Genomic DNA, 53,250 nt, shown 5'->3' on the forward strand with positions numbered 1-53,250 from the left:
TTCAGGTAAAGGCAGAGGGTCTGGATATCCCTGTCATTCATGACCTTCAATGCCTGTTGTCTGACTACTGAGAAGGGCTGATTGTCATCAATATTCTCGTCAACAAACAGGTGAAGTAGCTCTGCCGCTTTCGTGACATTGTCCGCAGCTGACTGCCAGGACAGGAACACTGCTTGTTGTGCAAAGGCGTTGGCGGCTTCCTGTTGTTTTCGGATATGGTAAACAAACCCATCCGTCAGGCGCTCCAGTGCAAGTTGCATGCGCTCTGTCAGATGACACAGTAACCACAGGTGCTGCTGTGAGCGTTTGAAGCGCCGCACTTTACTGCCGTAGTAATCAATAAGGCCGCTGAAGTGTTGTCGATTTTTTAGCGACAGATTGAGCCTGTCCACAACGTCATTTATTTGCGTGTGCCATGGTGCTAACCGGTGGTAAATGGCGAGCTCTTTTTTAAGCTCAGGCACGGTCAGACTTTTGGCACCACCCCTGAGATGGCTCAGACTCAGCCCGTCGTCTTTAGTAGTGATTATGTTGTCCAGAAAGACGTTAAGTTCATTACTGGTAAGTTGATTCAGTTGGAGCGTCAGGTCTTTTCTGACCTGTTGCATTGTGCGGCTTATCAGTCTTTGAAGCACGGAGTACTTAGGAATGGCAATGTTATGGCTGGCAAGGTATTCAATGGCCGCATCAAAGAGGTGTCGAGGCTCCAGCCAGGCATGACCAATGTAAACCAGGTGGTGGCACAGAGCATTGAGGTGCTGTTTTTCATTCCACTTATTGTAATTTAGTAGACGCAGTATCCTTGAGTAAATACGGTCACGCTGCATTTTACTGACACTGAAAGGCCTGATCCCTTTACCTCTTTGAATTTGGGAGGCAATAAACTGCATGTCGATACTGATATCACGGAAACTCGGAGCAATGATCACTGGCTTAGATTTAAAATAGCCCAGAAGCGCCACGAAATAACAACGATGTTTAGTAAGCCTGATAGTACGGCATTCGGCCTGTTCTACATCGTTTAGCGAAAAATACAAACGTTGTTCCTCAATAGAAAACTGAGGTGCTGAATACAAGTCTCGTTGTTCTGCCTGAGTCAGAATCGAGAGTTCATTACTAATTGCCATGATGAATAAACGCCAATATGATTGATGGTGTTTATATAAGATGGCAGAATATTGGAAGGTAACCCACCGCCACAGACCATATAATATAATACCTGTAGCGTTCTATGTTACTTTAGAGGGGAAAATCCCTAGAACCCCAAGAAGTTACGTTCCTTGAGTGCCTTAGCTAGCAACGATTCTGTAGTCGCTTGAAGTACGTTTAAAGATTTTAGATGTCCTATTAGTCTACCCATCGTCTTATCACTAACTTCCTGATCAAAGCTATCAAACTTAGCCTCCCACTCCTCTTGGGTGTGCTTAGACTTTGCCTCTCTTTCGTATAAATCACAAAAGATGAGCAACTGAATAATCGATTGCTCCACACATTGAGCACGATACATCGCTAAACCGTAATATGCGTAAACTTCTTTACAATGTTCTGATTTGTCCATAATAATTTTTTTTCGTTTGGGTCATATTTTCTCCACCTAACAAGGTGGCTAGCTCAAGATCTACATTTATAGGTCCCAATTGCACAACATCTCTACAAAGATGTATTCATTTAGCAACTAATTGACGTAAATTATTCTTCAACTGTCTAACTGTATCTGATTGAGACACTTCCCATTCTTTAGAAAGATACTGAATTACGGTATCAACATCTGAGGGGAACAGTATTTTTCCCGAAACTTTCGCAAAAGGTCCATCTGTTTCTAGAAGAATTTTATCTTTAGGTAACCAAGATATAAGTCGCTTTCCACGTGCTGAGAAAAGCATTGCTGGTCCAACTGAAAAATAACAACCTATATCGACAGCTTCTAATAACTGTTTTTTTGTCCCCAAAAACCAGTGGAGAACAGGGATGCCTGCTTTCGGGTGTTTTTTCAGACACATTAAGGTTTCGTCTACTGCATTCAGGCTATGTATTGTTAGAACTTTATCATTGAATGACTCACATTTTTTCAGAATGTGATTAAAAACCAATAATTGGTCATCAAAATGCTCTCTCCAGCCTTTTGATCCATCTAGTCCAATCTCACCTATATATTTAGTTTTCTCTATAAGTCGATCGAAAATTGGTAGTTCATTTTTCCTTAAATGAGCTAGCTGAGGGTGCAATCCCAAAGCGGTTTTGCAATGCTTAAGCCCTTTTGTGAGATTAACAGTGCCTTCGAAGGCTGAAGGCACTGTTGTTACAGATAATACGTAATAGTTTGAGCGTTCAATGTCATCCAATACCTTCTGATGTTCGGGGTATAGATCAACATGGCAATGCATATCCATCATGATGTTTTGTTAGCCTGTATAAACACTTCAACTTCCATCAAACCACGCTTAAGCGTTGATTCCAAGGCATTACGTATAGACTTATCTAGTGGGATTGGACCAGATTTACGTAGCCAAGATTTGTAATTATTGGTTTGCTTCAACCGGATAATGGCTGTTTGAACTGCTTGCAGGTCGTCTCTTGTATCCTTCTCTTTAATTAGCGTTTTCAATCGCTTTGTTTTATATGGTGCGTCATCATCAAAGCCAGCATGATGAACAGATGCTCTTCTAATTAGACAGGGCAAGCAGTGCCCACATTGTATGTGTTCTCTGTGCCAGTGGCTGCATGAAACGCTTAGCGGTACGGCTTTTTTAATAGCGTTTTGGTCAACGCACTCAGCCAACATCTCCCCCTTTGTTTTAAACTGATAAGGGTTTACGAATTTGACGTCAAAACCTATGCGTGTCAGCAATTCTTCCAACCTCTGCAAGAAGTTGGGGTGTGTGGTTCTCGTACTGTGACTACCTATTCGCCTTCTAGTTAGTGGTGGATTGATTGAGATATAGCCATTCTCAGGAACGATAATGGTTTTAATACTGGCATCACAGTTAGCACTTCTCAGTGCGGAAATGCCCAATACGGCCATCGCCAAGAAGTTAAAGCTTCTCCCACGCATACTTATGTCCGTTCTGCCTTCATATGTTTTAATTATATGAGGAGAAATTGAATAGGAGAGCTCAGCAAATGGAGAAGACAACAAAGTCTTAATTTCTTCCTGTTTTGCACCATCTCCACGATAGGCGTGACTTACTAAGAGAGGCTTATATTCTGACTCTCCATTAAGGATATCAATAGCACCCACTGCACTATCAAGACCGCCAGAAAATAGGCAAACAGCATTTTTTCCTAGAAGAGTTTTGGCTTTATATTTAGCCTGCTTACTTATCTTAGGTTTAGGCAGTTCCATTGATGTCTGCTCAAAAGTGAACATCCATTGATCGCCAGTAAGAAAGTTCAAAATTGAACTCAACTCAGCGCTTTCTGCATTCCATATATTCGGTTCACTTACAGGGATGTGAAGGTGCATTTGCCTTGACCAAGCATTCTCAGCCTTCTCTCTTAACTCAAAAGTATCTGCTGCGGTAACAGCGGAAGCAATTGTAATTAAATCGATTGCCTTAGGCTCAACAGCAACTCCCAAGTCTCTTACTGTTTGCAGTAGTCCTCTGGAAGCTAAGCTGTGTTTTTTTTGATCATATTCGTGAGTGTGGAATAGTTGTACAGGGTGGCATGACTCTGAATATTCAGGTAGTTGGTTTGGATTATCATTGAAGTAAAACTTAGTCATCGAAACTCTCCCATTCTTCAACGGTCATTGCGATGGTATCAGCTTGAATCTTGGTAATGTTATTTCTGGTGATATTGCTAGGGTTGCCATTAGTGACCTTGTCTAGCTGCTCCTGAGCTATTACCTTGATAAGCTCCCTTAGCTCAACTTCCATGCTATGGTGCTTGCTAGCAGGTTCTACGTGGAACCAAGCCCTGCCCATGCCTTCAACCACATCTTGGAAAATCAAGTCAGTTAAATAGCAGCCGATGGCTTGTTGGATTACTTCTTCAGTAAAACTATTTGGATCGAAATCTTCTGTATCTGGTAGCGCTTCTTCCAGCGCGTAATCTAAGGCAATTCTCACAGAGTCTGAGTCAGCATTATCAGGAGCCAAATGTGAAGCAATTCTATCAATAGCTTGGTCAGTGGATAGGCCTTTCAAGTCATTTAAGGAAAGGCTTTGGTTGTTGACAGTAACAGTGTCTCCACGCATTACTCCAAGTAAACCAGTACCAGCCGTTATCCCACTAGCCAACCTTCGGCTTGTGGTTTTTCCACCACCAGAGCCTTTTTTAGAATAACTCTTTAGTGCTCGCCTTAGATCAGAGCTTGAACCTCCGGCCTTGGCATAATTCCCGAATTCTCTTCTAGCTCCTGCAAAACGGTTTGCAGGATTGGCAGTACCAGATGGTTTGCCGATTTCCTGCTGAACTTTTTCATTGTCGATTTCCTTGTCACCTTGATTTTCCCCGTCCGGGCCACCAGTATCTTGAGCTGGCTCAATTGTTACAGGCGGACTTTGTTCAGCCCATGACGGAATGAGTGGGCTCTGGTTATTAGGGCCAGTTGATGATGCTGAAGTACCCATTAATACCTACTTTTCTAATTCCTTGATAATTACATTCAACCACCTTTGCTTTGGCAGTCCCTTCACGTAAGTTAGTAGCGCCTTTTTACATTTAGGCTCTTCAACTGCTAGTAGTCTCGCGCCATATATGCCTGGGGGAGCTTTTGACCAATCACTTACAGTCCTGAAGTTTTCAATTAGTCCATCCATCACAGCTAAATAGTCTTCTCTTGGGGTCGCTGCTATGGCATTTTGGTTTGTATGGCTTAGTCTTTCCGTTTGTTTCATTAAATCCTTCACAAGCTTTTGAGCAGCGCCGGACATAACTGCATTCACTAGGCCCATGGGGATACTCTCTCTACTTAAGTATGCCGCTGGGGTCAGGTTCACATTTGCAAACATCGGTGGTAGCTTCGACCACTTGTCAAGAAAGGCTAAATCTAGCTTCCACTCTTCTGGTAAATCCATATCATCGAATTCAGCTTCTGGATCTTCCAATTGAGCCAGAATCTTTGGAGAACCACTCTCTGTATCAATCAACTGATACAGTTTGTTTGTTGCTTGAGTCCCCAAACAACGCTCAAATATCACCAATTTGGTAATGGTTTTCTCATCCAGCTGCATACCACGACGGAGTGCTGTTTTTCTTCTCATTTTCACCTGATTTAAGAGGCGTTTAACAATTCGAGGGTTCCCATTTATATTGGAGGACTCTGCGAGCAATGGAGCAAGTTGTTCGGCCACGATGAACTTACTTCTGAGTTCGTCCTTACCCTGAACATCTTGAACTTTATCAACGTCCAAAAGCTCATCGACTGATATGGGTGACTGCTTCCAAGATAGCTGAAGAGACTGCTCTAGGCTTTCCCTAAGCCCCTCAAGCTGGTCACTCGTAACGCCATGATCTTGAGCTGTCAACATCATCAGGTAAGCTCTGATTTCTAGAGTACCAGGTCTTGGAACGTGTACTGGGATTTGAATTAATTTATCTAGGTAGTCTGTTTGGTGGCGCTGCGAAGCTCCCTTGTGATATTCCGGCACAGCTAAGCGGATCATATCTTCGTCTGCCGCAATCACGAATGCTGTATTTGGTAAAAACAAAAATAGTCGTATCGCTTCCAGCGTCGAAATTGCATTAAATGGCGAGCAACGGTCCAAGTTATCGACATAGACTATGAGTGGTTTATCAAATTCACTCAACAAGTCTGAGTACGCATTGCGGAACTCTTTAATTTCTTTTGGGGGTGAAAAAGCCTTTTTAGGCTTTAAAATTTCTTTGTTATCTTTAGCTATCTGCTTCGCACCATCTACTGCATCCTTGGCATCACCAAAGTCTAGTTCGCGATCCTCTCCACCACTGAATAGCCCCATCAACTTCTGAAAACCACCCATGGTGGGAACGCCAGCTAAAGCTGCACCACCATCCATCAATAATCCCAAAGATCTAATGATGTCAACACGTCCTGCAAACTCTTTAGCCTTCTTGCTCAAGCTGGCGTTGTCTTTCGCTTGGTTTACCAAGGTAGATGCAATTGTCTCTAATAGAGCCGCTTTAGCATCGTCATAGCCTTGATACATCCATGCATCGAAATGGACTTGAATGTAGTCTTGCTTCTCTTCAGATATTGATTTTTTGGTTAGCTCTAAGATTGTTGATTTTCCTGCCCCCCAATCCCCAAAAACGCCAACAGATATTGGCATCAATTCCTTTTCGGTGATTAGATCCTTAATCGATTCGGCAGTTTCACTAAAATTTAAAAAGTCTAGTGAGGACTCTTTATCAGACCACATTTAAACCCCATTTTGTCTACAAAATAGCTGTTTTCAACACGCACTATTTTCTGACTTTTAAGTCAAGCCCCAAAACTAGAGCGTTGGAACCATCTTTATTTGTTAAGACTTCTATTTTATTTGCCCGTACACTGACTTCTTCAGGTAACTCATCTTTAGAACAATGGATTACAAACTGAGTTTTGGTATTCTTGTAGCGGCTAATTAGCCCTTCATCTATGTACTTTTCAACATCTAATGGCGTTGAAAAAATATCCATATTCCTTTGAAGCTCTTCGGTTTCCTTAGTGTTCATATCTTCCTCATTTCTGCCAAAGCTATAACAGTCTATATCAAACTAAATATTCTGTTATTAGGAAAAATAGGTCAAATGATGACAAAAGAAGTGTGTCCCAAATCAGAGTCTGGCAAACTTCGGGGCATTTTCGATTTAGGAATGGCAGCGTATCGATTGCGATCGCGGCTATTTTAGCATGAGACTTTATTACTCTCTCACAGTAGAGTTAAAATAAAGCTAATCTGGTAAATAAAACGTCGGAACTGATTGCCAGGACTTTAAGTGACTATAAGACAGGAATCGAACTACCTGCCAGTTGCATTTGATACTTATTATCCCTGCTGGCAAGCGAGGTGACGAGCTGGTAGCTATTGCAATAGCTCAGAACAAGTGCTAGCCACTGGACGATAAACCTAACTTTGAAAGACTCTCTTCTCCTGTCAACACTGGGTGATAATGAAAGTGCGGTTTTAGACTTTCAGCAAACTGACTGACAACTTTTGGAAAGCCACTGTCTCCAGCTTGACTCTCGTAAGTTGAAATAAACGTAAAATCTAGTATCTCCATAGAAGGCAACGTCAACCATGCGTGAATATTGGCCATATTGGTAGGTGAACAGTCTAAAATTGATGACTTGATATCATCCTCAGTTAACTCAAAATATTTATTTCCATCAAATGTAATAGATCCAATAGTGAATATTGGTGGCGCTCCGTAAAAATGTTCTACCGCTTTCATTAGTTGAGAATGAATATTTAGACACTGTCCTACGAGATCGGTGTCTTTTAGTGGGTTATATAGATAATTTAGAAAATCCAAGCAATTTTGAAGGTTTTCATCACTACAAAATTTCGCATCTAAAGCCTTAAAGCGTGTATCAGACAATTTAAGGTACCTTGAGCGCTCAATCGCCAATTCGAACTCTTCCAAATATCTCAACTTCTGCTCCTAAGCATAAACGCCCTATTAAGGTTTGAGCAACGCAATACTGATGCCGCCGCATACCACCTTCATCACCTAAACCAACGCATAGTCAAAATGCCACACGTGCCGAATCACTCTTGAACAATTTGTTATGTTCATAGCTACTCTAAATCAACACTAAGGTTACTATCATTTTGGCCAACGGTTGTAGATCCAATACAGACATCTTGAAACACCACCAGCAATTCCTCCAAGTAGGATCAATGCCAGACCTTTAAACCCGGAAGATAGAGCATAGCCTAACTGTATTGATGTACTTCCCCAGCCGTTGGATAAGCCAGTTGATATAGCTAGTCCGAAGAGAATGATCAAGATAAAGCTAGTAATACTAATTTTCCACATTTTCATTACCAGAGAGAAAGCGAATGCAATGTAGATTAAGACCCTCAGCAATTCGATGAAGCCATAGTTAGCCATCCCAGCAAGAACATAGTTAATCGATTCGGTTAAGCTTAAAACCGCACTAAACAGAGCAAATATGGCCGCCCCCATGAAGATTACTTGTGGTAAATTGCTAACTGAAAGGTATACAAACAATCGGTTAAACAGCTGAGTAAAGAGTTTCGTCAATTTGTGTAATGAAGTGCGTACAGGGAATCCTATTTTGATCATTACTTATTTTCCATTGCTCTTAGCGCCTCACCCAGTAGCTCTTCTGTACTTAGATTTTTGTTATTAGCTAGGCTCTTATCAACTGTTCTCAGTGCCTTATATTCTGTACTTGTACTTTCGCCATCGATGTCTTCTTGTCGACGTCCATATGCAATGTAAATGTTATGAAAGACTCGATTGCGCTCCTCTCCAGTACAATCTAAATTTGCCAATTGCTTTTCAGCACCTTCAAACATGATGTCTAAGCTATCATCTGTTTTGGCTTTACAGAAATGCCGATAGGCTGTATCAATGCTTGTCTCTGTAGAAACGACAAATTTTTTCGTATTCATTTTAATAATTTTCTCATTCACTTAGCTAGAGTAATACTAAATCTATCCATGTAAGATAATATTTCAATTTCATTTTTATAAACTTCGGTAAGTTTACGTTTAGCTTTATTATACGCCCCTAACTTTCCATACTTCTCCACGGACACAACTGTAGTCTTTGTCGATAATGATCCGTCATCACCATATACATACCACTTGGCCAAATAATGGAGTTTTTTTCTTCGAGGGTCTGATTTGATAGGTGCGTTCTTTTCTATTAGTTTCGGCTCTAGACTATGGGGTAATCGGGTAAACAGTTCAGGCTCATTCAAGACTCTTTTCCAAAGCTTTTTCCCCCACAACTTTATGCCGATTTCGTTCCTTAACCTAATAGCTTTCTTTAGACCTTTCTTCTCTCCAATACGGATATAACCAACCGATCTATGAAGAATTTTATCTTCGGGTGTATGGATGTGAATCTTAAATGCAGTCTCAGCTTTTGAGATAAACCTAAGACCAGTGTTTGTCTCGAAATTGGATTTCATGTTCTAAGCTAATTATCCGTATAATTAATTGATATTTAATCTTCGTATTTACTGAGTTTGGTCTCCAAACTAGTGATCAATTCCGGTAGTTTAGATACATACTCTTTAAGCATAGTTATTTGATGTTTAGCTAGGCTTCGCGCTTGTTCAAGCTCCCTAGTTGTCACTAACTTTGAAGCATCTCCTCCAATATTTTTCCAAAGTCCTGCATCAAGTCTCTGGTTTTTATACTGTAGATCACCACCTTGAGTGCGAAAGCCGGTATCGGTTTCTTTGATTGCGATACGCTCTTTGATTTCCCCAGCTCCAACGGTGTAAATTTTAAAGGGAGCTTCGACCTCGGGTTTTCTTCTCGAAGACATGGGAATTCCTGCAATCTTACGACAGGTCTTGCAAATAGGTTTTCCGCTTAGTTTTGCATTTTCTATACTTTTGTGGGGGTCATTACTAAACCAAAGGTGTTTACCACATAGTGAGACCCATTGGCTTTCTTTGTTCTTACTCACATCGTGGTTAATATCAATAATACAAGGCATGTATATTCCTCAAACCTATCATGGCATTACTCACTATCAGAAAGTGTGAAGGGACTTCTTTGAAGTATCGCGTTTAAGGGGTAATTCAATCATCAAATTTACTCGGATAATTTAGCACATCACACACGTGCTGTCGATTAATTTCTATCCAATCACGATTTACTGCACCCCAATCTATTATCTTAAACTCACCACCTTTAGTGTGTTCAATTTTAATCTCCAATTCATGAATAGCTTTGATAGTATCCTGTGCCGTTCTACGAGGCATATTCGTTGCTTCCACTATTGCTGGGACAGTGTTAAAACCTCTATCAATTAGATATGCAACTAACAAACGTCTCAGAAATGAGGTTTGAGTTTTACTCGGCTTATTATCGTTCATGCTATCCTTCTTCGTTAAACAAGTTTTTTTTGAACAGTATTCATCATCTTCGGTAGGTAGTAATTCCCATTACACTGTAATATCTTACGTCATGACCTAGTTAACAAATGGTTTTCATTTAACCTAGCCTAGGCTTAGTAAACCATCTATACAACTAGACCACGACACAAGTGACAACGTCACGCAAAACTCAACCAAATTACTTTATGTTCCCGAACATATGCTTTAAGCAATGTGAAGTTCCAATATGCTGGTACAGTCTGTGTGAACGTAGTTTGTTTAATAGATTCGGACTCTTTAAATGCTTTATGCAGTCTTCGACTTCTCCCCGAGTAAAGAAACTACTTGGCATATTAAAATTAGTCGGGTGTACTGCCAAGCACCTCTCATTATTTGAGTCGGTATAAGTCATTTCAAACTCTAATTCCGGGTATATTTTCTGTAGCATGTTGATCTCATATACATAGCCCATATACTCATGATCAATGAACCTTTCGTGAATGTTTACGTTAGAAAGAGGGGAGGTATTTCTAAAAACTTCCTGGTTGTGGTGATAGAGGAACCGCGCAGTTATGGTCCTATGTTTTCCCTCTTCAATGAAGTAAGCATCCTCAACTTTTGTAAAAGAAATACCTGGTTTTACATGATGATCTAAATAGTAATTTGGATTTTCTTTGAGTTCCATTAGGGCTCGCTCAATACGTTTTAAGTGACGCCCACCTAAACAGTCCCCCCACTTCATCGCATCATAGCCTTGGCTATGACCAACAACGCGCTCTAAAGGAATACTGCCAAATCTCTTCTCAATATGTGGAAATAGATAAATTCCTCTACCCGTCAGATAATCGTCGAGAGGGAGTAATTCCGTATTGGTGAAATAAGCCGGATTTAGTCCATTTAGCTCCAGTATATTTGTTTTGATTGCCATACTCAGTTCCTCGTTAGTTTTTAAAGGTTTTAGCCACCGATTCGCTGGTGGGCTAATGAGCATATCAAGCAAAATGTCATCTCTACTACCTGAAGTCCCGCTTTTTGGAAGTCCAGTGATCGTATAGATAGAGTCGATTTATTCACATACAACCCCATCACCATCTCTATCGTTCATATAAGAGTATGCAGGATGTGATCTTCTTACTGGTGCAATACCATTTCTGATAGCTTCCTTGCAAGTAATCCTACCGTTATTATCTTCGTCATACATAAGTAACGGGGCGGACTTTGAAACGTTTCTCGTGGTTTTTATACTTTCCTCAGCAGGTTCATGTACGATCATTTCAGTGCTTGTGCAGTTTCTTAGTACCGAATCTAACGTTTCCACTTCTCTGCGGTCTACACTTAGAGCGTATTTCAACTTTACCTCGACCACTCTATTAGCAAACCAGCATCTGTTTTTTGGGGTAACCACTCTCCAGCGTCCTTTCCACACTTACCGTTGTCACCACAACGGTTTACAGTAGGTGAAGCTAATGTAAGATTCAGGAGGTCACTGGCAAATTGAATGCGCCTTTCACTAGATTGTGAGCACATTCCGCTATCATGTGCTTCACTTGTTGACACTATATGCTCAATGTCTGTGTATCGGTCAGATTCAAAGTAACTGCCAGTATAAGGGCCATATATCAATCCCCCCATACTACTTACTATGTGATCTTCTACTCGTTGAGAATAGTTGTATTGTTGAGATTTATCGTATGGAGAACATCTATTCTCAGGTTTGACTATTAAACCCCGCCATATCTCGCTTGAATAAGCATCAAAAGAAACCAATAAGATGCTTGTAAGTACAGCTTTAGAAATTCTTTTCATAAACTTCCATTGATTATTATGGTACTGCAATATACTTGAATGCACTAAGCCCAAGCCTTTTGGCATTTGCTCTTGCTGCGGCCTTATTCTTGAATGGATAGATCCCATAACTAGCCAATGTATCTAGTGCCACATCTACCGAATCAATTAACCAAATATCACGAACACACGGAGGACTTCCAGATACTTTAACGTGAAATAAATCTCCATTTTCATCTAATGAAGAAATAGTTTTGGAATCCACATAATTTAGATCAATGTGAACTATCTCACCGTCACTTTTGTAAAACCTGGGATAATTATGAACTGTAACTAGAAGATATCTCATACTATATATTTGCCTTTTGTAGTTAATTTGTCATCGTTTAATGATTGACAGGCGGTATTGTCTCATAGCTAATGTGGTATATTTTTGCATTCTATTAATAGGTGTTCGCATGCACATAACTGTATCTAGTTCTGATAAAAATGTGGACTCTGAACATCACACTTTTGAACAACCTTCCTTGCTGCTTAAAAATCGTATTAAAAGCCCAGAAGCCCAATCCAAATTAAAAATTCTCCGTCTTTCTGATTCAGTACTCAATTGCCACTGTGTATCACCACCAGCCACAATGTATCTACGTAAAAGGGGGGATTACATATTCATGGTGAATCATTATGAGCATGGCCAACATCTGAAAAATTGTCCCTTGTACTCAGACATAAAAGGTTGCAGAGAAGCGGTAAGTAGAGATATTTCGCCTGAGTCCGAAGAATCAGATTTTAATACCTTTATTTATCACAGAGCTTTCCCTTCTACAGGAACTGATTCAACTAATCCAAAGTCAACTTCAACACGAACGCCCAGTGTACGGCATGGAGAGAGTAAGTTAGAAAGGCTGTATTATCATTTATTAACCGACACACTAACAAATTGGCATTTCTCCGGAAAATCTATGTCGGCTGAACAGCACTTATTCAAACTTAAGAGCTCTGCCAATAAAATCCTCTTTGGAAGTAGTACTCTTGATAAATACATATTTATCGGACCAACAGGTTTGAGATACGCTTTTTCAAAACTCTATCGTAAAATCGGGGCTGGGTGGAAAGGCCCTGGACGCCCACAAGCATTTTGCATGTTCATCACCAATACTATTGAGTTAAAAGAACATTCTTTAGTAATTGATGACACGTGTCTGTCGTTTACCCGTTTGGTGAGCCCTTTAGCCAAATCGGCACTTAAAGAAGTGGAAGGACCTTATTTCGTCTTAGCAACCTTATGCCAAATGCACTCTGAAAGAATTAAGCTACACACCGTTTACATCCAACCAATCGTTTCATTGACAAATCAGGTACCTATTACTTCATCATTCGAACGCAGGGTTTTTACCGCACTAATATCTAAAATCGATAATGGCTCAAAACGTTACAGTATTCAGAAAATACTAACCACTCAGATGCAAAGAAACACTTCGGACTACTCCACTCCGAGCTTTATCTTGCAACTGAAGAATAATCATGGAAAAGTGATTTACCGGAGTATGGTTCAAATTGACGATTCGATTTATAACTTAGATAGATTTAGTCGCTCACCCATTTCTCTATGGCGTGTTAACCACTCAATGACAATATCCCCTGATGAGCCAGTAGATATTGCCACAGAAAAGATTCTTTAAACTATACGAGTTTTGACGTTACTCGAGCTCATTCGGTCAGACAGAGATCGACGTTTAGGGAAAACAACTATCAAGAACAAAATCGGCACCGTTAAGCAAATTAGAGTACCGAACAAACGATACACATAAGTAGAAACCTCAACGTTCTCACCTTCTTTTCCTTGCACCTGAAGTTTGAATATTTTTTCCCCTAACGTCCTCTTCAAAAGTATGTATTGGCCCATCATCGTAAAGAAAAAGAACACATAGAAATAACCTATGCTTTGGATAGTCAACGCATTTAGATCAAAGACGTAAAACTCTAAAATACCGAATAACAAGCTAATCAAACAATAGTCGGTTACAAATGCCAATAATCTCTTTATCACGTACCAACTCCGTTTAATAAAATATGTTCTTTAACCCTATTGATACAATCAATGTAAACATCTTTGTCAGTCATATCATCGACTTCACCCTTCCTCTTGATGAGTGCTTTCATATCTGGGAACGACAAAACCTGTCCTAGTGCAATATTCAATTCATCATAAGGTACTGAATCACCTAATGCCTCTTTTACTTTTCTTCTGACATGAACATCTTCGGCATCACTAGCTAATGACCATACTAAGCCAGGAGGTAACACCGATACGATAGGTTGAATAATTGGCGCTTGTATTTTCTTCAGCTTACCTATGTACAAGAGTCCGCGCCCCATGCCATTTAAAATTCCAGCTTTACCGACATACGATTCTATAGATTCAAACTCATCATCTGTTAGCTTAAACTGTTCCTTAATCACCCGTTCTGTACCTACACCTGGGATGTTGCAAATGAAGGTATTAGTAGCCAAGTCGCGGATAGATGGAGGGAAAGCTTCGTACATCTGTGTCAATAAAGTGATGATCTCACGATACTTACGCGCTGTTTTTACTTCTTTATCAAAGTTTTCATCTAACTCAGGACATTGAGCCTGTTCGTATTCGTCTTGGAAGTAATACTTGGGTAAAGGCTTTTTCGCTCGAGCAATTCGAAGTGCACGCTTATAAAACACAGGATCTGCATCATTTTTTACATCATCTTCATGTACCCAGAAATGCCTTTGAGCTAGACCTTTTGCAAGAATAAACCATGCATTTTTCATCGCTGCTGGGGCGGAATCTACAACTGGTTTAGCGTTTACAAACAGCATTGAAAGGTCAGAGTAATCTACCATCGGATATGAGCCTAAAATTGCGCTATATCGATCTGTCATCAGCTGCACTGAAGCACCAATTAGGTCCAGTAGTTTTTCTCCTCCAACTTTGAAAGAACCCATAGCGCTTTGCTGTTCAGCCGACTTTACCTCTTTGGGTAAGTCAGAGATCAGCGGCCAAATATACCTATGAGCTATTTTTGACAATCTTAGGAAATATTGTCGTTGAGCGTTAGATATACCTTCTTCATTCGATGCTTTGTATAGGGCATTACGGGCGTTTAGGTAGCTGTACGACGACTCGCTCTTTAAATGTTTTTGTACAAGATGGTGAGCAAGCTCTTTCTGTATTTTATCGACGCCGGGTTGCGAAGGGTCAATTTTCCTAGGCTGTGAAATAGCCTTTGCTACCATACTGTCAATTATTGCTGAAACACAGTTATCAAGTTGTACGTGGATTGGCTGTTTCGAGCCACCATTGACTATCTTAGTAACAAAAGCAGTCGCAGTGTTGTTCTCCGGCTTAGCCAATTTATTGTAACCATATTGTGGCTCAAGCATGTTGTAAGCGCTTGTCTTTTCATTGGCAAGACTGATTGCCCCTACTTTAGCTCTATCCTCTTTCTTCAGGTTTGCCCTAACAGTTTCGGCAGTGAATAATATTGACTCACCATAGTCGACCCCCGCAATAAGAGGCAACGATGTCGTTCCAGCTAAGAAATGCATTGCCCTGGTTAATACACCAGCTTGAACTGACTTACCAGAACCCATAGATCCACTAACTAAATTCAAGTGATGTGACTGTGTTGAGTCAAAGTCAATAGGCCATGGCTTGCCATCAGGTGTGATATAGAGCAATACGCCGGAGTCCCACGGCGAGGCAGGACGTATGATTGGAGCGGACGAGAAGGCTGTTTCAATACTGTCATTACTCGCTCTCCCAACAGGCCTTGAGCTATAGCCAGGTAAAGAGGATAAAAGGCCCTCTATAGGAAATGAGCACATACGTTGCCTTTCCCCTCCCCAACCTCTAAGTGCACTTTGTACGGCTTTGAAACGTGTATTAGTTTCCGTTTCGTTATCACCCCAAACAGTCACCGACATATAACACTCTACTGCACACCCTCCTTCTTGAATGAACTTTGTTGTCTTATTACAGGCTTTCAGAATTTCACTTGATATTGGGTTAGTTTTAGCAACGAATGTGGTGAGACTCGATTTAGTCATTTTAGAGGTTTGTATACTTTGGGAGCCAGAAACCAGAGTGTACGATATACGCATAGGAACATCTCTGTTAACACGGTTTATAAAACTCCTCATTAACATAGGCTCATCCCCGACTAAGTAACGCTCAAGCGTGGTATAGCAGTGACCATTGAAAAACTTAAAGTCAGGTCTTTTAGCATCCTCAAAAGGCTGTTCTACTATCTGCGAATGTATGGAGCTATGCCCAATCTCATCAGTATCAACCTTGTAGGTATGATTGCTCATTATTTTAGGAGATGATTCTTGTCGTGTGGAAGGTTTCCAACGGTCCTGGTTTTCAAAGTCTCGGTATAGAAGATCTCTGATTTCCTTTAATGCACGATGAGACTCTAGTTTTTCGAATAGAACGTACTCAGAAAAAATATTAGTCATTTCTGTAACAAAAGAACGATGCTGGTCGTAAATCTGCATCGTTTCTACCCAGTGATTCTGGGTCTTAGAGCTACTGCTTAAACTGTGACCATATTCATCTGCCAATTTTTTTCTATTTTCATTACCCTCTTTGATGTTTGGTCTATCAAGAGTTTGGGGTGTCGTAGTCAATACAATATAGGTCATCTCTGGCTTAATTAGCTGAGAAATGAGGCTCTTTTCAGTCTTGTTTAACTTCTCATTTTGGTAGCCCATCGTTTTTGATACAGAGTCCACTGTATTAAGACACTTGTTCACAAAGCTCTCAGAACGACTTGAATCAATATCGATAACAAAATCTATTCTGTTTCCACTGTCTGTAAAATTTTGTCGAGCTCTACTTGCCATAAAGTCAAGTATGGCAAGCTCCTGCTTATTTGAGTAGAACCTGTAAGCCCCGTTCAACTTTAGTAGGGTAACCATTGAACCATCGTGAGTTAGCAGTGAGTGAGGGTCAATGCTTGATGTTGTTTCTAATTGACAAATCTCATAGGGTTTATAGGCGATTAGATTCGCTAAAAATGAAAGAGCTCCCATTAGATAGTTAACCTCTTTACTTTCTTCGCAATAACTGGTTGAGTATCCACTCTTCTTGTAGATAGGGCTGTGATTAATTCACTCATTTGAGCTTTCTTATCCGCATCATCTAGCTGTTCAATTTGATCTAGTTTAATGACATCCTGTACCCCAAACGAGTTATGAAACTGTGAGTTAAGCTTTCCGAACACATTCAAATCTTGAAGCTTTTTGTATGTCTCGGGCATTTGACCATCTGAGAAAATTTCTAGCGGTTCAATTTCCATTTTCTACACTCCGATATCTGGCATTGCGCCAAATTTTTCTGCAATAATATTGGCTTTTTTTACATCTTGGCTACTTAACCAAACCCTTGCCGCACCGACACCAAACCCACCGCCGACGAAACCTGCTTTCATAAACGCTTCCGCAAGTTTGGAGCAAATAATCCTGTCATATGCTCTGAGGTACACTCCCAGGCCAGTAGCTTGTTTTTGACTTCCTAAGTGGACTTTATCGGCTAAGGCACACCAAATATTTTCACTGACCACACCTTTAGAGTAACTATATCTATTTTTTGATAGGTCTATTTCAGGCCTTACATCCAACTTACCAGCATTAGTTTTCAGGCCTCCCAAAATTTCAACCTCACAGTAACGTAAAATATCAATAACCTCTGGAAGAGCAGCCCATATTCTCGTTGTAGATTTCACACCTTCGATTCCAAAGGTAAAACTTTGAGCTCGCTTTGGGTCGATAGACTTTACTTTGATATTTAGAATTGCAGCAGTATTTTTATGGAGGTTCTTTAAACCTATTATGACTTTTTCTGTATCAGGGAGTAGTACTTTGTTTTTATATCCAGCAACAATTGGCCCATCGCTACTAAACGTAAATTCTTCCCAATTGTTATCCAAAGGAAAGTTTTGATTCATTAAGTATTCGAAATGCGCAACCCTTGGTAAGGTATAATGATAGATCTTTCCGTTTGCAGACTTTACAGTACCTTGGAATGACTGATACGCATCATTTAATGCCGCTTTAGCTGAAGCGTCTGCGAGTTCACTTATATTTAGTAGTTCAGAAGGTAGGAACCCTTGTGATTCCAAGTATTGTGGGATTTCACCACCAAGGCGATATCGAAGGTAGTCCGGATTAAGTTCGAATTTACCCTGTAGATCTGCAGCAATTGACTGAACTAGCTTTGCTAAATGTTGAATACCTTCAATATCTTTTTTAACATTCAACTCCCTCATTATCTGTTGTAAAGACAACCTTAAATATTGCGACGAACGTAAGTTAGGTACTTTGTAGAGGGCTTCTTTTTGAAATATAGAGTGTTGAATGTTAGTTACCCAAATTGTAGACATCTCCAAATCAGAATAGGAACTAAACTCCTTCACCTTGCCATCGACACAAGAGAATCCACTCCTAGGTTTTTTTTCATCGTTGAATATCGCTACGCCATATGTGTTCATTAATATCCTATCCTTCTAAACTAGAGATATGGTTGTTCACTATTTCTGGCCAATTGTTTGGGTCATAGAAATCTGAAAAGAAGTCTTGGTTCCTACTCCACTCCTCTATCTCTCGAGAAAAGGGATCTGGAGTAAACAGCAACCTTAAATGAGGGTACTTTAACTGACGTTCGGAATACTCTTTGTCATCCATAGCACGAAAGTCTTCAGCTAGTGCCCTAATGTTGGTTATTTTGTACACTTGACTTACTTGCTGCGCCGTAGCAGAAAGAAGCTCGATCCAGAGCCCTGTATCGCGTGCAATACGCAGAAGCGTAGTACCGCATTTTTCTGGACCTTGGATTTTTGCTAAGTAATTTGCAACCCAAGATATTCGAACGTAAGCATTGAGCTCCTCCTGGGTCAAAGAGGGACAAAAAACTAAAGTGGCAAGTTTATTATCTGCAACAAAACCCAGATGTTCACACATATGACATAGAGGGCATTTACACTCAAAGTTAATGATTTCGTTATGTTTGTGATTCCCATCCTTGTGATGAACATGTTGATACTTTTCTGAACGAAAATGGCAATCAGTACATCGATAGTCAACATCTGATAAAAACTCCACCCTTTTTAGTTGAAAGTCTTTATCATCAGATGGTTCTGGTGGTTCTGATAAACGCCATTGATGGCTTCTACTAACACCTATGAACATTACTCACCTATATATGTCATTTGTGGATATTTTACAATACCCCAATTATCATAATAATTGGGATGATTAACAAGGAATAATTTGGAGAGGCGTTAAGTAAGCGCTTATGCCAAGATCGAACTGAGTACTTTTCCGATTGATATCTTTATAACGTGGGCTGGTGAACAGTAGAGGATGGCGAGCGATTATGAGTAAGGATGTGGCTTCTTTCTTTATCTGTTGCTTATAAATGCTGATGTTTCGGGTTATCGATTTATGCTACGCCATAGCTGTTTAATAGTGGCATTTGTATGATGCTTGCGGTTAGTGAACCATTTCCGATACAAAACGCCATCGGTCTCACCGATATTACCTTGATTACCTGCTAACCAAGCTCTATGCAACTCACTTCTAGCAACCAGCCGCCTAAAACTTCTTGGCAAGAAAAGCTGCTCATACCCAACAAAATAGGCTCGCTCGCATATCAGTTTATATACACTTGTCATACAGTTTTCCTTATCCAGTTAATGTTTCTTTTTAGGTTTCAGCAGCGTCTTAACTAGCTTATCTATCTTACGCTTCTGCTTGTACATGGGCGGTTGTATAGGGCAACATCAAAGAGATCACTTAGCTCTCCAACAGCATCACCAGTTTTAGTCGGGTTTACTGACCTTTAAGCACCACCCACGGTTCTTCTAGTGGCCATAGTGTCACATCAACCGAGTGTCTAGTTCTTATGTTGAACATGGCTCCCTCTTTGTTATCAAGTTGTTCTGATGGCATTAATCCATTTGAATCGCCTATTTTGACCGTTGTCATAAGCATGTAGGAGTAATTCAATACCTTTTACACAATCTAGTTGTTTACAATGTCATTTTTTGCCGTTTTTTCCGTAGATAAAACCATACACTGCAGTAATAAAAGCGAAAATGAAGAACCACATTAAATTTTCATTCTCGATTAGAGTTTCTAGAGAAAAATCTAGGACAAATCGGACTAAGAAATAGGCACTAGCAAGGGCTGAAACGTTAGTAATAAAGTCCGCGAACTTCCGGTGGTTAGTTTTTGGTTCTGGCATGTTTGTTTCCAATATTGATTACAGTGCTTGAACGGGTTCTTCTAACCATTCGAATAAAAGAGCTTCATCCAGTTCAGGAATAGGTACACCTCGTTTCATTACCAATCTGTAAATTGCCTTGCATTCGCTGTCATGTTCGGACATTAAAGACTGCGCTTTACCCAAGGTATCTATATCGGGTTTACTCGGTAATGCTTCGGACACCGCACTAGCTTGCGCTTTCAGACCTTTAAGTGCATTTGAATATCGTTGTCGTTCGCTTTTGGTTAACATCCTGATTTCCTTCTTCGTTAATCACACTCCTGTTAAAGGCACTCTACTGTGTTATAAGTACCTTTTGCACAAGCTTGAAGTTTCCTAATTGGCTTTTTTGCTTTTTCGAGGGGTCGGCCAAGCAGGTTTGCTCTTGTCTTCACCCGACAGAGGAATAGATGAGGCATTAGTTTTACGGCCAACTTTCATCAACCTTTCAGATTCTTTTGCTACAAGTTTTCTGTGTTCTTTTTCGACTAAATCCATGTTCATTATTCCTATTCTGCTTTAGCGGTAAAATCTGAGAGTGTCTGAGTCACAATATGACTTGTTTCTTCACCATTACCATAGGTATTTACATTCTTTGGCTTAGAGAGCGTAAAGGCCATTAACAATGTACTTAAGTCGTTAGCATCAACAACGCAATTACCTTCACTATCTGCATTTTGTAAAGCCGCAGCACTTAGCCTTTCAAATGCGTCATTAACGCCTTTGGTGTTTACGTCTACCATCCGATGTTTCCTAACTAGATTTAGATTGTTCAGTTGCCATTAGATCAACACACTTCGTCAACTCGTTTAATTGGTTGCATAAATTGCTAACATACACGAGATCCATTAGAGCGTAGCCATTTAGAATATCTAGCGCTGCGTCTTCACTTTCAGATTCAAGAGCAATTAGTGCTTTCAATGCTAATGTTTCCGTTGGATAGACTCGTTTTATCCATTCAGCCTGTAACTGATTAAACTCATCAATAGAAATGCTTGCCGAACCGTTTTCACGTACACGCTTACGTAGAGTGCTTATCATGTTCGTCATTTCATTTTCCCATCACTTATTTGTGTTCAATATCTGCTTCGGAGTGAACTTTATATTTCTCATCACAGCTATCACAGGTAAACACTTCACCCGCAGGGTTGCCAACGAAACCAGATTCTATTTCACCGCAATGTGGACACTCCAATTCAACGCTTGTAGCGAATAACATTGTCTGTACTTTCAAGTTTTCCGTCATCTCGATTTCCTCTATATCTTCAGGCAGCTTACGGCTGCGAATCGGTGGTTGTTTACACCGCTTTGCGAAGCACTTTGAAAAACCGACTAAAAAAGCTTCCTGCTTCTGTCAAAGGCACTCTTAATAAGTCTAAGTACCTTTTGCAGAAACCCATTTTCCTATTCTTCATCACCAGTGTACTGTTCACAGCAATCAGGGCAAACCAAATCTCCGCCTTGCCAAACGCACTGTGATTGACAGTTTGGGCAGAACAACCCCGACAGTTTCGATTCATTTTCCATTAAATTTTTTCAATGCCGCTATTGCGGCCTATCCTTTTTGTGATTGTGTTGGTTCAAGTTTCGAGTGAGAAAAACCCACAACATGATAAAGAAAGCAATCCAACCACTCGCAACAACGAACCATGTGATTGGATTTGGTGCGCGATCAAATACATTTGATGCATCAAATAACATTCCTGCGGCTTGAGCAAAAGTCAGTAAGCCCATTACAATTAGATTGATCAATAATCCAATAGCTACTTTTGCATTCTCGCCCATCTGCATAAATCTCCTTCAATTTTCCTGCTGTGGCTGGCTAGATGAATACAGCTCTAGCCATCGTTTAATTTCATCAGCTTCGATGTTTGTTAGTTTAAGGATATATTTGTAGTTTCGTAATTCTGAACCTTCAAAAACAACATCTTCTAGTTTATGACGTACAAAGAGATTATCAGCATTTATGCCTATCATTAAGTCGTGTTCCGGTAGTGGTCTAACAAGCGATATGACTGCGCCGCCATGTGATTTAAGTTCCTCTAAAACGACCATGATGTTTCCCATTACTGTTTCGTAAACATTGAGCGCAGGTGCTCTAGCTCCGCTCCACCAGCTTCAACTTCTGGTTCTAGGCCAAGTGTGTTCATCATTTCGACCCACTGATGAGGGTCTAATTCATCACCCATTGCACCCATGTCGTCTTTATCTTCGGCTGGAACTATCATAACCAAGTAGAATTCGTCATCTTCCTCACCAATGACATCTTCCACGTAAATACGTTGACCACTTTCTGAAACATAAACTGTATCTGGTGTAGGTCGTTTTCCGTGTAAGTTTCTCATTTGTAGCCTCTACTTAGATTGAATAGCTTCGATGAACTTGATACGCCATTGGTTTAACTCTTTCGTTGGAGCGACATAAGATTCTCCATCATCAGCTTGCCCTCCGATTTGCAATGCTCGCTTCCATCCATCAGGATCACTCAGGGCTGTTGAATGTTCTTCCATTGTTAGATTGGTAAGTTCGAACAACAAGTGCTCTAAATCCTCTCTACCGACGGTACGATATATGTGGCGCAGAGCTGCTATACGACTCTCATTGTCGTTTAACTTCTTCATGAGTTGTTTTGCGTTACGAGTTCTTTCTGTGGACTCTGACGCTCTAGACAAGACAGAAAGTTGTTGAGCTAACTCAAGCGATTGAGTAGCACAATATAGGCTTTGGTCATGGACAACTTGTTCGTATGACATATCACTTACCTCGCTAATTTCATATTGAGGATATGATAGCACACTACAGACGTGCTGAAAGTTGTTTTTTATCCAATTCTTATCTACCGCTCCCCAACTCAATATGCGGTAACAACCGCGATTATATTGTTCAATCTCAATTTCTAATTCATTGAGAGCCTTAATGGTATCCTGAGCGGTTCTGCGTGGCATTCCTGTTGTTTCTATGATCAGCGGTACGGTGTTTTTGCCCGTATCAATTAAGTATGCCACCATAAGCCTACGAAGAAACGAGGTTTGTGTTTTGCTTGGTTTTTCAGTCATGCAAGCCTCAAATAACAGGGTTTGATAAGAGTTCTGATACGGTTTCTTGCTGGTTAAACCAATGATAGGTATCAGAGCATCGCCACCTCATAGTTTCTGCCATGTAGGGCATAATGTAGGCAAGATTCTGGTTGTTGAATACTGGCTCATGGTGACCGCAACGATTCCTAAACTTCCTGATGACGTAGCACGCATCTTTAAGCTGTTTTCGTAGCTCTGGTGCAGTCAAGGTTTGAGGTGCATTAGGAAATACATCATTGATATATGGCTTCCAAATACGCCCATCGTGGCGTTTGGTTAACATGTTCTCAAAGAATACAAATTTTAGTTCAGGCAATAGTTTACCTACACCGTTATAGCCACCCGAAAGCGCTTGATTCAAAGTATGTTTGTCTTGATTATTAAGTGAGTTCACAAAAACCGAGTTAGTAGGCCAATCTTGTCCATACCGCTTTGATAACGCCTCGGAGATAGCATTGCGCAGCGCGACTTCGTAGATATGTAATGGAAAGAAAAATCTTGAGGCCAACTGAGCATTCCACTCATAGAGTTGAAGCGCGGTAATTGGACAGTCAGCTCCTTGAGCTGCAATAATGGCATTCCGGTATGTAGAAAACCGACTCACCGACAGAGTTTGTTCAATAGCATTGTGAGGCATTGAAGCTCCTTGAATATCGTTGGTTATTGACCTGCAGGGCAAAATGGCCTAATATACGTCTTGAGAGCTTTGGATATCCCTGCTTCGGCAGCCCACCAAAGACATATGATAAAGAAAAGACCTGCGCTTAGCGCAGGTCTTTTCGTTTTTAGGGTACAGCAATGTATTTAAATGTCTTCAACTCCAGACGCTTGGCATTCTCTCTAGCAGCAGCTTTGGTGATGAACGGGTACACTCCATTAGCTTCTAACTTATGCAGTGATTCTTCTACCGAGTCCACTAACCAGACATTACCCACACATGGTGGCGTGCCGCCAATCTTCACATGGCTAAGGCCTCCATGCTCATCAATGGATGAAACCGTTTTGTTCTCAACATAGTTCAGTTCGACTTCTACAATTGAACCGTCAGTTTTATAGAATTTGGGAATGCGATGCCCCGTTGTCAGTAAATATCTCATAACTTATCTCTAGTCTCGAAATGTCCATTGGCGAACTTTTTTCATGCGGTTAATTCGCGCCTCTTTTGCTTGCTCTCTCTTCTCCCACCATTGTACAAGCGGGGAATATTGAGACAAATCCATCGCCAGTACCTTCATTATGGTGTCTACGGAAAGTCCACTTGTAAGGCAGATATCTTTGATGCTGATGTCTGATTTATAGGCTTCGATGACGTATAAGCGAGTTAGACTTTTTCTATTAATGCCTATTTCTGATAGCTCAGCATTGGCTATGAGTTTGTCTACATAGCGGTTGAGCGTATAAGGAGCGTAATTGACGGCTCCACCAGCCTTTGTCCCTCGTTTTTGGATTCCGAAGGGCTGGAATGTATCGGGATTCACAATAAATAGAGCTGTAGGACACAACCCCAAATAGCTATCAAGCGGTGAGGTTAAAACTTGTTCTGCCTTGAGTAACATTATGTACTGTTCAAGCGACTGCTTTAATCCATCGTGTGAAAATAGAACTGGCCTTTCTCGCCCGTTATACGCTCGTTCTGCATCGATAATGAATAGCTCATTTAGCTCACCGTTTGCTGATATAAAGTCGCTCACAACCAAAGTGGCTATTTCTATTTCGCGCATAGCCGCGGTTGTCATCAATTGAATAATAAGCTTGTTCACCAATGTCCAAGGGTTCGCTCGGCTCAAGTTGCTCGTAACCAATTTTTTGAGTTCATTATTCGATAGAGGTCTTCCGTCCAAAGTTGCCTACCAACGCAATATTACTACTATTAATGCGTTATTATGGCAGTGTTTGTACAAAAAGACTACAACTTAACGTCTCAAATCGAGCTAAGTCAGCTAGTTATAAGGTTCATAGGAAACTCACCTACAGGGCGTATTACGCCACTAGGAGGATTTGTCTGCTTCAAACTGAGGAATATGAATCTTCACCTCTTCGAGAAACGCTGCGTGATCGAGACGCTTCACATAGTAGATGGTTTTTGTGTAATAAGCGGGGACACGTTTATCAGGGCAAACCTCACCTTTAGTGTTGTGCTTCATGGCATACATGTCCTGATGCACTTTGCGTTTGATACCCAGAAATGTTTTCCAAAATGTAGTTGGTATTAGCTTGTCGTCGGACAACCTAAAACCAGCTTCGTTAACGGCTTTCGTCCACTTGTCGATCAGTTCTCTGTATTCTTGATAAGTCATCACTATCTCAATGTGAATTACGCTAGAAAAGCAGGATTGTACCAAACGTCATCGGTCAGAGAAGAGAATCGAACAAACGACTGTTTGATGTATTGGAGAATGGGTTCGATTGAGATCCAACGTCTACCTGTGACCTCACAAGCTTGAGCCGTGGTTCCCGAGCCACCAAAAGGGTCTACGACTAGGCCACCAGCAGGGCAAAGATATTTGACTAGAAACTCTGCCAGTCGATACGGCATCTTTGCGCCATGAGTTGGCATTCCATGTTTTTTTGCAAAACGATTGACCGCTTCGTTATATTTGCACTTATTCGCAAAATAAAGCGTGTTTGAGGCTAGCTTGCCTTTTTCCAAATCGCTGTTGCTATAGTCACCGACACTTTTGCGGTGTGCTCCGTCAGAATTCACGGCGGCGGTACGTGTTCCCCCGTTGCGCACGAATGCCTTGTGACGGTCACTATGAGGAAGTAGGACACGCTGATTGTTGCTTTGTAGCTTCAAGGGGTTGTTTGTGAAGTGGAGACAGAACTCGAAAGAAGCTTTCAACATGTGACGATTTAACGAAGTCCATGCGTAAGGTGTAGGCGCTTTATTGCTCTGCCATATCAGACGATCGACAAGCCATAATCCCGCATCTTCCATCTCAATGATGAGTCGTTCTATATGGGTCTGTCGCGCTGGCATCCCTTTGTGAAAGGAGTCTTGTCCGACATTGAGACAAATGCTTGCCCCATCAGCCAATCGTGGCGAGATTTTGTCAATGATGTTCATAATGAACGCTACCCACTCTTTCGCTTGGCTTGTACCGCCGTAATTTCGGGATTGCTGTAGTACATAAGGAGGTGAGGTAAGTACTAAATCAATATCTTCATCGATGATGTCATTGCCAAACACACTCTCACTCTTTGAGCAGATCATGATCCCCAATGACGTGGACATGGCTACAACACTTTTTGCTTCTTCAATGGTGTGAAGCTTATCTTTGGCACTTCCGCAAAGTTCCCAAACACCTTTATCTACTGTCGGAGGACATTAAAGTTTGAAACTTTTCTATTTCCGAAGTGCGTTAATATCGTGGCTAAAAGAACCCAATACTGACAATAAAGATCGACACTTAGATTCAATCAATGTGGCTATCCAACGAAAGTGTGACAACAAAGTTTGAAACTCGCTTTTGGACAGAAATGAGTTAGAGCCGACCAACGGCTCTGTGCCATTTGCGGACGTTGTTAACGCCTAGGTCACATGCTGCGCAAACTAAGGCACGAAGAGTTTGCTAAACTGCCGAAGGCAGAGCAAACCGAGTGACGTGTTAGCAGTCATGTGCACCGACTTGTTAGATTTCATTTAAAGAGTTAATGCCCTGTTCATGTAGTTTATTTAAACCATCTTTCATTGCTTTAACTTGCTCTATTGAATGACCCTGCCAGCTTGATACTTCACCTACAACTTTAAATGAATGGATTGAACGATATGACATAGTTGGATTCCCTGGGAACTTTCTATCCGTTAGGTCAGGATCATTTTCAATTGGACCTGTTGGCTCAACCAAATAAATTCTTTCGCGACCATTACCTAGGGCAAGCTCTGCTCCCCAAATGGCAGCATCTAGTGTAGCTGTCAAAAATATATACTTAGCCTTATTATTTTGTCCAAAATTTGAATTAAACCCTGTTTCTATAAGATCTCCCAATTTAAGATCTGCTTTGGTTCCATGAAAAAACGTTTGAGAAAAAGGTTTTGCATTTTTTTGGGCATTCTCAGTCATATCTTTTTTCCTAGTTATGGTTTTTATACTAAATATTGCGAAATTATAGCTAACATGAAATCTAACGTTTTAGTATTTATTTACACATGAGTGTAAATAAATCATTTGTTGAACGGACGGCGACTTGTGAATCACTGTATTGGAATCATTTATGCTAATGGAATTTGCTTTTTTAAGCCTGAGGATGATTGATGACGTTATCCGATTTATCTTCATCATTGCATTCCATTGTCACTGTCGTTCAGTCGATTAATGGTCTTAATTTACGTTACTTTTCTGGTTAATTGCAAGTGTATTTTTTACACACGCAAGCGCCAGTCTATCAGGCGGCATTCAGTCTAATATTTGCGTAAATGGTTTGACGTCATCATTGTTTAACTTGAATCCAATCCTCTTATCTGTTGCGTTAAGGGGAGCACGATAGCGACGAATATCAATTGCCCTTGATGGCAGTGCGAGCAAACCCAATGCAGTTTGGTTTCCACGTTATCCATGGCGATTTTATCGGTTAAATCACGGCACTGTGCTCGAATGAGGGGGATGCGCTTGTTACGACAAGCATTGGCTAAAAAGCCATAATGGCGAATACGCATAAAGCCTTTAGGCAGGACATGTTGTAAATAGCGCCGAATGAACTCATCCATACTTAAGGTCATGAATTTGGTTTTATTGTTGTCACGATAATCCTTGTAACGAAAGCGCACACGACTGGCGTTATAGTTCACTAATCGTGATTCAGATAAGGCACCTTTGCGGGTATAACGTGCAAGATAGTGCAAGAGTTGATGTGGGTAGACACAGGCTTTGCTGTACACGCACCAAGTGGCGGGTAATGACGGTAGCGCTATGGATTGTGCCTTGAGTGCCGCTATCATTTTACCTCGAAACACAGTGGATAAAGCCTTAACAGGATAGAGATAACCTTTAGTGATAGGTTGCCACTGCGATTGTCGATTGAGGCTACCTGCGGGGATTAAACAATGCACATGAATATGTTGGCTGAGGTTTTGCCCCCAAGTATGCAACACACAAGTCATGCCGAGTTGACCCTGATGACGATGGGCAGCGAATGTCATGAGTGTTTGCCAAAGGCTCTTAAATAAACAGTGATAAAGCACGTTAGGTGCATAGTGTGCGATTAGGTTAAGTTCATGCGGTAAGGTAAACACTAAGTGAAAGTAAGGGCAAGGTAGCAGTGACATCGCTTGTTTGGCAATCCAAGCTTGCGTGGCTTGTCCTTGGCAGCGAGGACAATGCCGGTCTCTGCAACTACAACTAAATTGCTCCTCATGACCACACTGGTCACAACGCCACTGTTGATAACCGAGTTGTCCTGTTCTACACGCCAAGATATGTGCACACACTTGATATTGTTGACGGGTTAATCGGTGCTGTTGTTGGTAATGCGGTAATCCTTGGCTGAGAATATCCGCCAGATGAAGCGGTGGCATGCGTTACTGCAAGTTGGCTAGTAAATCAACGCCCCCATGCCCAAGCTCTGGCAACCAATGCAGATAGCACTCGGTCGTTTTAATGCTGCGATGCCCAAGCTGGTGCTGTAATTGATGCAACGGCATCCCTGCCTCTAATTGATGCGTGGCATAGGCATGGCGTAACTGATGCGCGTTCACTTTATCCTTAAGCCCAAGCTGTGCGGCGATTTTTTTCAGTGCCTTCGTATAGGTGGAGCTACTGAGAGGTTGGGAGGCTAACCAGCGAGAATAGAACAGCCACTCTTTGGGGTGATAGGCTTGCCAGTACACGTGGAGTTGATGCAATACCGTCTCAGGAATCACCACATAACGAGACTGGTTGCCCTTGCCGTGTTCAATAAAGGCCGTTTTACGTTGCCCATCAATCTGTGCCACTTTGAGGTGGGTTAATTCATTTAAGCGTAATCCACAGCCATAACTGAGCATTATCATGGTTTTTAAACGTAAATCTTGGCAATGGTGAATCAGTAAGTGGATATCTTGTCGGCTTAAATATTGGGGTGGCTTATGCCGTTGCTTGGGTAAAGTGATGGCTAATTGCAACGGCCGGTGGAGTATGTGTTTGAATAAGAAGAGGACACTATTAATTTGCACCAATTGGCTCGCTCGGGTTAATCGGCGCACCTCAGGCTCATTAAAATAGTGATTCAATTCCGCATCCGTGACTTGCGCTAAGGATTTACTGAAATAGTTCTCAATGCGCTGTAAGCAACCACAGTAGGTCTCGCGAGTTCGTTGTGAATAGCCCATGAGTTCAATTTCAGTGGCGACTTGTTCAATGAGAGAGTTCATTGTTACCTCCAGATTAATGGGTTAAATCTCAAGGTAAGTGTGGTCGTTGATTGGGATGTTTGCGACTCCGCGCAGCGGCTTAGTTCAACAATTTAATAGTGTGCAAATCGCGCATATTTCTACCACGTAATAGCTCACTTTTCTGGTTCATACGTTTTTATCAAATTAGCTAACCTTTTGCTAGCTATGAAAATATTTGAAAGTTAATGACGTGGTCTAAGGACAAAAATGCGCAAATTGCTCATTTACCTGAATATGGGGGAAGTTTGTTGATTTTGGATATAAAAACGGTATCAGCTGAACATTTTTCACCGTCCGCTGATCGCTCATTTGCGACGCTCGACTAGACTTGTTTTGGGGCATAAATGTGTTGACTCGTTTTTTTGTAAGAGCCTCTTGCAAAATTGGGCAGTGGGATTTGTCCAGCAGCCTGTTGGTCAATTGCGAAACAATTTGCTTCACAAATGAGCTGTCCTGAATTTAGTCAACAGCCTGTTGACCAAATTATTCTTATGAAGGTTTACTGCGTTCTAAACACGTTTAGGAGCAGAAATGAGCCGTTTAAGTAACCTCAAGCCAAAGCTTAATGTAATGAGAATAAGGAAAACGACTATGAACATAAATATTGGCTTGTAGAAATTAAACGGTTCTTCAGTACGGAAAAAGTACTGATAGATACTATCTCCAGCAGCAATGCCTAATGCGATATAGCACTTATCGGCAACTTCCTTTGTCATATATCCTCCTTCGCATATAACGCATTTTATACGGCTTTTCATAGTCCTATCATGCAGCCTTTTCAATCACAGTTCAATTAATAATCAATAGTTTAATGAGATGTTATCGGTATTAGATTGCAAAATGACGTATGATTTTTAAAAAGCTTACTTCGACACTTCCTCGAATAACTACAAGTAAGGCAAACGTACAATCACAAATTGTGAGTAGACTTTCGCGCAGAGAAGGAATGGGGCAAAATCGTCTCAGAGAAGAAGGCAAACTACGACAAATGGCACCGAAAAGTTTCGTACTTTATTGTCATAGTTCTAATCTTTATTGTTCGAGTTTCAAACTTTGTTGTCCACCGACATGTGCTTCCATACTTATCAGAATCCAATGGCCGACTCACTGAACTCTAGAATGAAAAACATACTGAGTAAGTGAAGATTTTAATTCAGATGACTCGAAGCGGTCTTCGCCAAAGGTCGGCTAAACAAGCGGTCTGAATACCCACTCTGCTAATTACAATAGCAAAGCGGATCAATATAGCAACTTGTTTTTGATTAGATTTGCTTATATCGGCAGACTTGGCACTTTAGGCCACATAGGAAACTCGCATTACCCCTATTATTTCGAGGTAATGCGAAATGCGGTTAACTTGAGCGAGTATGACCAAAGAAAGAGCCGTTTCTTAACTTCTAAATTTCTCTGTTTCATGGGCATATTTGGGTCGGAGAGTTTTGACTGCTCATCACCGTGTTGCGCGCATTAGTGTAAAACTGGTAGATTAGAATTTTAATAAAATAAATGTTACATCTCTAGATTTTGAACGAATAACCCTTCACGATTCTTATACTTGTTAACGGTTCTTATATCGGTAGAAACGTAATCACCACCTTTATTATCAACTTGTCTAATCTCGTATCCTCCGCAATGAACAGAAATATTCGCTTCTATTGAATGCTCATTTGTTGTTTCACCATTTACTTTCTTTGCTGACGAAACCCATTGGAAGCAATACCTATCTTGATTATCTAAATATTCCGTAAGAGCAACTGATGTCCCTTTATCCACTTCGAAATAATCAATTGATAATATCTTTGATATGCCAGGATATTGGTAAGATGGGCTCTCTACTGTTGGTTCACCTAGTTCGGTTTGATTAGCACAGCCAGTAATAACTGATAATGTCGATGCCATAAGTAGTATTTTCTTCATTTTTGTTCCTTGTAGATGAAAAAATTAGCCCCACGATCTATTAACGCTTTCGATAGTGGGGTTGTGAATGTTTATCTAATTGTTTACGTTTTGAAGGTCACGATAATCAACAGACTCATCAGCACTTGAGATGCTTGCAGCCTCACCGAACATTGCTATGTAAGCACTAGGGAAAGTCAAAGCGGCCCCTGCGATACCACAGATTAAAACGAATTTTCCTACGCCCTTACTTTGTGGTGAGCTTTCTCGGCTATTCCATGCCCAGGTTGCAAGGCTAATGACAATCATTGCAATACCAATCCATAAGCCTATGGTATATGTAGCACTACCACCTGCAGCTGAAATTGCATCCACGTTTTTTGCAGCTTGCTCTAGCTTTGTTTCATTGGCTGCCATCGTAGTTACAGAGGTTAGTGCTAGAGCGATACCCAGGGCACCGGACCATTTCGTTAGTTTATTCATAGTTACTCCGTGCTATCTCCTTCATCGAAGATATAAGTTGTGTTAGAAGAGAGGTTTGCCCGACCAGATGAGTCGAGTGTTATAGGGTCCACTGTGTCACTAAAGGTAAATACCTCACCCACTAGATCTAAACCACCGTGGAAAGTTAATAATGCGCCAGCTATTGAGAAGGATATTGGCCATAGAACAGAAACATCATTATCCGCTTTGTTTGCTTTGTACCAACCGATGAAACCAAACACGACAAGACCGAGGCCAAGTACTGCTCTCAAATTCCAGAGAACTGCAATCCAAAGTCGAACATGTTTAATTACATTTATTCCGCCATCTGCAATGGTGGAGTTATGCGTTTCTGAAGCGAATGAACTACTGGATAATGTGTAAACAAACATCCAATACCACTTTTTCATCGAAGCGCTCCAATACAGTAAGTATCTGAACAGATTGTTCCGTCAGCCGAGATTTCTCTAACAGTTCCAATGAAGTCGTAGTATTTTCCTTTTTCTACGGAAATAGTTCTTTCGCCAGAGGTCTTGGTAAGATTTACGACTAGCGCACTGTTTAGGTCCTGCGACTTAGTGATCATTGCGTAGTCAGGAAGAAGAATTCGCCCATCCTTGTATGTTACTCCCGTACTTGGAACTACCATTTTTGGCGCTTCTATTGGCTGTACTACAGTCGAGCTAGATGCTATTGCCATCGTTGGCTGTACTACTTTGCTATTTACTTCTGTATTTTTACCAATATGTTGGGTGGTAGTCTTAGCAACCTGTACTGCCGTTGGCTTTCTAATCGATTCTTTAGCAGGTTTTACAACTTTCTTTTTAGACTGCTGAGAGCGTCGAAGGTTGGCTAGTTCAGTCGGCGTGTACTCCTGGCGTTCTTTATCAATAAAGTATTTGCTGCCAATAAGTAAAACTCCGTCTTCTCCCTCACCTTTAATGTTGGTGACTTTATGGTTGCCAATTTTTGATTTGAACGGCTCACTTTTGTAAAGAGTGATGTAATGTGGAGAGTTATCGGATCTATCTGGTGCACGTACAGCAAAAACCCCCTCAGCAATCTCATCCACAACGTTGAATTCTTTTAAGCGTTTACGCTCATTACTTCGCGCTGCTTTCGTATGTCCGTTTGAAAGGCTATTGTTTAATTTAGCAAACTCGCCTTCAAATGAATTTACATCACTTTCCAATTTATCCAATCTATTGGTTAAACTAACGTTAAAAGTTTCTTGAGCAGAATTAAATTGATGATATGGCTTCAATTTCATTGTAATTGAGTCATCAATTTGTTGCTGTAAGGTCGAACTGATCGTCTGTGTAATATTCTGTGACGCAGCTTTCGAGGTTGACTTCACAATCTCACTTTTTTGCTTACCAAATTCATCCTTTACTTTGCTAGGAATGTCTATTTTAGTAATGATTGATTGAGCGATTTCTTGTCTTTGTAATTCAGTGATAGCACCAAACTCTTCAGACTTAGTAATCACATCTATTTCAGTCTTAATGAGTTCAGGCAATGATTGCCTGAGAGCGGTGATCTCACGCTCAAGATTTCTCTCTAGCTTTTGTATTTCTTCTACTTTGGAAGGGCCTCCAAAATCTGGTATCAAACCCATTTTATGTGCAGCTAAACTAGCACCACCAACAAGCAAAGTAGCTCCTACGACATAAACGAGTAACTTTACTTTTGGCTTTGCTGAGCTGCTTTGGCTTTTATTCGCTTTGCCAGCATTTGCGTCTTGAGCTTCGTTATCGCTCATGATGATCGCTCCTTGTTTTTAATTGAAGAATGTATTATATAAAAGATCTAAATTAATTCCATAAACGAGTTTTGTTGTCACTCGGGATTGATACATTTTGCCCAATATTCGATTTGCGAATTTCAGAGCTTAGGTCAGTTTCTTCGGAATTAACTTCTGTTAGTCTATTTTGCTCCGCCATCATCTTGAGAAGATCGCTCTGATTCGGAGTTTGAATTTCATCCGTTTCTAGTACTTGATTCTCAAACAATAAGTACATAGTTTGACCTTTCGGTATCTCTACCTGAACAGGTCTTCTCGCATTATCGTATAGGATAGGTAAAAAGCCTTGTGCAGCTTTGGCGATACTATAAACAATTCTGTCTCTCGTATTATCAATCGCACCTGTCGAAGTTGTTGTTTCCCCATTTGATGTTGTCACTGTCGTATCAATGAGTGAATCCAAAAAACCTGTCATAAACAAACCAGCAAACATGCCACCAAACCTCTGGATGTAATGGTGGTCTACTTCACCTTCTATAAGCGCCTTTTCAGTTTCAGCAGATAATACCCAAGCTTTTACAGGGATTTGTTTCCCATCTCTAATAACAGACGTTACAGTTAAGGCAACACCTGGAGCTTGTTCTATAAGCTCCATTTCACCGAACGCAATACTACCTTCTGCTTTTCCGGTTAATAAACGAATTCTGATTGGGCCTGGAATGTCTGAGTCGATAGGCAAGGTGGTACGGGCATAAACCAACTCACCTGCATCAAATACTATAGACTCTTGGTCTACTTCAACTGGTGGCTGTCTATATTTTTCATTAGAGGTTTCTTTTTCATTGTCCGTATACCCAACTGTGTTTTCTTTCTTATAATAATTAGGATGAATCCCCATTTGAGTCTGACCTCCATCAGAACGATACAATGCTGAGGCCACTTCTTGTTCTGCATCACTCGGGTCAAAAACGAACTGTGATGTTTTACTATAAATGTCAGCCTTCTTACTATAAGTGATTTTGTACTTTTCGCCTGTATCTGGTGCGTAAGGGAGACCTGAAAATAATGCTTGTGCACCTTCTGATATCTTTTTTTGTCGCTCAGCTTCTAATTGTATCAACCGCTGTCGCTCAGCATCGGCTTTGTCGTTTCGATTCTTTATTTCTTGAGCCTTTAAACTCATTTTAGTCGTTGCTAGTTCGTTTCGGAGATCTTCTAGCTGGCTTGAAGTTTCTATATCTTGTTTAGGCAACGGTAATTTTACGTCTCTACCTGCACTATTCTCTTCTGTATCTGAATTTGTCTTTTTAGACTCAGCATCTTTGCCAGACTTAACTTCTTGCCCCAGGGGATCAACCTCCTGCGACTTAGGCTTGTCAACTTCGGTTTTTGTATCTGGTCCCGTTGCTGATTCTTGTACGCGAGTTTTACTGATATGGCTCTCGCCATTAGTAGCAGCCTGTTTACGCGCGTTCTTCTCCCTTTCTTCGGTTTCTTTAGCGATAGGTGAATTTTCAGGAACACTGATTGTCCCATCAGTTGAGTTCTTAATCACATCGTCAGTTTTAACGACAGGTCTACCCGCTGTTTTATCACCTTTGCCCGAAAGGTCTTCTGTAACTTGATTGGAAGCCATATAGATTGCGTATCCAATCCCTCCGGCGGCTACTACAAACAAACCTACAACGATTGCTATTTTTTTTAATTTCATCGGTGAGAAGCCTTATAGTTCACTTGTATCCACAAACGCTTTTACTTTCTGTCGACCATCGCTAAACCAATAGAATGAACGGGGGTAAAGCTTGTAAAGGTTGTAATCACCGACACTTCCCTCTCTTACCAAAGAGCTACCTTTGCTTCTTAAAATGGCTGTTGTTCTGATATAAACAAATTCATTATATAAATAGGCTTGGCCATTGATTCCTTGCAATTTAGTTTCTTTGGCACCAGGCACACCTGTTGTCGTACCTGAAAGAAAAGAAAAGAATTCTGGACCAGCTTTATCAAGATCTACACTTGAAGTAGAACGGTATTGTATTGGCTTGGCGTTCGGGCCAATTAGTGGAATGATCACTTGTCTTCGAGAATTGTAGTAATCTGTTTTTTCAGAACTAATCATGAAAGGAATAGTTGTATCTAAACCCTTCAGCTGAAACCAGCCCGAATGAGTTACTCCAGGTAAACGAGCTTCCAAGCTATATGCGTTACCGGGTGTTTTTCCAGCCTCGAAGGCTCCCTGAGCTCCTAGCTTAACATATACAATAGGCCAAGGAGCTCCTGTCTGGTCGAAAAATGAAATAGACCCAGGGAAGCCAGGGTACACCTGCAAAATTAACTCCTGAGGTAGTGAAGGATCGAATTTAATCGTATCAATTAGACTTTCCGGGGGCCTTACTAAAAGTTTATTTTCTGCAATTAGCCTCTGCCTTTCTATTTTACGCATCCTTTCAATAAAAGCAGGGTCGGAGTTCATTTTCTCACTTTTAATGATGTCATTCTTTTTATTCTCAGCCCTCAGTATCTCAAGTCTGTCTCTATTTTGGTAATTACTCTGGAGTTTCGAGTATTCTAGATCTGTTATGTACGTCTGAATTGCATTTTGTTCATACACCTCAAGTTCACGCATGTTAATCAATATATTTTCTATACTTCCATATTTCTTTAACAATGCATCCGCAATTGCAGCATGACTAACTTGGTTAGTTTGATTAGCTTGAGAAAACGCCGACAATGACAACACCACCGCACTTACTGTTAAGCGGAAATAGGCTTTCAGAGAGGAGATGTTTCTTGAGTGCATTGGTAATCCTTGAAGTTTAACAAGCGTAAATATATTTCATTTGTGTATTAAAAACAACCCTACTCAGACAAACCTAACGATTGTAGTGTTTTCTCTACAATATCACTGACTTCTTCGTCGCCGAGAGGCTCTGATTGGAGTTCTTCTTTAGGATATTCCAATATGTCCTTGACTTGATTGATCGCCGCCTCTGTGGCTCTTTCAGCATTAGGCTCATCTAAACCAGCTAACAAATTTATATCTATAGTAGTACCAGAGATAGTGCCTTTATTGTTCTCCTGAGCGCTTTCAAGAAATGGATCTGATAGGTTAGATGAAACATATCTACTGTTATAAGCGATATCCAACTCGCCGTATGCATCATTGTCAAAATTAGCAAGGTCTACTTCGGAGGTCTCTTCGTTCGTACCTAAATCTTGAGTGGATAAATATGCTGGTGGCGAAACAACTTCTTCGCTAGTACTGTGCTCAAAGGGACCTTCGGCATAGAAGTTGTTGTACTGCATAATTGAATCAAAATCGTGTTCTTCTTCTGGCCAATCCTCATCACTATAGGTGTTTTCAAAGTCATTAAAATCGAGCTCATCATTAAAGGCTGAAACTTCTTCATTATAAGCCTCCATAGAGCCCATAATCTGTACTTCAGCATCTGTTTGTGCAAGACCAACAAGCTCTTCATCGAATACATCTACTGATGATTCTTCAGGTCGTATTTCTTCGACTTCTTCAATGGCGCTCTCCGTTATCAACGTTGCGTCTTCTTTAATTATCCCTAAACCAATAGCCATCATCATTTGTTTAGAGATGTTTTCAGTGAGGTTTAATGCTCTTACTTCAGTTAGATTATTTTTTAGCTCTAAGAACTCCAACATTTCGACATTGCTATCGATATAATCGTTGGCCTGTTGAACATATTCATTGGATTTTACTAACTGCTGCCTCTTAGCCGTTTCTACCTCATCGTCAGAAGGCTCAAGCACCTGAGCAAAATAGTTCAAACGAGAAGTTTCTACATCTGGGAAGTCGAGTTTTAATGCTCGGAATGGGTATACATCACCACCAAAAATGTATAAGCCTTCTCCAGGTTCAGCACTAGCAAGCATCTTAGCGTTTACAGTATCTTTTTCTTCTACTCGGACATCATCGTTATCATGGACCGCCCCAGCCAAATTATTCTCTATTCTATCCTGACGGGAACCAAATACCTTGCCAGTTCGACCAAGCGCCAACTGTAACGATTCACCATGGTCTTCATTTTTAAGAATGAATTTATTGTTTAAGTTGCCCATTAGTGCTTCATATTCATCCCGGCCGCAAACCTTCTGGAACATTCCGGCTGTCTGAGCTCCAAAAAGAACGTGAAAACCATATGAACGAACCAAGGCAACAATCATGTAAAAACCTTTAACCGCATACATTCCGTACTCATCAAAGAAAAGTCGTACAGGATATCTAGCACTGGAAGGTCTATTGTCTACTGTAGTAATTCGAGAACCTTGTAGCTTATAGCCAGCAGCTCTCATTAAAATAGGCCGTAATCCCTGCAATAGAAGCCTACCCAATGCTGCAACGGAATCTGGGTTTTTGGCAATGGAAGGAAGCAGAACTAATAATACTCGCCCCCCTAAGCATACATCCGTCATATTTACTTCCGAAAGTTTTGTCACGAATATATGCCCCATGGTTTCACTCAAGTCAGCCATGGTTTCACTAATCATCATCACACAATATGTGTGCTGTTCATCTGCTTTACTATTAAGATCAAGGTTGTCTATCTGTTCCTCAGTCATATCAAATATGGCATCACTAATAGAAGGCAAGGTTTTTAAATACTGCTGGAGTGGTTGTCGGTACTTTAAAGGCACATCTTTTCGCGCTGCCTTTTTGAGCATAGTTTTAATGACAAGAAAGTTTCGAACCACTTCGATGTTTAAATCTAAGCCTTCCACATCCCTTTCGTAAGCAAGATACTGATATGCTCCCCCAATCATAGTAGAACTACGACCTTCCCAAAAAGAGCTATCCCCTCCATCCGTTTCACGCCCTAACCCCATGGTTATAGTCTTCATCTGGTCAGGGGTTCCCGCATTTAGAATATTCATGTTATTCGAAATGCGATCGTCGTCGTGCATGTTAGTAGTATCTAAGGAGTCCATGGGAGTCAGAAAATTGAGAACCAACAAATCGTGGAGTCTATCTAATCGTTTCAAGATAGCGAAAATTGTCCAAAACAATTTTATATCCGCCTTACCATCAACTATGACTGCTGATGTTCCTCCTGGCTGGAGAAGTGCTTGAAATAGCAATGTCAGTATAAGTACAGTTTTACCCGAGCCCGTACTGCCCATGACGAGTGTATGTCTTGTTTCCATATCCGGGTTGGATACGAGTAACCTACGTAGAAAAAATTCAAACCCGAATATTAATGTACCGTTTCCTCTTTTACGCTGGGGAATAAGATGGCCAGCTTTAACTGCGTCTTTTAACGACTCCTTTTTTGAAATAAACTGCTCCCACTCCGGCGCGTCAAAAGGATATTCATGCTTCTCTCTTGAGTTTGTAAGCTTCAGACAAATTGCAAATGCAAAAATAAAGTCCCCATTTTGAGGGAACATAAACAAAGCAATCCCGCATGCAGCAATTAATAAAGGAAATGACACATTTACTGCTGACTGTATTCGCATCCACATAGTGCGAGAATCACGATGAAAGAGCTCTGGGTTATTCAGTTCAGGGTTTGTGTTTAGAACCGACTGCTTCTTAAAACTGGCCATACTAATCAACTTCCTTGTACTGCTTCATTAACTCAGGAATATCCTCATAAGGGTCATTGAAGACTTTCTCATCCTTTTCTATATCGACACCTAGTGACTTTAGAATCTGTTTTGCCTCATTCTCTCGGCCATCAGCCTTTTTCTCTATCTCGCTGAGATCAAATAATCTACTAAATTCATCCTCATCCATGTTCAGGAGGTCTTCTCCTTTCTTACCTGCTGTTAATATTCTCTCTGCATTAATGTGAAGGTCTTGCACTGCTCCTAGGACACTTGGAATTGTCATTCGAAATCCGGCTTTTCTTTCCATAAGAAAATGCGAGCGAGTACCACTTGCTTCTAAGAAAGGTGTTTCTCTGCCGATAGACTGCAATACCATTCCTAAATTTCGGTCATGCTTAGTTACCCAAGTAAACTCGTTTCCTGCAATACGGTTTACATCTTTAAAGAGAAGCATCAACGCCCAGATTACAGTAGTAGAATAAGCATGCTTCTTTGTTACCATTGCATAGAGGATTTCTTCGAATGTACGGGTTGTCTTTCCATCCATTTTTTCCTTAAGCTGTGTAAGAACCTTTCTTTCAATACCGTTAAATAAAAGTATTGTGTCTTCGATACTGCCAGCGTAAGGGACGCCATCATTCAATAAAGTTGTTGGACGAAAGCCACCTATTATCGCTCCTCCTCTCTTAAACTTATCCGCTTCATTACCCTGTTTATCTACATATTCAATTGGAATGGTTTTCCCATTATCATCAAACAACCGTGCTAGTTTATCTTCCGAATGTAGTTGTTGCGGTAAAGGACAGAGGAGAAGCCTCTCTAAGCTGATAGTCGCTGTTCGAGAGCAAAACTCTATTGTTGAGTCTTTCGGGTTCTCGCAGTAATAGAAGTAACAAATAGGCCTAAAATTGCTAACAAACCCCGTTTCTTTTTGCATTTCTTTGTCACGTTCTATTTCATCTAATGTGACACCCAAAGGAGGATTTGCTGTGAGCATTTCGTAAGGAGATACACCCATAGCGTATCGGTTTTCATAGTCAGAGCGATTTTCGAAATTGTAATCATGTGAATAGTCACAAGGGTTTTCACCCTCTAAACGTTCTTTATATTTAGGAAACATCCAGCCAATGGAATATCCCATCAATTTATCGTAGAAGTTGGGCGGTACTATACGTTTTAAATGAGGATGAACCTTGGAAGCAGCCCGTATCATTGATTCAACGTTGTGTTCTTTTCTGGTTTTAGAGCGTATTGAATATTCTTTACAACCTAAGTAGATCAGAGCTAAAGCGAAGGGCCATTTAAGTATATTTCCGAAAATAGAGTCGTAAGCTCCAATATACTCGGGTGTAATCATCGTATAATGCAATTCTAATATTTGATATAGCCCCTCCTTAAACCCCCATCCTTGAAATCCTGTTAGCCAAGAGGTAGTTACAACCACGAGGTTCTCAAAAGCAAAAAATGTAAACATCTGAGCTATCTTTAGCATTCTCCACACAAAAGCAAGTATGTGGAAAAAGTGCGCGTAAACCCCGTAACCCATACCTATTGCTAATGCTAGAGCTAGGGCGACTGAAGCATTCAACTCTGATTCTTTTTCTGGCGTACGCTGACTCATAACTTAGGAATCCTTAAAAATTATGTTTGTGTCATCAATACGTCGCTCTTTAAGAATCATTTTTAGAGAATCATACTTTCCTTTGGTCAATGGAATGGGTAACACAAGCCGTGCCCTTAGACCTTTTCGATGAAGTATAAAGTTTACGGTTATGACGAAGTAGTAATAGAGGAAGACAACACATCCGAAAGTCGTTAAAACTTTTGCCGAAAAGTTCTTGTCGGAAGCTGTTAACGATTGCATAGCTTGAGTTATTTCGAAGGTTAAGACGATACTGATCACACAAAATATGACCGAAGCTCCGACAATCGCTTGCCCTACTAAATGTGACTTAAGTACTGGATGTATCGTTCTGAACTGTTTCCACATTCCGATATATGTGACGAATAAACTAAGTACCGGAGCAAGAAGAGAAACTCCACCTGAAACAGGCATTAAGAGTAATGAAAGATACTGTAGAAATATTAAAGTTAACATTTTTGCACCGTTGCTTTTAATCCATTTAAGGCATATATTTTTCACATCATAGCAAATTTATCAACGGATGGAATGGTTTTAGCTAAACGAAAACAACCAAATCTAACATCTCGGTCAACCCTCAAAATCAAATCAACCAAACAACCAAACAACCAAAAATATGGCATTGCTTTTCATCCGTAAAAGACATATATTTTTGTGATTATAAAATATGTCATAGGTAGTAGTAGTTTGGAGTCACTGTTAGGAAGCAACGTCATTTTGTTTTCTCAAAAAGAAAAAGAAACTTTATGCATTATCTCGAATGTCGAATATGGACGCCGTGTTGCTGAGTTACAACTATCTTCGGCTGATAGCTACAAACCTGTTTTGAGTATTCTTGTCTCTATTGTCGATAGTAACCATCCAGAGTTGGACACCCTCGATCGCTGCTTCCTTGTTAACTCATCAATCTCTACAGATTCCATTGAATTAACAGAGCTTTTAGAAAAGTTTAAAAGCTCAACCCAGTCATACCAACAAACGATAGAGATTGATGGTGTTGAATTTTCCTATCTGCGCAAGGAAATAGAAAGGTTACAACTAATAGGATAAATGTAATGGAAAACGAAGAGTCTGTTGGCTTTAAATCAGTTACCCAATCTGCCGAGTTAATTATCCATGCAGGGTCTTCTCCCATCCCAGGAGAAGTCAGAAGCCGCCTAGAAAAGATACCAAGTATAAAGCCAAGACCAGCGCGCAGAATAATGGGTGTGAAATTGGCTGAATTGGGTGTCAATAGAAACCCTTATGTTGCAAATAGAGCAACTAAGGCTTTACTTGCACTGACTTCAATTACGTGGGGCCTCACCCTGCTTTTATTGACTGGTTCGCTGGTTAATTTTTACCTGCTTGAAAGAATAAATATCAGCGCTACCTCCCATGACGCAAGGATTGAGCCTACTGGCAAGCCTGTACGCATCGGTAACTTGGATTAGAGGAAGGATATGTTTCGCTCATCCGTAATTAAGAATCATCGAGGGCTCCTATCTGGTTTCGTAGTGCTGGTGGTCATTATCTATTTCTTAGAGTTTGCACTAAACACTCTTACAACAAATAAATCTGGTTACTACAAGATCCCCACTTACAACGATAAGGGCATTACCCGAATAGTTCCTCAGGTCCCATTAAGTGACCGTCTTTTTTCTGACTCTGAAGTTATGGATTTTGTAACTGAAGCTATGTACAACACACTCTCTCTATCTTTCGATAGTTATGAATTGTCTATGACAGAATCAGCATTACTATTCTTTACTACTTCTGGCTGGAAGTCATTCTCAAGCGCAGTTCAAGAAGCAGAAATTTTATCAACCATTTTCTCTAATAAAGAAATTATTGAGTTTTACCCTACCCGAGCGCCTTTTATGGAATACAGTGGCACAGTTGACGGGAAAATTGATGGAAGATTCACAAAAGATGCCTACTGGGTATGGCGAGTTAAAGTTCAGGGCAAGATTATGAAAAAATCTTTGAAGGTTAAAGACGCAACTGAAACTGAGCTCGAGGCTATTCAGAATCAAAGGCACCAGGCCGCTAATGTAACTTTCTGGCTTGATTTACAACGTGTGCCAAAGGGTAAGGGGGCAAGTGCAGTTAAGATCATAAGTTCTTCTAATTGGGATGTTGATTGGTTATGAATATTCCACGACTTATTCGCATACTTAAATTCGACTGGCCATTTGTGCTTGCTATCGTTTTATCTGTTTTAGCTATTTTTAAACTTTCCGAATTCAATGAAGAACTATTAGGGAACCCGGATAGAGTTTTTCTTTATTCTGATGGTAATGGTGGTTACACAAGGGCCTTTGTATCACGTGACCCACGCTATACAGACGAGAAGGTTGTCAGGTTTCTTCGTCGTATGGTGAGCTCATGCTATACCGTCGATTATAAAACCGCTCAACACCTAATGAACGGTGAACGCGATAACGATTATGCCAACTGTATTGAAAAGCACTTTGCGCCAATAGCCGCCACATCACTGTTCAATGTTTATCCTACTGACCCTATGATTGAGGCGATTCTTATGTCAGAAGGTAAGGCTAACGTTGTTGTTCCTTACGATCCTATCGTTACCTTAAAGAACAAACCTGGTAAGCCTTTAGTTTGGGTAGTTGAGGTTCCGATAATGGTAACAGTCCAATCGGTATCAGGAGACCAAACAACCTCATTCATTGCTCACTACACAGTTCTACCTGAACCTAGAGCGGATAACGCAAGTTCATTACTCATCGACAGGGTGGTTTTTAGATGAACGTTAAAGACCTATTCAATTTTATTAGTACAGCTTTGGGGAAGACTCCGTTAACAGGAAGACAAAGTTCGAAGTCTACTGAGGATAGCTTTGTTAAAGGGGATACCTTTAGTTGCCAATCAATACCCTCCAGCGAGGTTAACCGTAACCACGATGCCGTGTTTGAAACAGATAAACGTCATAATTTAATCTATGACAATTTTAAGTCTGTCCAGCGATCTCCATACTACGCTCTGGTTTTATTTTTCTTAGCTATTGTTGCATTTTTATACGCCTTGAACCTGTTCATAGATACCACAAAGATTACTTCAACAAACTACTTTATTGCATCAACGACAAGTGATACTGCTGTATACCCAATACCCACAGATAAGCATATCTTGCCGACTAAGGACCAAGAAAGAAACCCTGGCGAAACTTACTCTGAAGAAGAGTCAGAAGTATTAGTTCGTGAATATCTAGTTGATAGCCTTAAAGACTGTTTTTCAATGAACTACTTAAATGCAGCAACAGTACTGTCTAGGTGCAAGTCCAACCATTTGGACTCTGAAACAGACACCCAAGACATATTTATTGAGCTTCTAAGAGCAAGTAACTATATAAATATAATGAAGAAATACCAGACTTCTGCATTACTCCACGTAGACACAAGCTCTATTAAACTTTTGAACAAAGCAATAGCTCAGCGTGAAGCCGTACCTGGCAGCGGCGTTATGCGTAGCCGCGCTGTCTGGATTTACCAACTTAAGATGCATTATACGATGGAGAAAGTTTCTGTCTCTTCTCCCACCTTGTGGCAAGTTGAGATGATCAGAGAATCTGCTTTCAACAAAGAGTTCCCTGTTTCTATCTTCAAAATACGCGATATCGAGTGAGTGAACATGAAAAGTCAAAATAAAGAGCTTCAAGTTAACCCGAGAAACTTTCAACCGTCTTTGTTGCAAAAAAATTTACATAAATCACGCAAAGGAAAGTCAAAAACTAAAAAAGCGTTGGCAAAAGCTCCAAACTACTATAGAGACCTTTTTCAGCCAATTGAAGGGGTCTTTAGCCGACCTTCATTTGGCGAGTTTCAATTCACTTACTGTGGATACATGATAGCTAACCAGCGTGAGGGTGTTCTCAATATCTATGTACCACAAGAAACAGACTCCCCATTACTAGAGTCACTCGAATCATACGGGTTTTATCTATGTAAAAAGTACCCTATTTCTGTACCCAATAGCTCTAGATCCTCAAGACTTCTTATGAAGCGCTATCTTTCAGAAAAAGTATCAGATCAGCAAGCTGTGGAGACAATAATGCAGTTAAAGATCATGCTAAATGCAGCAATAAAAAAACAACAACAAAGTGAGGATTTAGATATATCGGCAATGCCTAGCCTCAGTCCTACAATATTTAAGTCACTAAAAGATATCGGTATAAATAAGCAATCAGAGTTAAGGAAGGCAGACTTAAATGTTTTGTTCCATAAGATCAAAAGTGGAAACTCGAAGAGCTATAAAGGGGTACGCTTGTTATTTCAGCTACATTGCTTAAGAGAGGATACTCAAGTTCCTTACTTATCTAACGATACCAAACAACGCTTAGTTGATTCTTATAATTTTTTCGCCAAAATTAGAGGATACGCCCCTCTGACTTATATGTTTTACAGCTAGAAAATAACCTTGCATTAGTTTCTTTCGACATGCAATTAAACCATCAGTTACAAGGTAACCAGTCGCTCATTAGGCCTCTATTTATTAGTTAGTTTCAAACAGCAATAGATGTTGAATGTATGTAATTCTCCACAAAACATATGGTGACGTTAGCTAGGTATCGTTCACCATACTACAAGTGCTGATTCCCTCATTAACCCTATATTTTAAATCCTTCGATTCTAGTTTCCTTTACCTCTACTGTTAGCTTGGGGTGTGGTAACTGTCCTCTAGCCAGCATTTGAATAGGATTTCCTGTTCGTTTTGTAGTGGTTTCTTTATTACTTTTTTCATACGCTACTTTGGGTGATATTGAAGACTCCCAGTAAAGAAGGTCTACTGGAAGAGCGCATAGAAATTGTAGAGGTTTCCGTGTCTTGAACTCACCGTGAACTAAGCGCCTTTGTGCATATGAGTAAATTAGATCCTTTTCTGCACGAGTGGTGGCCACATAGAATAGCCTAAGCTCTTCATGAACATTGTCTTTCTCATTACCTTTGAAGTGTGCTTCTTCTTCGCAGCCAATGACATATACACGCTTAAACTCTAAGCCCTTACTAGCGTGTTCTGTCATTAACTGAACCGCACTAGCCCCTTGCTCACCAGAATCCACCAGCATGTTAAGTTCTTTGATACAATCATGTAAGTGTCCATGAACCTCAGTGAAAGCAAAAAGGCGCTTTGTTAAGGTAATGACGTTTTGCTCTCTTTTATTAACTTCTGAGATTACTTCTGCTGTCATCTCTTGAGTTTTATACTTCTTCTTAGCGTTATCTATAATTTTGGGTTTGAACAGCTCGACCCAGATTTGATGCAAACCTTCCTCTAAGCCAGAAAGTACTTCTCCCCACTTATTTCTCAGTTCAGAATCACTAAGTTCATAGTTATTTATTTTTGCTAAGTCAGTGATTGAACCGCATTCGAACAATGCTTCTTTGATAATTGAGTGGCACTCCAACAAAGAGGCAAATCCAAGCTTTCTATCTTGAGATTTTACAGTTCCATACGTGGTCATGTACTTACAGTATTCAATAACTGTTAGGTTTTTATCAATGAGCTTTTGGCGCATAGTTACGCCCTTAGTTTTAAGGCTTGCTGCATCAATGACACGTGAAGCAGCCATAACATCCTTCTCATTAGCACAGAAACGTAGGAATGCACTCCAGTCCTTTACTTCTTTACTATCAAAGAAATCCTTGTCGCCAACAACTCGGTATTCTACCCCATGCTCAATAAGTTGAGCTTCAATTGGGTCTTTGATTACTTTTGAACGATACAGAATGGCAATTTCTTCTGGTTTTAATTCACCAGATTCGATAGCCTGTTTAATCTCATTGGCTGTCGTAATTGCCTCATCCTTGTCATTGGCAAATTGTCGGGCAATTGGCTTATCACCCTGAATATTTGCCATTGCTATCATATGTCCGTCTGTAACCTTTTGGTCTTCATGCATTAAGTCAGCAATAGCATTGGCCACATTTACAACTTGTTCAGTTGATCGAAAGTTCTCTCCCATCTGAACAATCTTCATGTCTCCGAATTCTTTTTGAGCATTTAGTAACTGACCGACATCTGCAGCCCTGAAAGCATAAATACTTTGTTTTTCATCACCAACCATAGTTAGGTTATTGCCTTGACCAACAATAAGTTTTAACAATAAGCCTTGGACTGGGTTAGCATCCTGATGCTCATCGGCAAGTACTGCTTTAAACTGGTTTTGCAACCAGGTTCTAAAACCTACATCATGTGTGAGAATTTTTACCGCATGGACGAGAATGTGGTCGTAATCAATAGCATTCAGCTCAATCATTCGTCTGTAGTAGACCTTCCAGATACAAACGCAATGGCTTAACAAGGCTTTCTCATCAAAAGTCAGATTTGGGTTGGTTTTGGACTGGTGCTCGAACTCAGACTTAGGACCACGACCATAGGACAAGGATAGCCCCATGAAGTTTTGAACATACTTTGCACCACCGTGCTCTTTTAAGAACTCATAGTCTGAGTTCGATAATGTTTTCTTAGCTGACTCATTTATTAGTGTAAGGGACTCAGTTTCATCCAAGATAACTAAGTCACTCGATGTATAACCGCACTTTACAAAATATGGGTGTTGCTTTTTGATGGCAGGTTTTATGACTTGGTTTAGTGCAAAGGAGTGCCAGTTACAGATAACAGCTTGATAAGCTTTGATACCTATACGTAAGTAAAGACGCTCTAACATTTCCGCAGCAGCTTTCTTGGTAAAGGTTATGGCACAAAGTCGACAGGGTTCCAAGCCTGACTCAATGAATGTCGCGGCCTTCTCCACAATAACGCGAGTCTTACCACTACCTGCCCCCGCATTAATCATGCAAGGTACTCCAGTCGTGTTGACTCCTTCATACTGACTCGCGGTTAATTTCATTCTCATCCCTCCCATTTAAGTGTTTATATATGGTATTTTAATTCAACCTCAAAGTCAACTTTAGTCTATTGTTTTTTGTTGCTAAATGATATATTTCATTTAACGGAGGATTGCGTCTATGTTTGAATTTTTGGGTGTAACAGCAGCTGACGGTCTTGAGCAACTTAAAGAACCGGAAAGGTCTTATTACGAATATGTAATAGAGCATGGCGACACGGGGCTGTACAAAGCCATGCCGTGGAAAAGTAAACGAGATTTACTTCTTACTTACAAAGGTGAGATTGAAGAGTGTACTTTAATCTCTAGCAAGCTAAACAATATACATCCTAAATACATACGTACAATCATGAGAAGCGAGAATGGTTGGCCAGGAGCTGACCAGAAAGCCAAGAACGGTTCTGGTGATTTAGGAATAATACAAGTTAACCCTAAGGTTTGGGATCAAGAGTTTCGTAAGCTTGGTGTGACTATAAACTGGGAAGACGTCAGAGATGATGTATGTGCAAATCTATTTATTGGTGGTGTCATTCTGGCCAGAAGATTAAACGCAACGAATGACATTTTTAAAGGCCTCGCTAACTACCATCGATATGCAACTTCAGACAATAAATATTTTCATTACTCGTACCGCCTGAAAGCAATGAAGCACTTTGCTGATATTGAATCTGAGTATGGTCGTTGGATTTCTCACCGAATACACGCAGTCAATAAACTAGGAGAATAGCCATGTGGGTCGCTATTGCAGAGAAGTCTTCTCAAGCTGAAAAGATCGCATCAGCTTTGAATCTTAGAAAGCAAGGTGGATTATATTCAGGCTTCTACAAAGGGCAAGAACTGATCCTTTGGTATGCCGCAGGTCACTTCCTCGAACTGTCTCCCCCTACAGAGCAAATACAGAACTTCAGTTGGAACGATCCTCGTACTCACGAACGCATCCCTCGCAAGGTTCCTTATAAAGTTTGTCCGGACATACCAGCTCGTGACGGATACCCGGCAAGAAAACCAGGAGAGCGAATCCAATTACTTAAACAGTATGTCGACAAAGCGACTTTAGTCATTGGTGCTACAGACCCAGACCGAGAAGGTGAAGTCATATACCGTAGCATTTTAGATTTCCTTAAATACGATGGCCCATTAAAACGAGTTTGGTTAACAAAGGGGTTATCCAAGGATGCAATACAAACCTCTTTCGATGAAATGGTCGATGCATCTCAATACTACGGCGAATATTTAGCTGGGTCTAGTCGTCGTATGGCAGATTACGCAGCCATGGTTCTAACTGCCACCTACACTTATTACTCAAGAAGGGGAATGCTTGGAAAGTACCTAGGCTCAGGGGATAAGAAAAGCTCAACGACATCTGTTGGTCGAGTTCAGTCGACTGTTGTAGGTTTTACTTACCATCGTCATCAAGAAAGAGCAAACTTTAAATCTGTAACTCACTTTCGTCCGGTACCGCTGATCAGGTGTAACGGCGCTGTAAGTTTTGAAGGCCGATACCTTCCAGAGATAAAAGACTCCGACTATGACTCCCCTATCCCTGGCGTAAAGTGGGATGAAAAAAATCTAGCATCCAAAATATCGCCTGATATGTCTGAGGAAGAAGTCGAGGAGTTAACCATAAACAATAGACCTAAACCTCTTTATATCGACAAATCTATTATGATGGATTTTACGGAAAGGCTTAAGCAAGCGAGCATATTGGATTTAGATATAAATGAAAGTATGGCGACTTCTGCCCCACCAAAGCCTTTATCACTGACCAAACTACAGAGTCTGATTAGCAACGCTAGTGCCACTGATGTCCTCAATGCAGCACAACGCCTATACGATTCTGGTTTTATCACTTACCCAAGAGGTGAAGAACAAGAGATTTCTGACAAAGATTACAATCCTAGGGATATTGCCGACAAATGTACTCAACTAGCAAAATGGGACCAATTTGGCCAAGCCGCCCTTAAAGTCGCTGCCATTCAAACGGGACAAGACGATACCTGCGCAAGTTTCAAACCAAGCTGCTATACGCCAGGAGATAAAATACACGATGCTCTAGCTCCTGTTGTTATACCTAAACCAGGAGAGCTACAGGGGCTAGCTCTTCAGGTCTTTGAAGAAATTACGTCGCATTACTTGCAAGCACATTTGCCTCCATCAAAATATTTAGTTCAAGAAGGGGTTTTAAAATTCGATACCCATGGGCTTTTTGGAGAACCGGTATCTAGTTTCAAGATCACAAAGCGATCTTGTATAGAAACTGGGTGGGAACATTACTTTAAAGGTAAAGAGACCGTCCAAACTATCAGCTTAAACGATTTAGACAAAAGCAATGTTTCAATTCCAGATGTTGAGCTAAAGGAGTCTACTACAACTAAGCCCCCTCTCTTCACTGAGGCCTCACTACTTTTTGCGATGTACCATGCGGCAAAATTCGAGCCTAATCCTATTCTTAGGAATTCACTCAAAGAATCAAAAGGCATTGGGACACCAGCTACTAGGCCAACTCAAATCGCAACTATCTTAATGCGTGAGTTCGTAGCGTATACTAGCAAGGGTAAAAACCCTTCGATTGATATCACCCCAAAAGGGATTGAATTGTATAAGGCACTACCTGATTCATATAAAAGCCCTGGTACTACTGCCAAATGGGAACTCAAACTTTCTGACATGAGTAAACTCCCTCAACGAGAAGCAGAAGCAGCGTCTCTGGAATTTATAAACACTCAAATTGAAAATACTGAAAAGCTAATAGGTTTCCTGAATAAAAACCTGTTTGATAAAACACCAAGAGACGGTGTGAATCCTAACATGCCACTTTCAAACCAAACCAAAGATAAACTTCAGAAGCGTTGTAAAGGGCTCGGACTACCAATGCCCAGACAGGCCTTAGCAAGTGAGGCTAAAGCGAGGCAATGGCTACGAGAGCACCCTTGGTTGGTAACTGACGCTATGCGAAGAAAGATTTCACAAATATGCTCTTTCAAAAAGATCCAGCCGCCAGCGCTTAAAATGACTGACTTTGGTAAAGCTCTAGAATTTATAAAAGCTCACGAAGATGATGTCCCAAGTACTCCATCTAAAAAGTTTCTTGATTACGCAAAACAGTTGGAATCGAAGACTGGCCTGAAAATTCCTTCTCAAGCGATTAGTAACGCCAAATTACTATCTAAATATGTAGAAGAGGCAAAACGTATTAAGAAACCAAGTAAAAAGACTATTGCTGCTATTAACGAGCTGGCCAAAAAGCTAAACGTTAGGGTTCCTGCTAGTGAATTAGAAAATGACGAAAGAGCAAAAAACATACTTAGCCGTATGAAAGCAATGATTGCTACAGCATCAAAATAAGGGGTTCAAGTAGATATGATGAATGATATTCTCGAAAAGTATAATATTCTCGAAAAGTATAAACAGGCGTTCCTAACTTCTGACTTTTATAATGACCAAAAAGTTTTAGCACCGGATGATTTAGTCCCGATGATAAGAGGGTTTCTCCATGCTAATGGGGAAGATTTATTAGTGGACAATCACACTAATATCTCTGCGTTCGCCAAGTCAGTCTTTGCGGAGACCAACCAGGAAAAGTTCGAAAGCTTCTTAACCGAACTAAAGTTACTTGTAGACGAGCTTAATTTAGACTTTAGAGGTTCTGCCGACATACCTAACTATGACAATCTCTCTATTACGCTTAGCTTCGACACAGCAAGCGAAGACCAGATTGATAGATTGATCCGTTTCGTCAGAAATAACCTCACGAATAATTTCCGAGCATCAGGCCAATACCCTTTAGCTGTATGGAAAGCTTTCATTATCTCCTCAGATTGCTGGTCGGTAGAGTTCCGATTCTCACCGAGATGGGAATTTAAAGAAGATATCCAAGGATAGAAGATTTAGAGTTAATGGTGTTAAATGCTGGAGGACATTATCAGTATTGGCAAATCAACTAACTAGGAAGATCTATGCACAAGGTGACTACGATATTAAAAACAAACATTGGGAACGTGGAAGGTTACTTAGATGAGAGCGGTAGCCTGTTTATTCTGAACCCGGCTAAGATTGAAAATCGCAAGCTTGCTCACTTCCTCCCAACACCTTCGCAACGTTCAAAAGATGATGTGGAACAAAACCCGAATAACTACCTAAAGGTCGAGGAACCGAGTGAGTTCGCAGGGGTTTGGGAAGTGAGTGGACCAAATGTAGGAAAAGGGGATGCGTTAAGAACTTATCCTTTTATGTTTAAAAGAGTGAGCCCCCCATCTGAAGGTAGTTAATACGGCACAACTATATTTTGGGTGGTTTCTTAATTGTCAAGATAAATATTTTTAGGTGCGGTTATTTCTAAATCGAATTAACAAACCGTAATTTGGACTTATAGACAGGGTCTTATTCAGTTAGTTAGTGTTCACTGACTGATATTTTGAATTTTGCTTTTTATCCACAAATGATCCTCGAACTGCACCTTGATAAACTTTTTTTATCGCACTATCTTGATACCCGTGAGCTCAAGTAGTTCAGTGCATGGAAGCAAATAGTAGCTGTGCTTAGTTTCTTTCGTGATATTAAACTGGAGCTCAAAATCACTTAAACCCCACCATAGGCAGGGTTTAAGAGAGAAGCCAAATCGAGTAGCTGCAACTACTCATTATGGCTGCTGGGTATCATTCTCGACACCTGACACACGAGACTATAGATCACCAGTAGCCTATTTGGCAATTTTCTTGTTCAATAGTTAATGGTGATTAATATGTACCCACAAAGGTTTATCTATCTGATTATGAGAGTATGGAAAGCAATGGTCTCGGTATTCAAACTCAATCCACACATATGTATCAAAGGGTTAATGTATCTAGTCGAGTTTTTTAGAGACTAAACCATTTGTATGTACACACTTCTTAAGGTGTGTACATTATTTAGACAAAAATGTTAAGTCCGTGTGCTCTAACTTCTTATACACATTTGGGTATTGGGCTCGAGAAATCTTTAAGTTTAAAAGACCTTGGGCTATTTCATCACTTTTAAATTCGGAGAGGTCAAGTTTGCTTTGCAAATATCTACCATAATCAAACATTCTATTTACCTTAGCTTGTAATACTCCCAGCTCAACTAGTTGATATTCCGCATCTTCTCTCCAACTAGGCCTACGGCTCGACTGCTTATTCTCATATTCATTTTCTACTCTAGCGGATAAGTACTGAGTCTTACTTAGTATTTTTGCCATTACCAGAACAACATCTATGTCTGCGTTTTCCATGCATTTTGTGAATATGGCTGTTGTATTGGCCAAATCTAGTTTCGGTGGTACAGGCTTCTTACCTGTTCTTTTCGGCATACCTTTCCAAAATTCAATTGATTCGGTGTAGAAGCTAGCCATCTCAGTTGTGTATTTAGTTAAGTCAGACAGAGTTTGAGGTAACAATGCTCTTGCTGCTAAAAGTTGGCTCTCTCGATTCTTTTCTTCGTGATATTGTCGGAGGACATTAAAGTTTGAAACTTTTCTCTCGTGTAGAGTTTAGTACCAAGTAGCCTAGATAAAAGAAGGTAA

The 53,250-nt window shown here is 40.6% G+C and carries 61 protein-coding genes and 1 pseudogene; 11 read left to right on the forward strand and 51 right to left on the reverse strand.

Features of this window, described 5'->3' with window-relative positions:
* From R7H07_RS20120 to R7H07_RS20190, 17 genes are all read right to left on the reverse strand, one after another.
* Window positions 1-1,127, reverse strand: a 1,127-nt coding sequence (locus R7H07_RS20120; RefSeq protein WP_206926118.1) for a DUF4158 domain-containing protein, incomplete at its 3' end; no start/stop codon positions are given.
* A 128-nt stretch (window positions 1,128-1,255) separates the two neighbouring features.
* Window positions 1,256-1,558, reverse strand: a complete 303-nt coding sequence (locus R7H07_RS20125; RefSeq protein ID WP_077284361.1) for a hypothetical protein — start codon at window positions 1,556-1,558, stop codon at window positions 1,256-1,258.
* Window positions 1,559-1,664: 106 nt separating this feature from the next.
* Window positions 1,665-2,393 carry a Qat anti-phage system TatD family nuclease QatD gene (gene qatD / locus R7H07_RS20130; protein ID WP_025634089.1) on the reverse strand — a complete coding sequence of 243 codons (729 nt, stop codon included), beginning with the start codon at window positions 2,391-2,393 and terminating at the stop codon, window positions 1,665-1,667.
* Window positions 2,390-3,724 carry a Qat anti-phage system QueC-like protein QatC gene (gene qatC / locus R7H07_RS20135; RefSeq protein WP_025634087.1) on the reverse strand — a complete coding sequence of 445 codons (1,335 nt, stop codon included), beginning with the start codon at window positions 3,722-3,724 and terminating at the stop codon, window positions 2,390-2,392. The genes qatD and qatC overlap by 4 nt, the downstream gene beginning before the upstream one ends.
* Window positions 3,717-4,574 carry a hypothetical protein gene (locus tag R7H07_RS20140; RefSeq protein ID WP_054574966.1) on the reverse strand — a complete coding sequence of 286 codons (858 nt, stop codon included), beginning with the start codon at window positions 4,572-4,574 and terminating at the stop codon, window positions 3,717-3,719. Before R7H07_RS20140 ends, qatC begins: the two co-directional genes overlap by 8 nt.
* Window positions 4,575-4,580: 6 nt before the next feature.
* On the reverse strand, window positions 4,581-6,344 hold the full coding sequence (locus R7H07_RS20145; RefSeq protein ID WP_025634902.1) for a P-loop NTPase fold protein: 1,764 nt from the start codon (window positions 6,342-6,344) through the stop codon (window positions 4,581-4,583).
* A gap of 43 nt (window positions 6,345-6,387) precedes the next feature.
* Window positions 6,388-6,639: a hypothetical protein gene (locus R7H07_RS20150; RefSeq protein WP_025634901.1), complete on the reverse strand. Its 252-nt coding sequence runs from the start codon at window positions 6,637-6,639 to the stop codon at window positions 6,388-6,390.
* Window positions 6,640-7,014: 375 nt separating this feature from the next.
* Window positions 7,015-7,506, reverse strand: coding sequence for a hypothetical protein (locus R7H07_RS20155; protein WP_139351521.1), 492 nt, complete (start codon window positions 7,504-7,506; stop codon window positions 7,015-7,017).
* A 228-nt stretch (window positions 7,507-7,734) separates the two neighbouring features.
* Complete coding sequence (locus tag R7H07_RS20160; protein WP_025634898.1) at window positions 7,735-8,217, reverse strand: hypothetical protein; 483 nt, start codon at window positions 8,215-8,217, stop codon at window positions 7,735-7,737.
* The gene (locus tag R7H07_RS20165; protein ID WP_029811850.1) at window positions 8,217-8,549 is read right to left on the reverse strand and encodes a hypothetical protein; all 333 of its coding nucleotides are present in this window, start codon (window positions 8,547-8,549) and stop codon (window positions 8,217-8,219) included. The genes R7H07_RS20160 and R7H07_RS20165 overlap by 1 nt, the downstream gene beginning before the upstream one ends.
* A gap of 17 nt (window positions 8,550-8,566) precedes the next feature.
* Window positions 8,567-9,073 (reverse strand): hypothetical protein, encoded by a 507-nt coding sequence (locus R7H07_RS20170; RefSeq protein WP_029811849.1) that lies wholly within the window; start codon window positions 9,071-9,073, stop codon window positions 8,567-8,569.
* Between the two features lie 35 nt (window positions 9,074-9,108).
* Window positions 9,109-9,609, reverse strand: coding sequence for a hypothetical protein (locus R7H07_RS20175; RefSeq protein WP_025634894.1), 501 nt, complete (start codon window positions 9,607-9,609; stop codon window positions 9,109-9,111).
* 85 nt (window positions 9,610-9,694) lie between these two features.
* Window positions 9,695-9,991, reverse strand: coding sequence for a helix-turn-helix domain-containing protein (locus R7H07_RS20180; RefSeq protein ID WP_025634893.1), 297 nt, complete (start codon window positions 9,989-9,991; stop codon window positions 9,695-9,697).
* Between the two features lie 199 nt (window positions 9,992-10,190).
* Window positions 10,191-10,919: a hypothetical protein gene (locus tag R7H07_RS20185; RefSeq protein ID WP_025634892.1), complete on the reverse strand. Its 729-nt coding sequence runs from the start codon at window positions 10,917-10,919 to the stop codon at window positions 10,191-10,193.
* Window positions 10,920-11,057: 138 nt separating this feature from the next.
* Window positions 11,058-11,264: an excalibur calcium-binding domain-containing protein gene (locus tag R7H07_RS23950; protein ID WP_077284359.1), complete on the reverse strand. Its 207-nt coding sequence runs from the start codon at window positions 11,262-11,264 to the stop codon at window positions 11,058-11,060.
* Window positions 11,265-11,344: 80 nt separating this feature from the next.
* Window positions 11,345-11,905: a DUF1524 domain-containing protein gene (locus R7H07_RS23955; protein ID WP_077284357.1), complete on the reverse strand. Its 561-nt coding sequence runs from the start codon at window positions 11,903-11,905 to the stop codon at window positions 11,345-11,347.
* Complete coding sequence (locus tag R7H07_RS20190) at window positions 11,814-12,125, reverse strand: hypothetical protein (RefSeq protein WP_025634888.1); 312 nt, start codon at window positions 12,123-12,125, stop codon at window positions 11,814-11,816. Before R7H07_RS20190 ends, R7H07_RS23955 begins: the two co-directional genes overlap by 92 nt.
* Before the next feature lie 109 nt (window positions 12,126-12,234).
* On the opposite strand from R7H07_RS20190, the gene R7H07_RS20195 reads away from it, so the two are divergent.
* Window positions 12,235-13,455 carry a hypothetical protein gene (locus tag R7H07_RS20195; RefSeq protein WP_138058898.1) on the forward strand — a complete coding sequence of 407 codons (1,221 nt, stop codon included), beginning with the start codon at window positions 12,235-12,237 and terminating at the stop codon, window positions 13,453-13,455.
* On the opposite strand, the gene R7H07_RS20200 is transcribed toward R7H07_RS20195, so the two are convergent.
* The 32 genes and pseudogenes from R7H07_RS20200 to R7H07_RS20355 form a co-directional block, all read right to left on the reverse strand.
* On the reverse strand, window positions 13,452-13,823 hold the full coding sequence (locus tag R7H07_RS20200; RefSeq protein ID WP_054574970.1) for an RDD family protein: 372 nt from the start codon (window positions 13,821-13,823) through the stop codon (window positions 13,452-13,454). The two genes, R7H07_RS20195 and R7H07_RS20200, sit on opposite strands and share 4 nt — an antisense overlap.
* Window positions 13,820-16,843 carry a hypothetical protein gene (locus R7H07_RS20205; RefSeq protein ID WP_025634884.1) on the reverse strand — a complete coding sequence of 1,008 codons (3,024 nt, stop codon included), beginning with the start codon at window positions 16,841-16,843 and terminating at the stop codon, window positions 13,820-13,822. Before R7H07_RS20205 ends, R7H07_RS20200 begins: the two co-directional genes overlap by 4 nt.
* The gene (locus tag R7H07_RS20210; RefSeq protein WP_025634882.1) at window positions 16,843-17,109 is read right to left on the reverse strand and encodes a hypothetical protein; all 267 of its coding nucleotides are present in this window, start codon (window positions 17,107-17,109) and stop codon (window positions 16,843-16,845) included. Before R7H07_RS20210 ends, R7H07_RS20205 begins: the two co-directional genes overlap by 1 nt.
* A gap of 3 nt (window positions 17,110-17,112) precedes the next feature.
* Entirely contained in the window at window positions 17,113-18,300 is a 1,188-nt protein-coding gene (locus tag R7H07_RS20215) for a hypothetical protein (RefSeq protein ID WP_025634881.1), read from the reverse strand.
* A 7-nt stretch (window positions 18,301-18,307) separates the two neighbouring features.
* Entirely contained in the window at window positions 18,308-18,997 is a 690-nt protein-coding gene (locus R7H07_RS20220; RefSeq protein ID WP_025634880.1) for an HNH endonuclease, read from the reverse strand.
* 850 nt (window positions 18,998-19,847) lie between these two features.
* Window positions 19,848-20,054, reverse strand: coding sequence for a hypothetical protein (locus R7H07_RS20225; protein ID WP_025634878.1), 207 nt, complete (start codon window positions 20,052-20,054; stop codon window positions 19,848-19,850).
* An 18-nt stretch (window positions 20,055-20,072) separates the two neighbouring features.
* Window positions 20,073-20,327 carry a hypothetical protein gene (locus tag R7H07_RS20230; protein WP_025634876.1) on the reverse strand — a complete coding sequence of 85 codons (255 nt, stop codon included), beginning with the start codon at window positions 20,325-20,327 and terminating at the stop codon, window positions 20,073-20,075.
* An 84-nt stretch (window positions 20,328-20,411) separates the two neighbouring features.
* Complete coding sequence (locus tag R7H07_RS20235) at window positions 20,412-20,573, reverse strand: hypothetical protein (RefSeq protein WP_154216209.1); 162 nt, start codon at window positions 20,571-20,573, stop codon at window positions 20,412-20,414.
* A gap of 11 nt (window positions 20,574-20,584) precedes the next feature.
* Window positions 20,585-20,818, reverse strand: a complete 234-nt coding sequence (locus R7H07_RS20240; protein ID WP_025634875.1) for a hypothetical protein — start codon at window positions 20,816-20,818, stop codon at window positions 20,585-20,587.
* 10 nt (window positions 20,819-20,828) lie between these two features.
* Complete coding sequence (locus tag R7H07_RS20245; RefSeq protein WP_025634874.1) at window positions 20,829-21,125, reverse strand: hypothetical protein; 297 nt, start codon at window positions 21,123-21,125, stop codon at window positions 20,829-20,831.
* Window positions 21,126-21,141: 16 nt separating this feature from the next.
* Window positions 21,142-21,321 (reverse strand): hypothetical protein, encoded by a 180-nt coding sequence (locus tag R7H07_RS20250; protein ID WP_077284295.1) that lies wholly within the window; start codon window positions 21,319-21,321, stop codon window positions 21,142-21,144.
* A gap of 299 nt (window positions 21,322-21,620) precedes the next feature.
* On the reverse strand, window positions 21,621-21,866 hold the full coding sequence (locus R7H07_RS20255) for a hypothetical protein (RefSeq protein WP_025634870.1): 246 nt from the start codon (window positions 21,864-21,866) through the stop codon (window positions 21,621-21,623).
* A 9-nt stretch (window positions 21,867-21,875) separates the two neighbouring features.
* Complete coding sequence (locus tag R7H07_RS20260) at window positions 21,876-22,142, reverse strand: hypothetical protein (protein ID WP_025634869.1); 267 nt, start codon at window positions 22,140-22,142, stop codon at window positions 21,876-21,878.
* Window positions 22,142-22,420 (reverse strand): hypothetical protein, encoded by a 279-nt coding sequence (locus R7H07_RS20265; protein WP_025634868.1) that lies wholly within the window; start codon window positions 22,418-22,420, stop codon window positions 22,142-22,144. The genes R7H07_RS20260 and R7H07_RS20265 overlap by 1 nt, the downstream gene beginning before the upstream one ends.
* Window positions 22,421-22,855: 435 nt before the next feature.
* A pseudogene (locus R7H07_RS20270) lies at window positions 22,856-23,131 on the reverse strand (helix-turn-helix domain-containing protein); the annotation flags it as partial.
* A 7-nt stretch (window positions 23,132-23,138) separates the two neighbouring features.
* Window positions 23,139-23,789 carry a hypothetical protein gene (locus tag R7H07_RS20275; RefSeq protein ID WP_025634865.1) on the reverse strand — a complete coding sequence of 217 codons (651 nt, stop codon included), beginning with the start codon at window positions 23,787-23,789 and terminating at the stop codon, window positions 23,139-23,141.
* Window positions 23,790-23,937: 148 nt separating this feature from the next.
* The gene (locus R7H07_RS20280; protein ID WP_025636511.1) at window positions 23,938-24,249 is read right to left on the reverse strand and encodes a hypothetical protein; all 312 of its coding nucleotides are present in this window, start codon (window positions 24,247-24,249) and stop codon (window positions 23,938-23,940) included.
* 9 nt (window positions 24,250-24,258) lie between these two features.
* Window positions 24,259-24,912 carry a hypothetical protein gene (locus R7H07_RS20285; RefSeq protein WP_138058890.1) on the reverse strand — a complete coding sequence of 218 codons (654 nt, stop codon included), beginning with the start codon at window positions 24,910-24,912 and terminating at the stop codon, window positions 24,259-24,261.
* Window positions 24,913-25,140: 228 nt separating this feature from the next.
* Window positions 25,141-25,449, reverse strand: coding sequence for a hypothetical protein (locus R7H07_RS20290; RefSeq protein WP_025636508.1), 309 nt, complete (start codon window positions 25,447-25,449; stop codon window positions 25,141-25,143).
* 17 nt (window positions 25,450-25,466) lie between these two features.
* The gene (locus R7H07_RS20295; RefSeq protein WP_077284293.1) at window positions 25,467-26,387 is read right to left on the reverse strand and encodes a DNA-methyltransferase; all 921 of its coding nucleotides are present in this window, start codon (window positions 26,385-26,387) and stop codon (window positions 25,467-25,469) included.
* Between the two features lie 397 nt (window positions 26,388-26,784).
* A complete protein-coding gene (arr, locus tag R7H07_RS20300) occupies window positions 26,785-27,216 on the reverse strand; it encodes an NAD(+)--rifampin ADP-ribosyltransferase (protein ID WP_077202317.1) in 432 nt (143 codons plus the stop codon).
* Between the two features lie 374 nt (window positions 27,217-27,590).
* Window positions 27,591-28,667 (reverse strand): IS91 family transposase, encoded by a 1,077-nt coding sequence (locus R7H07_RS20305; protein WP_077202318.1) that lies wholly within the window; start codon window positions 28,665-28,667, stop codon window positions 27,591-27,593.
* A gap of 3 nt (window positions 28,668-28,670) precedes the next feature.
* A complete protein-coding gene (locus tag R7H07_RS20310; RefSeq protein ID WP_077202319.1) occupies window positions 28,671-29,501 on the reverse strand; it encodes a tyrosine-type recombinase/integrase in 831 nt (276 codons plus the stop codon).
* 530 nt (window positions 29,502-30,031) lie between these two features.
* Window positions 30,032-30,238 (reverse strand): hypothetical protein, encoded by a 207-nt coding sequence (locus R7H07_RS20315; protein WP_077202320.1) that lies wholly within the window; start codon window positions 30,236-30,238, stop codon window positions 30,032-30,034.
* Window positions 30,239-31,031: 793 nt separating this feature from the next.
* Window positions 31,032-31,439, reverse strand: a complete 408-nt coding sequence (locus tag R7H07_RS20320) for a hypothetical protein (RefSeq protein ID WP_025634014.1) — start codon at window positions 31,437-31,439, stop codon at window positions 31,032-31,034.
* Between the two features lie 75 nt (window positions 31,440-31,514).
* Complete coding sequence (locus tag R7H07_RS20325; RefSeq protein WP_025634012.1) at window positions 31,515-31,901, reverse strand: hypothetical protein; 387 nt, start codon at window positions 31,899-31,901, stop codon at window positions 31,515-31,517.
* 2 nt (window positions 31,902-31,903) lie between these two features.
* A complete protein-coding gene (locus tag R7H07_RS20330; RefSeq protein ID WP_025634011.1) occupies window positions 31,904-32,311 on the reverse strand; it encodes a hypothetical protein in 408 nt (135 codons plus the stop codon).
* A complete protein-coding gene (locus tag R7H07_RS20335) occupies window positions 32,308-33,663 on the reverse strand; it encodes a hypothetical protein (protein WP_077202321.1) in 1,356 nt (451 codons plus the stop codon). Before R7H07_RS20335 ends, R7H07_RS20330 begins: the two co-directional genes overlap by 4 nt.
* A gap of 52 nt (window positions 33,664-33,715) precedes the next feature.
* The gene (locus R7H07_RS20340) at window positions 33,716-35,356 is read right to left on the reverse strand and encodes a DotG/IcmE/VirB10 family protein (protein ID WP_025634009.1); all 1,641 of its coding nucleotides are present in this window, start codon (window positions 35,354-35,356) and stop codon (window positions 33,716-33,718) included.
* Between the two features lie 12 nt (window positions 35,357-35,368).
* Window positions 35,369-36,445 (reverse strand): DotH/IcmK family type IV secretion protein, encoded by a 1,077-nt coding sequence (locus R7H07_RS20345; RefSeq protein WP_025634007.1) that lies wholly within the window; start codon window positions 36,443-36,445, stop codon window positions 35,369-35,371.
* 59 nt (window positions 36,446-36,504) lie between these two features.
* Window positions 36,505-39,219 carry a type IV secretion system DNA-binding domain-containing protein gene (locus tag R7H07_RS20350; protein ID WP_025634006.1) on the reverse strand — a complete coding sequence of 905 codons (2,715 nt, stop codon included), beginning with the start codon at window positions 39,217-39,219 and terminating at the stop codon, window positions 36,505-36,507.
* Between the two features lies 1 nt (window position 39,220).
* On the reverse strand, window positions 39,221-40,843 hold the full coding sequence (locus R7H07_RS20355; protein WP_025634005.1) for a hypothetical protein: 1,623 nt from the start codon (window positions 40,841-40,843) through the stop codon (window positions 39,221-39,223).
* 708 nt (window positions 40,844-41,551) lie between these two features.
* Here R7H07_RS20355 and R7H07_RS20360 point away from each other — a divergent pair.
* Genes R7H07_RS20360 through R7H07_RS20385 form a run of 6 tightly spaced genes read left to right on the forward strand, consistent with a single transcriptional unit; the run spans window position 41,552 to window position 45,271 of the window.
* Window positions 41,552-41,914 carry a hypothetical protein gene (locus R7H07_RS20360; protein ID WP_025634000.1) on the forward strand — a complete coding sequence of 121 codons (363 nt, stop codon included), beginning with the start codon at window positions 41,552-41,554 and terminating at the stop codon, window positions 41,912-41,914.
* A 5-nt stretch (window positions 41,915-41,919) separates the two neighbouring features.
* The gene (locus tag R7H07_RS20365) at window positions 41,920-42,297 is read left to right on the forward strand and encodes a hypothetical protein (RefSeq protein WP_025633999.1); all 378 of its coding nucleotides are present in this window, start codon (window positions 41,920-41,922) and stop codon (window positions 42,295-42,297) included.
* Between the two features lie 9 nt (window positions 42,298-42,306).
* Window positions 42,307-42,996, forward strand: coding sequence for a DotI/IcmL family type IV secretion protein (locus R7H07_RS20370; RefSeq protein ID WP_025633997.1), 690 nt, complete (start codon window positions 42,307-42,309; stop codon window positions 42,994-42,996).
* Window positions 42,993-43,613 (forward strand): DotI/IcmL/TraM family protein, encoded by a 621-nt coding sequence (locus tag R7H07_RS20375; protein ID WP_025633995.1) that lies wholly within the window; start codon window positions 42,993-42,995, stop codon window positions 43,611-43,613. Before R7H07_RS20370 ends, R7H07_RS20375 begins: the two co-directional genes overlap by 4 nt.
* Window positions 43,610-44,488: a hypothetical protein gene (locus tag R7H07_RS20380; protein ID WP_025633994.1), complete on the forward strand. Its 879-nt coding sequence runs from the start codon at window positions 43,610-43,612 to the stop codon at window positions 44,486-44,488. Before R7H07_RS20375 ends, R7H07_RS20380 begins: the two co-directional genes overlap by 4 nt.
* A 6-nt stretch (window positions 44,489-44,494) precedes the next feature.
* Window positions 44,495-45,271 (forward strand): TfoX/Sxy family DNA transformation protein, encoded by a 777-nt coding sequence (locus R7H07_RS20385; RefSeq protein ID WP_025633992.1) that lies wholly within the window; start codon window positions 44,495-44,497, stop codon window positions 45,269-45,271.
* A gap of 199 nt (window positions 45,272-45,470) precedes the next feature.
* Here R7H07_RS20385 and R7H07_RS20390 read toward each other — a convergent pair whose 3' ends face one another.
* Window positions 45,471-47,714 carry an ATP-dependent helicase gene (locus R7H07_RS20390; protein ID WP_025633991.1) on the reverse strand — a complete coding sequence of 748 codons (2,244 nt, stop codon included), beginning with the start codon at window positions 47,712-47,714 and terminating at the stop codon, window positions 45,471-45,473.
* 118 nt (window positions 47,715-47,832) lie between these two features.
* Here R7H07_RS20390 and R7H07_RS20395 point away from each other — a divergent pair, with 118 nt between their 5' ends.
* The 4 genes from R7H07_RS20395 to R7H07_RS20410 all read left to right on the forward strand — a co-directional run bounded on the left by R7H07_RS20395 (window position 47,833) and on the right by R7H07_RS20410 (window position 51,979).
* On the forward strand, window positions 47,833-48,438 hold the full coding sequence (locus R7H07_RS20395) for a transglycosylase SLT domain-containing protein (protein WP_025633990.1): 606 nt from the start codon (window positions 47,833-47,835) through the stop codon (window positions 48,436-48,438).
* Window positions 48,439-48,440: 2 nt separating this feature from the next.
* Window positions 48,441-51,056 carry a DNA topoisomerase gene (locus R7H07_RS20400; RefSeq protein WP_077284299.1) on the forward strand — a complete coding sequence of 872 codons (2,616 nt, stop codon included), beginning with the start codon at window positions 48,441-48,443 and terminating at the stop codon, window positions 51,054-51,056.
* Between the two features lie 15 nt (window positions 51,057-51,071).
* Window positions 51,072-51,593 (forward strand): hypothetical protein, encoded by a 522-nt coding sequence (locus tag R7H07_RS20405; RefSeq protein ID WP_077284301.1) that lies wholly within the window; start codon window positions 51,072-51,074, stop codon window positions 51,591-51,593.
* A gap of 74 nt (window positions 51,594-51,667) precedes the next feature.
* Window positions 51,668-51,979 (forward strand): hypothetical protein, encoded by a 312-nt coding sequence (locus tag R7H07_RS20410; RefSeq protein WP_025767076.1) that lies wholly within the window; start codon window positions 51,668-51,670, stop codon window positions 51,977-51,979.
* A 635-nt stretch (window positions 51,980-52,614) separates the two neighbouring features.
* Here R7H07_RS20410 and R7H07_RS20415 read toward each other — a convergent pair.
* Window positions 52,615-53,124, reverse strand: a complete 510-nt coding sequence (locus R7H07_RS20415; RefSeq protein ID WP_213899629.1) for a hypothetical protein — start codon at window positions 53,122-53,124, stop codon at window positions 52,615-52,617.
* Window positions 53,125-53,250 lie beyond the last annotated feature (126 nt).

The organism is Vibrio sp. Vb1127 (assembly GCF_033338735.1).
GTDB classification, from domain to species: domain Bacteria; phylum Pseudomonadota; class Gammaproteobacteria; order Enterobacterales; family Vibrionaceae; genus Vibrio; species Vibrio alginolyticus.

Coding starts and splice junctions, on each gene's coding strand:
- R7H07_RS20275 (WP_025634865.1), bottom strand. CDS start 23,789: ATGCCTCACAATGCTATTGAACAAACTCTGTCGGTGAGTCGGTTTTCT.
- R7H07_RS20210 (WP_025634882.1), bottom strand. CDS start 17,109: ATGGAAATTGAACCGCTAGAAATTTTCTCAGATGGTCAAATGCCCGAG.
- R7H07_RS20160 (WP_025634898.1), bottom strand. CDS start 8,217: ATGATCAAAATAGGATTCCCTGTACGCACTTCATTACACAAATTGACG.
- R7H07_RS20190 (WP_025634888.1), bottom strand. CDS start 12,125: ATGAGATATCTTCTAGTTACAGTTCATAATTATCCCAGGTTTTACAAA.
- R7H07_RS20215 (WP_025634881.1), bottom strand. CDS start 18,300: ATGAACACATATGGCGTAGCGATATTCAACGATGAAAAAAAACCTAGG.
- R7H07_RS20355 (WP_025634005.1), bottom strand. CDS start 40,843: ATGAGTCAGCGTACGCCAGAAAAAGAATCAGAGTTGAATGCTTCAGTC.
- R7H07_RS20205 (WP_025634884.1), bottom strand. CDS start 16,843: ATGGGAGCTCTTTCATTTTTAGCGAATCTAATCGCCTATAAACCCTAT.
- R7H07_RS20175 (WP_025634894.1), bottom strand. CDS start 9,609: ATGCCTTGTATTATTGATATTAACCACGATGTGAGTAAGAACAAAGAA.
- R7H07_RS20405 (WP_077284301.1), top strand. CDS start 51,072: ATGATGAATGATATTCTCGAAAAGTATAATATTCTCGAAAAGTATAAA.
- qatC (WP_025634087.1), bottom strand. CDS start 3,724: ATGACTAAGTTTTACTTCAATGATAATCCAAACCAACTACCTGAATAT.
- R7H07_RS20330 (WP_025634011.1), bottom strand. CDS start 32,311: ATGAAAAAGTGGTATTGGATGTTTGTTTACACATTATCCAGTAGTTCA.
- R7H07_RS20245 (WP_025634874.1), bottom strand. CDS start 21,125: ATGACGAACATGATAAGCACTCTACGTAAGCGTGTACGTGAAAACGGT.
- R7H07_RS20140 (WP_054574966.1), bottom strand. CDS start 4,574: ATGGGTACTTCAGCATCATCAACTGGCCCTAATAACCAGAGCCCACTC.
- R7H07_RS20225 (WP_025634878.1), bottom strand. CDS start 20,054: ATGCCAGAACCAAAAACTAACCACCGGAAGTTCGCGGACTTTATTACT.
- R7H07_RS20385 (WP_025633992.1), top strand. CDS start 44,495: ATGAAAAGTCAAAATAAAGAGCTTCAAGTTAACCCGAGAAACTTTCAA.
- R7H07_RS20400 (WP_077284299.1), top strand. CDS start 48,441: ATGTGGGTCGCTATTGCAGAGAAGTCTTCTCAAGCTGAAAAGATCGCA.
- R7H07_RS20395 (WP_025633990.1), top strand. CDS start 47,833: ATGTTTGAATTTTTGGGTGTAACAGCAGCTGACGGTCTTGAGCAACTT.
- R7H07_RS23950 (WP_077284359.1), bottom strand. CDS start 11,264: ATGATCGTACATGAACCTGCTGAGGAAAGTATAAAAACCACGAGAAAC.
- R7H07_RS20250 (WP_077284295.1), bottom strand. CDS start 21,321: ATGACGGAAAACTTGAAAGTACAGACAATGTTATTCGCTACAAGCGTT.
- qatD (WP_025634089.1), bottom strand. CDS start 2,393: ATGATGGATATGCATTGCCATGTTGATCTATACCCCGAACATCAGAAG.
- R7H07_RS20325 (WP_025634012.1), bottom strand. CDS start 31,901: ATGAATAAACTAACGAAATGGTCCGGTGCCCTGGGTATCGCTCTAGCA.
- R7H07_RS20180 (WP_025634893.1), bottom strand. CDS start 9,991: ATGAACGATAATAAGCCGAGTAAAACTCAAACCTCATTTCTGAGACGT.
- R7H07_RS20240 (WP_025634875.1), bottom strand. CDS start 20,818: ATGGTAGACGTAAACACCAAAGGCGTTAATGACGCATTTGAAAGGCTA.
- R7H07_RS20375 (WP_025633995.1), top strand. CDS start 42,993: ATGAATATTCCACGACTTATTCGCATACTTAAATTCGACTGGCCATTT.
- R7H07_RS20295 (WP_077284293.1), bottom strand. CDS start 26,387: ATGTCCACGTCATTGGGGATCATGATCTGCTCAAAGAGTGAGAGTGTG.
- R7H07_RS20410 (WP_025767076.1), top strand. CDS start 51,668: ATGCACAAGGTGACTACGATATTAAAAACAAACATTGGGAACGTGGAA.
- R7H07_RS20335 (WP_077202321.1), bottom strand. CDS start 33,663: ATGAGCGATAACGAAGCTCAAGACGCAAATGCTGGCAAAGCGAATAAA.
- R7H07_RS20365 (WP_025633999.1), top strand. CDS start 41,920: ATGGAAAACGAAGAGTCTGTTGGCTTTAAATCAGTTACCCAATCTGCC.
- R7H07_RS20165 (WP_029811850.1), bottom strand. CDS start 8,549: ATGAATACGAAAAAATTTGTCGTTTCTACAGAGACAAGCATTGATACA.
- R7H07_RS20340 (WP_025634009.1), bottom strand. CDS start 35,356: ATGAAATTAAAAAAAATAGCAATCGTTGTAGGTTTGTTTGTAGTAGCC.
- R7H07_RS23955 (WP_077284357.1), bottom strand. CDS start 11,905: ATGGGATCTATCCATTCAAGAATAAGGCCGCAGCAAGAGCAAATGCCA.
- R7H07_RS20380 (WP_025633994.1), top strand. CDS start 43,610: ATGAACGTTAAAGACCTATTCAATTTTATTAGTACAGCTTTGGGGAAG.
- R7H07_RS20185 (WP_025634892.1), bottom strand. CDS start 10,919: ATGGCAATCAAAACAAATATACTGGAGCTAAATGGACTAAATCCGGCT.
- R7H07_RS20310 (WP_077202319.1), bottom strand. CDS start 29,501: ATGAACTCTCTCATTGAACAAGTCGCCACTGAAATTGAACTCATGGGC.
- arr (WP_077202317.1), bottom strand. CDS start 27,216: ATGACTGAGAATGCCCAAAAAAATGCAAAACCTTTTTCTCAAACGTTT.
- R7H07_RS20150 (WP_025634901.1), bottom strand. CDS start 6,639: ATGAACACTAAGGAAACCGAAGAGCTTCAAAGGAATATGGATATTTTT.
- R7H07_RS20290 (WP_025636508.1), bottom strand. CDS start 25,449: ATGACTTATCAAGAATACAGAGAACTGATCGACAAGTGGACGAAAGCC.
- R7H07_RS20265 (WP_025634868.1), bottom strand. CDS start 22,420: ATGAGAAACTTACACGGAAAACGACCTACACCAGATACAGTTTATGTT.
- R7H07_RS20230 (WP_025634876.1), bottom strand. CDS start 20,327: ATGTTAACCAAAAGCGAACGACAACGATATTCAAATGCACTTAAAGGT.
- R7H07_RS20260 (WP_025634869.1), bottom strand. CDS start 22,142: ATGGGAAACATCATGGTCGTTTTAGAGGAACTTAAATCACATGGCGGC.
- R7H07_RS20235 (WP_154216209.1), bottom strand. CDS start 20,573: ATGGATTTAGTCGAAAAAGAACACAGAAAACTTGTAGCAAAAGAATCT.
- R7H07_RS20255 (WP_025634870.1), bottom strand. CDS start 21,866: ATGCAGATGGGCGAGAATGCAAAAGTAGCTATTGGATTATTGATCAAT.
- R7H07_RS20170 (WP_029811849.1), bottom strand. CDS start 9,073: ATGAAATCCAATTTCGAGACAAACACTGGTCTTAGGTTTATCTCAAAA.
- R7H07_RS20345 (WP_025634007.1), bottom strand. CDS start 36,445: ATGCACTCAAGAAACATCTCCTCTCTGAAAGCCTATTTCCGCTTAACA.
- R7H07_RS20280 (WP_025636511.1), bottom strand. CDS start 24,249: ATGAGATATTTACTGACAACGGGGCATCGCATTCCCAAATTCTATAAA.
- R7H07_RS20315 (WP_077202320.1), bottom strand. CDS start 30,238: ATGACAAAGGAAGTTGCCGATAAGTGCTATATCGCATTAGGCATTGCT.
- R7H07_RS20195 (WP_138058898.1), top strand. CDS start 12,235: ATGCACATAACTGTATCTAGTTCTGATAAAAATGTGGACTCTGAACAT.
- R7H07_RS20145 (WP_025634902.1), bottom strand. CDS start 6,344: ATGTGGTCTGATAAAGAGTCCTCACTAGACTTTTTAAATTTTAGTGAA.
- R7H07_RS20390 (WP_025633991.1), bottom strand. CDS start 47,714: ATGAAATTAACCGCGAGTCAGTATGAAGGAGTCAACACGACTGGAGTA.
- R7H07_RS20305 (WP_077202318.1), bottom strand. CDS start 28,667: ATGCCACCGCTTCATCTGGCGGATATTCTCAGCCAAGGATTACCGCAT.
- R7H07_RS20350 (WP_025634006.1), bottom strand. CDS start 39,219: ATGGCCAGTTTTAAGAAGCAGTCGGTTCTAAACACAAACCCTGAACTG.
- R7H07_RS20220 (WP_025634880.1), bottom strand. CDS start 18,997: ATGTTCATAGGTGTTAGTAGAAGCCATCAATGGCGTTTATCAGAACCA.
- R7H07_RS20320 (WP_025634014.1), bottom strand. CDS start 31,439: ATGAAGAAAATACTACTTATGGCATCGACATTATCAGTTATTACTGGC.
- R7H07_RS20125 (WP_077284361.1), bottom strand. CDS start 1,558: ATGGACAAATCAGAACATTGTAAAGAAGTTTACGCATATTACGGTTTA.
- R7H07_RS20370 (WP_025633997.1), top strand. CDS start 42,307: ATGTTTCGCTCATCCGTAATTAAGAATCATCGAGGGCTCCTATCTGGT.